We start from the raw sequence: 51,222 nt of genomic DNA on the forward strand, positions 1-51,222 counted from the left end.
CCAGCAGCGGGAGCGAGCCGAGCTTGCGGAGCGCGTCGGGCGCCGAGTTCGCGTGGATCGTGGCGGCGCCCGGGACGCCCGTGTTCAGGGCGAGCAGCAGGTCGAGGGCCTCCGCATCGCGGACCTCGCCGACGACGAGGCGGTCCGGCCGCATGCGGAGCGCTTCCTTCACGAGCCGGCGCAGCGACACCTCGCCGGTCCCTTCGAGGCTGGGCTGACGGCCCTGCAGCGCGACGAGGTCGGGGGCCTGCGCGTTCAACTCGAACGTCTCCTCCACCGTCACGATGCGGTGGTGCGCCGGTGCGGCGGCGATGAGGGCGCCGAGCAGCGTGGTCTTGCCGGCGTGCGTCGCGCCCGAGACGACGACGCTCGTACCCTCGCACATCGCGGTGCGGAGGATCGCCGCCGCCTCGGGGGCGACGGACCCGGCGGTGACGAGGTCGTCCAGGGTACGGAAGCGGGTGAGGAACTTCCGGATGTTCACCGCCCAGTGCCGGCGCGTGATGTCGGGGATGACGACGTGCACGCGTGTGCGTCAACCGATAGGAGCCGCCCAGGTGGGGGTGATCTGTACCCGCTCGCGCCACACACCGGTTCCTTGCCGGGTGGGCTTCACGATGCGGATCTCGCTGATGACCGCTCGGAGCAGGTTGCGAGCTCCCACGACGCTCAGGTTGTCCCAGTCGCCCGCGAGGTCGGCGGCGAGCCGCTGCGGGTCGACCTCGACCCGAGGGACTGGCGCGGCTCGGCGCCGACGTTCCTTCAGCGCTGCGAGGTCTGCATCCAGCTGAGCGATCGACGCGGTGTAGGCCGCCTCCGGCAGATCTCCTGATGACCATCGAATGGTGATGCGACCCATCCTGTCGGTGAGGTCAGCGATCTTCCGGTCGAGGGTGCTGGCGTTGTCGAGCTGTACGACGGCGCGCTCACGGAGCCGCGCCTGACGTTCCATCGAACCGTCCACGTCGGCAGCGAGCTCCTCTACCCACTCGCGGACGCGCTGCTCGACGAGAGCCCGGGTCATGTACATACCAGGGACGTCCCGGAACTGGTTGGCGCGGGAGCACTTGTAGTCCTTCAGGCCCTGATTGCCGACGTGCATCGGGGCGCCGCAGTCGCCGCACACGATGAGTCCCGTGAGGATGTACTTCGGTTCGATCGTGGCGGCGGCCTTCGGGGCGTCCAGCCTCAGGGAGACGTATTGGTCCCACTCGGCTTCGGTGATGACGGGTGTCTGCGCTCCGGGGTGAAACATTGCTTCGCTGATCCGCCAGTCCCGCTTGCTGTTCGTTGTCGGCCGCTGGATGATCTTGCCCGCCCCGAAACCGGCGTCCAGAAGGTGGGTCAACGTAACCCGCGACCAGGTGCCTCCACGTCGCGTGGTGTGCCCTGACTCGTTCAGCCACTTTATGATCCGGGTGAAGCCTTCACCGCGCAGGTAACGCCGGTACATCTCGGCGAGGATCGGCGCCTGTGTCGGATGCGGGTGGTACCAGCCATCTCGCTTCTCGTACCCATACCGCTCAGCCCCATCTGCAGGAAGCCCGAGTCGTCGACGCCGATCGTGCGTCTCCTTCCACTGCTCCCCGATCCGCTCCGACTCGAACGCGGCGAGTTCGGTCATGACGCCTCGAGCGAATCGGCCGGCGGCGGTGGCGTCGTTCGGTTCTGTGGCGGACTCGATGCTGCCGCCGGCGACGTCGGCCCGGTCCGCAGCGAGCGCCCAGTCCTTCCGAGAGCGGGAGAGCCGCGACCAGCGCCAGAGGACGACGACATCGGCTGATCCGTCATCGATCATCCCCATGACGCGCTGCACAGCGGGTCGCTGCCAAGTTCGGCCCGAGATCCCGGGGTCGGCCTCCACAGCGATGACGTCATATCCCTGCCGCTCGCAGTAAGCGCGGGCTGCGGCTTCCTGCAGTTCGAGGGAGATGGACTCTTCGCGGTATGTCGACTGCCGGAGGTAGAGAACCGCGCGGCGGCGATTGAGGCGCGCGAGGGGACGCGGGCTCACCGGGACACCCTGACGCGCCGCACCACGGAAGGTGAGGCGCACACGGTCGCAGAGAGCATCAGGCGACCCACTCGCGGTGACGGAACATACCGATGCCAAGCCGGGAGCCTGCGTAGGTCACGCCGCGGAGCTTCACTAGGCAGTGCTGCATGAACACGTTGACCAGGTCGTAGGTCACGCCCAGCTCGTCGGCGATGTCGTGCGGGAGCAGGCCGCTCTGCTCAAGGCGTGCGTACTCAGCAGGATCGATGAGGAGTCGGGCAGCGAAGATGTCTGCCTGCTGCTCCGCGTTCGGGTCATCCTCGCACGCGTGCCCGTGATGCGCGTGGCCGAGTTCGTGGGCCACCGTGGTGTCTCTTTCGGACGGGCACAGCTTCAGGTCGAAGTAGACCTCACGCTCGTCCTCGTACCACTCCCCGAAGACACCAGGCTCCAGGTGCGCTCCGTGGACGGAGATACCCATCCGGCTAGCCAGCTGCAGCAGTTCCTTCATGATCCCCCCGTCCCCCGTTCTCATTCCGCGTGTGGTGCAGCGTCACCCTTGCGGGTGCCCTTCTTCGCTGCCGTGCGCTGCTTCGCGGGCGGCTGCTTGATGTCCGGCTCATCCTGACCGTCCCCTCCGACACCACCGAAGGAACCTCGCACGACGTTGGAGGCGGCGACCGCTGCCGAGATGGGGAGGTCCAAGAGGATCGACCCGCTCAGACCCAGTCGTCTGCCGACCTCCGCGACGAGATCTTCTTCCCGCGCTGCGCGCAGAGCTGTCGCTGCGTCGCTTTCTCCGAGGTCGCTCTGATCGAGGTGGCCCAGCCGGACGAGATCCGCGAGAACGGGCCGACCGTACACGCGCGAGATGGTCCGGACGATCTCGAAGGACATGGCGTCCTCGTTGGCCTGCCGATTCAGAGTCGCGTGAGTCGTGCCCACCTTCCGAGCCACCTCACGGATGGAGTCCTTACCGCGCACGTCGTCAAGCCACCTCGTGGAGTCGTTCATGGCTCAACTATGAACCATTCGCGGAACGTGCGCAAGCCAATTTGAACGTCCGCTTGACAAAATGGAACGGTGGGGTGACATTTGGTGCATGCAGATTCCAAGTGGTTCGCAGGCGATCCAGACGGCGATGATTCGCCCGGGTCTGATCGACCGTCTCCGTCTTCAGTCCGGCGTGAAGAGCGACGAGGCTTTCGCCCGTCTGATCGGAGTTAGCCGGCCCACGCTTCAGCGTCTTCGCGCGGGAGAGGAGCCCACGCTCCGTTCCGTCATCGGGATCGCGACGGCCTTCGGCCTCGGCCTCGGCGAGGTCGTCCAGGTCATCGAAGCGACCGAAACGTCCGAGGCGGACGCTGACGTTGAGGCGCTCGCATCATGAGCGCCTCCCCCACCCGCCAGGAGGCGATCGACGCTGCTGCAGCGATCTACCTCGAGGAGAAGATCCGCATCGAAACCGAGCGGATCATCGCCGAGGCTGCCGAGCGAGCCGAGCGCGAGGTCGCAGCATGATGGCCCGGTTCGCACTCGCCGCCCTGATCGTCGCTGCGTCGATCGTTCTCGTCCCGTTCGCGCTCATGCCCGGGATCAACTCTGCGGACCTCCTCGTCTTCCTGGCGCCGTTCGGTGTCGTGTGGGTGTTCGCTCGCAAGCTGCCTGCCGGGGATGAGGTCTCCCCCCAGCCGTCGACCCTCCCCCCGGTCGAGTCCCCGGCAGGCTTCCTCGAGGGTGGTCAGCGATGACCGCCGCAGTGCCGGCGACGAAGCCGCGCCCGAAGGTGACCGTGGAGACGGCGCAGCACATCCTGTGGGTGCTGGGCGACCGGAACCTCGGTGTCGACGGTGGTCACTTCGTGAACCGCCTCCTGGCGACCGTGTCCGCTGCGGATCTCGCGAACCGGGAGAAGCTGCAGGCCGCGTTCCCCGAGCTCGTCGACCCGTTCGTCGCGGCGCAGCACACGACGTGGGGGCTGGACTGGCTCCGCGCGGTCGTGAAGCGGGACCTGGACCGGTTCGACGCGCAGCTCGACCTGCCGACGGATCTGCCCGCGGGGTACGCGGAGCACCAGGGGCAGGCGGTGCCGCTCCCGGATCAGTACGTGATCACGAAGTGCCAGCGGAAGGGCCCTGCCGGTGAGCAGTGCGTGTTCCCTCCCGGGCACGCGGGGCTGCACGCCCCTTCGGCCGGACGGCGGTGGGTGTGATGTCGCGCGCGGAGCAGGTGCTGTCGGTCGTGACGGGTGCGCTCGGGCTGGTGGCCGTCGTGCTGGCCGGTATCGGGATCGCGGTGATGTCATGACCCGCTTCGTCGGCATCGACTACTCGACGACCTCGTGCGGTGTCGCCATCTACGACGACGTCGCCGGGCACTGGCAGACGTTCACGCTCCGCTCGAAGCCGACCGGACCGAAGCTGACGGACTACTACGCCCGGATCTTCGCTCTCGCGGCTGACGTGATCTCTGCCGTGGACCTGCGCACTGACGACGTCGTCGGGTTCGAGGGCATCGCGTTCGCGGGCCGGGGTAGCTCGGTCGATCGTCTGCACTACGCGTGGCACCGGACGGTCGAGATCGTGACCCGTTACCTCGAGCGTGACGTCGCGATCGTCACGACGAACCAGGTGAAGCAGCTCGCGACGGGCAAGGGCAACTCGCAGAAGGACGAGGTGCTGCTCGCGACGGAGCGTCGGCTGCCGGAGGCGGAGGCGTCCAACAACGACGAGGCGGATGCGGTGTGGATCGCGGTGGGTGCCTCGATCCTCGCTGGTCGCCCGCTGATCACCCTGCCGGCGGCGCATCTGCCGAAGGCCTTCACGAAGGAGACGTCCTCATGACGATGACACAGCACTCACCCGTCCTGGCCGACCTCGAGTCCCGTGCCGGCGCATCCGACAAGGACCGTGAGCTGTGGCTCGCCGAACGCCGTGGCGGTGTCACGGCGACAGAGATCCGCGACCTCTACCTGCGTGCGATCACGGTGCAGGACCTCGTCGACCTGAAGCTCGGACGAAAGGTGGACACCTTCTCTGGCAACCGCTACACGGACTGGGGCAACGCTCGAGAGCCGATCATCGCCGCCGAGCTCGCGGGTGAGGGGTTCGTCGCCGAGTCGCGCGTCATCCACGCCGTCAGCAACTCGCGCTACCTCGCGTCGCCCGACGGGATCCGCCTCTCGTTCGACGAAGAGATCGAGATCGCCGAGATCAAGACCGCCGCATACGACCTGCCGCCCGGATCCCCTCGTCTCGCGAAGAAGGGCTACGTCGCGCAGATGCAGTGGGTCATGTTCGTCCTCGGTGGTGTCCGCGGTCGTCTCGCGGTCGAGGAACGGATCGAGCTGCCGGATGGCTCATTCGAGCCTGGCACGCTGCACCGTCACTGGATCGAACGCGACGACGCCCTGATCGGGGAGCTCGTCGAGATCGCTGATGGGTTCCTCACGGAGCTCGACCGGCAGCGTGACGGAGACGGTCCGGTCATCGACGAGGACGTGGACACGAACGCTCTCAACTACCTCCGTGGCCTCGCCGCTGAGAAGGAGGGGAAAGCGCTCAAGGAGACGGCATACCGGGCTCTCGTCGCTGCGGGCGTGTCGCAGGAGTCGCCGCTCGCCCGGGTGACGTTCACCCCGGGCACGGCATCTCACGAGTTCGAGGACATCGTCGTCGACTTCGAGGAGGCGGCGGCGGCGCACCCGAAGGAAACGGCAGCGCTCGAGCGGGCGAAGGCGCGCGTCCAGAAGCTGCAGGCCGAGTGGGACGCCCTCGCGGCCACGCACACGAAGACGGTCATCGCGACCAGTAAGGGAACGCCGGCTCGGGTGACCGTGACGGCCGGGAAGGGAACGAAGAAGTGAGCAACGCTCTCGCAACGCTGCCGAAGAGCAGCGACAGCACCACCTGGAACCCCGAGGAGCGGGCGCTCGTGGAGGCCGCGGGTCTCGTGCACACCGATGCGCAGTCGGGGCAGAAGACGCTCGCCGAGCGGGCGACCGTGGCGGCGTTTTTGCAGCACTGCGCCCGCACCGGGCTGGACCCGATCGCAAGGCAGATCTACTCGATCGCGCGGAAGTCGAAGGGTCAGCTGAAGTGGCAGATCCAGATCAGCATCGACGGCGCTCGTCTCGTTGCTGAGCGGACCGGTCAGTACGAGGGGCAGACGACTCCGGAGTTCACGTCGGACGGTGTCACGTGGACGCAGGTGTGGCTGAGCCACGAGCCGCCGAAGGCCGCCCGCGTGGGTGTGTACCGCCGCGGGTTCCGTGAGGCGCTGTACGCGGTCGCTCTCTGGGACGCGTACGTGCAGACGAAGTACAACGGCGATGTCACCGACATGTGGCAGAAGATGGGCCCGCTGATGCTGGCGAAGTGCGCAGAGATGCTCGCCCTTCGCAAAGCGTTCCCGCAGGACCTGTCGGGCCTGTACTCGTCGGAGGAGATGTCGCAGGCGGCGCCCGCTGCCGATCAGCCCGTTTCGTCAGACGCAGGTTCCTCGGCTCCCGCGAATCCTCCGTCCGCTGACGCGCCGCAGGTGCGCGCTCCGCAGAAGGACTGGCTGACGCTCGCGAACGCGGCGAAGTCGAAGGATGAGCTGCGCCCGATCTTCCAGGAGGCGCAAGCGGCGGGCGACTTGAATGTCGCGCTGGCTGACGGTCGCGAACTCGGCGCCTACCTGTGGGAGCTGCGCGACCGGCTGCCCGACCACACGCCCGCTGAGGACGTGGTCGACGCGGTCGTGGTCGAGGACGACGCCCCGGTGACGGAGTGGCCGACGGCGACGATCCCGAACGGTGACGACGCCTGATGTCTCCCGAGATCCCCACGCCCGTCCGTGCAGTGCTGCGGCAGATGATCGGCCTCGAGGTCGACTCGTCGGATGCGCTGCACCTGAAGCTCGCGGAGACGATCACGAACCTGGGCCCTGCGGCTTCGTACGGTCAGCGGATCGTGTCGCTTCGGTTCGACTTCGCGTGGGAGCTGCGCGACGCCGGCCGGATCTACGGGCAGGCGAAGGCGGACTACGAGAACGCCGTCGCGGTGCGGGTCGTGGAGATCTCGGAGAAGGCCGCTGCGGAGGACCGGCGGGTGTCGCTGGGTCTGGCGCAGGCGATGGCGGAGAAGGACGCGTACGAGCTGAAGCTGACGTACCTCGTGGCGGAGCAGCGTGAGCGAGCGATGAGGAAGTTCCTCGACGCTCTGGACGCGGCGCTCGAGAACCACCGGACCGACCGTGCCGACGCGCGCGCGGTGGACCGGGCCGCCTCGCAGGGGTTCGGCGGGGGTGCGTGATGGGCGCCGAATACACGCCGAAGCAGGTTCGGCACCTGTTCTTCGACCGAGAAGGGCAGTGCTGCTTCTACTGCGGGCGCGCCCTGTCCTGGTCGCTGAGGGGATCGATGCTCGCGGGCGGCTGGTCTCTGCATCACCGGAAGGGACGCCGCGCGGGTGACAGCAGCTACCCGAACGCGCTGATCCTCTGCGGCACCGGGACGACCGGATGCCACGGGTGGGTGACGGAGCACCCAGAGGAAGCGTTCGAGATGGGCCTGGCGATCCGCCGCCTGGCGACAACAGAGGAGTACGAGCCGGCCCGTGTTCGGGTGCGGCGGGAGGACAGGACCTGGTGGCTGCTCACGGAGCGCGGTCAGGCAAGAGAAGTGGAGGCGTCCTGGTGAGCAGGGCAGAAGGTTTCGCAGCGGTGCCGACGTGGATGATCCGCGACACCCGCGTGAGTGTCCACGCGATCGCAGTGTTCGCGTCGCTCGCTTCGCGGGCTGGGTTCGAGGAGATTCATCCGTCACAGGCGACGCTGGCGGCTGAGGCGCGGTGCTCGGAGCGGAAGGTTCGGGATGCGCTGAACGAGCTTGAGGAGCTCGGTGTGATCCGTCGTGAGCGTCGGAAGAACACGGCGGGTCGGGCGTCGAACGGGTACACGTTGCACCCGAATGGTCGTCCCCCACAGGTTCCGGCATCTCCTGCCGGTACCTATTTGGTTCCGGCACGGACGGCGGAGGTTCCGGCACGTGGTGCCGCCGGTTCCGGCACCAGCGAGCAGATCACTCCTCTTATAGAGGTAGAGAACCTAGAGGTAGATAACTCTCAGGTAGATAGGGCGCTCGATGCGCTGTGGAACCTCTGGCCGACGCCTCGACGCGCGACACGGAAGGTCGTAGAGAAGAGCCTTCGGGCAGCGCTTAGGGCGGCGTCGTGGTCGACAATCGAAGCGGCTGCTCGTGATCACGTCTCGGTGTGGCTGACCTGGCCGGCCAACGACATCGGCTTCGTTCCTCTGCTGAGCACCTGGCTGAACCAGGAGCGGTGGAGCGGCGCACGACCTCTTCCCCGCACAGGTCGCCTCTCCGCGGTGGACGCGGGCCGCGCAGCGGACATGCTGCTTGCTCAGCAGGAGCAGCGGGCGGTGTCGGCATGACCCCCCGCGAAGTGAACGTGCTGCTCACGAACGCGGCGCTGCTCGACGCCCGTCTGCGGCGTGAGCCGGAGGAGCGCGCGCAGATGGCCACCGCGTGGGCCCAGATCCTCGCGGACGTTTCGCTCGAGGTCGGCATGGCGGCGCTGCAGCAGCACTACCGGGAGGAAACCCGCCCGATCATGCCCGCCGACATCGCCGCACTGGCGGATGCGGTCACGCCCGACCGTGTGCGCCTCGCTGACGGCTCAGATTGGCTCACTCGTCACGGTGTGAACCCTGCCGAGTTTCAGTCCCGTATCGACGCCGGGGAGCGTCCGGCCCGTGTGCTGCGCGAGCTGGGGGTGAGCGGTGATGTCTGAGGTTCTGGTGCCGTTCGACCTGGAAGCGGAGCAGGCGGTCCTCGGCGCGATCATGACCGACCTGGATGTCCTGGACCAGGTGCTCGCGATCGTCGAACCCGACGACATGTACGACCCGAAGCACCGCACGATCTACGCCGCGATTCGACGTCTCCACGACCAGAACTCCCCCACCGACGTTGTCGCTGTCGGCGACGAGCTCGCAGCGGCCGGCGAGCTCCGAGGAGTGATCGACGCCGCGTACCTCCACGGTCTGACCTCCGCTATCGCGACGGCGGCGAACGGCGCCTACCACGGCACGATCGTTCACGAGCACGCGGTGCGTCGGCAGCTGCTCGAAGCGTCCACCTCGATTGCACAGATCGCAGCGAACACCGCCGTCGATCCGCTTGAGGCCGTCGAGATGGCGCGGGAACGCGTAGACGGCATCGGCGCGACCACGGCGCCCGCGATCGAGACCTTCGGCCGGACAGCGTTCTCCACGTTCGTCGAAGGGCTTGAGCACAAGCCGAAGTACGTGCCGACGCCGTGGTGGGACATCAACAACCACCTGGGCGGGTTCCGGGCCGGCGGCCTGTACGTGGTCGGTGCACGGCCGGGGCAGGGCAAGTCGATCGTCGGTCTGCAGGCGGCGATGCGTCTCGCGAAGGAGGGCCCGGTCGCGTTCATCTCGCTCGAGATGTCGCGGGATGACCTGATGGCGCGGATGGTTGCGCAGCTCGGCCAGGTGTCGCTGCACTCGCTGGTGAACCACGAGGTGACCTCGGCGGGTTGGCAGAACATCGCGATGGTGCGGAAGCAGATCGAGGACATGCCGATCTACGTGTCGACGTCGGATCAGGTGTCGACGATCACGCAGGTGCGAGCTTTCGCCCGGTCGGTCGCTCGGAAGGCGCCGAAGGGTCAACGGCTGGCCGGGGTGGTCGTGGATTACCTGCAGCTGCTGTCCTCCGGTGAGCGGGTCGAGTCGCGGCAAGTGGAGGTGTCGGGTTTCTCCCGGTCCCTGAAGCTCCTCGCGCAGTCGCTCGGCACTCCGGTGATCGCGTTGTCGCAGCTCAACCGTGGGTCGACGACGCGGAAGTCGAACCGTCCGACCCTCGCGGATCTCCGCGAGTCGGGCGCGATCGAACAGGACGCGGACTCGGTGCTTCTCCTGCACCGGGACGAGAAGAACGCACCGAACCGGCTCGACGTGGACATCGCGAAGAACCGGCAAGGACAGCAGGGGCGCGTGTCACTGCAGTGGGAGGGGACCTTCTCCCGCGTGGTGTCACGCGCATGGTCACCGTCGGCGCTGATCGACGACAACGGAGGGATCCAGTAATGGCAAGCAAGACAGTGGTGGGGCGTCTCGGGCAGGTCCCGGAGGTCCGTGCGGCGGGTGACAAGCACGTCGCGAACTTCGGCGTCGCGGAGACGAAGCGGAAGTTCGACCGGGACTCGAACCAGTGGGTCGACGACTTCACGATCTGGCACAACGTCGAGGCGTGGCAGAACGCTGACGCTCTCGCGCAGCTCCCGCAGGGCACTCTCGTGATCGTCGAGGGCGAGGAGCGGGACGGGTCTTACGAGGACCGGCAGACGGGTCGGAAGGTGACCCGGATCGTCCTGAAGGCACGCACGGTCGGAACGGTCATCCGGGACGCACCGCGCCAGCAGCAGCCCGCGGGGCAGGCGTGGTCGACGGGCGGTGACTTCTGATGGCCGCCGTGGCACCGAAGCGTCGCACTCAGGTTGAGGCGATGGATGACCTCGCCGTCGCCATGCGCGAAGTCGCGCGCGAGCAGCGCACAGCGAACCTCCTCACCGCGCTCGCGATGGGCGTGAGTGCGCTCGAGCACGACGAGGGGAAGACCGCCAAGACGGAGAAGGCAATCCAACGGATGGACCGCCGCAACGCTGTCCGCGCGGAGATCCGCGACCGCCTCAACCTGGACGGGGGCGCCTGATGGGAAGCATCGAGCAGACGCACACCACGACGGTCGCGGAGGTCGACTGGACCGACGACTTCAAGGTCGTGGTGAAGCTCACCGACCCGAACACGCAGCAGTCGGTCGAGGTCGGGTTCAGCTTGGCGGACAGCGCCGAGCTGGCCGATCAGGTCATGAAGGCGCACCGGGCTGCGCTGGATGCGCTGAGCGACTCGGTCGGTGGCCGGGTGAGTCCGATGCGTCGGCACGGGTTCGACACGGACGGGCCGGTGGCGTCATGACCGCAACGTGGACGCGGGTTGAGGACGAGATCGCGGGCGCGCTCCTCGAGACACAGGGCGACATCCCGATCGCGAACGTCCGCGCTCGAAGCGTCGAAGTTTCTTTCGACGTCGTCGAGGGCAGCGCCGTCATCACCTTCGGGGCAGTCACGACGATGCCGCGGGTGCAGTACGACGCGGTGCTCCGTGAGGTCGCTGCGGAACGCGAGGCACGGGAGCCGCGCTCGTGAGCGCCCTCCTCTCGCCTGCGGAGCAGCAGGAGGCGACTCGGTTCGGCATCTTCGACGAAGAGGCGTTCCGGGAGATCGCTGAGCACGCGGACGACGACCTGCGGTGCGAGTGCCTGCAGGGAGCGTGCGGGCGGCCAGCGGTCGCGCGGATGCGGATGAAGTGCTGCGGGATCGCGCTCCTCGAATGCGAGGACTGCCTCGAACGGCAGCGCCGGTTCTTCGAGGGCGTCGCTCCACGCTCGGTCGTCATCACGTGCACGGGCTGCCGCCACCAGGTCAACGCTCAGGGCCTCGATGATTTCGCTTCGGTGGTGCCTCTCTGATGGCCGCCGTTGACACCGTCCACGCCGCGGGAAAGGCGTTGAACGCGACCGTGGGGCGCGCGTACTGCGGCCGGAAGTCCACGAACACGACCGAGACCCGGAGCCGGGTCACGTGCCAAGACTGCGCTGCGGCGCTACGAGCAGACCAGGAGCAGCAATGAGCCGCGATTACCCCCTCACCTCATCCGACCTCCGCCACATCGCGGACAAGGTCGACGAAGTCCTCGCCGTCGTGAACCCGGAGGACGGCGAGCTGCCCGACGGTGACTGGCGTTGGGGGCTAAAGGTGACGATCTGGAACCAGGACGGCGGCGACGACGACATCGCCGGCGAGATCGCTCCGTATGGCGACGGCTGGCTCGGCTTCTACCCGAACGCGATCGGACGCCCCCAGTGAGCGGCGCTGACCGTCTCGAGGACGGCTTCCCCCACGGCACCGTCCAGGGCTACGACCAGGGATGCCGCGGCGGATGGTGCCCCGAAGGCAACGACCACGGCCTGTCCTGCGCTGCGGCGAAGCGGCTGAACGCGGGCGACTACCGGTACCAGCGGCTCGTGAAACGCGGCCTCACCCCCGGCGCGATTGCTGACGAGCTCGGCCTCGCACCCGAAACCCATCAACCCCCGACACGGAAACCCGTCCTCGTGGAGGACACCGATGACGTCGTGGACGTCGAACCGGAGGAACCCATCATGCGACCCACCCCCGAGAGCAAGCGTGACCAGATCCGCGCCTGGGCGGAGAAGAACGGCATCCCCGTGAAGGAGCGGGGCCGCTTCCCGAACGCGCTCGTCGCAGCGTACGAGGCGAACGACCCGAAGATCGCCACCGCTGCGCCAGAGCCGAAGGTGAAGGAGCCGCGGCCGCTCCCGGAGCACGGAACGGATGCGCGATACCAGCGCGGATGCCACGACGAACTCGACTGCCCAGGGCACCCGCAGACGGCCGAGACGTGCCGTGGCGCACACCGCGCAAAGATCCGGGAGGCAGCTCGCCGACGCCGCGAACGTCTGAAGAGCGAGAAGCCCGCTGACGCGCCCGTGGAAGCGCTGACGCATGATGAGGCGCCGGAGACGGGAACGCCCGCGAGCGAGGCGCACACAGTCGGAGAACACGCCTCCGACCTGGACGGTGCGGGTGACGCTCCGGTAGAGGGTGCATACCCGTCGAACGCGGCCCAGTTCGCGACCATGTGGAACGGGCTCACCCCCGAAGGTCGGGAGGAACTCGTCACCGGGTACCGGACCGCGACGGAACGATCCCTCGACTGCTACCTCCGCCACCACACCCCCGCGATCGAGGAGCAGCTCCTCACCTACATCCACGACCTCGCCGCAGCTCTCGCCCGAGCGGAGACGGCGGAGGGGGCGCTCGCGCTCACCCTCGTGAAGTGGGAGAAAGCGACCCATGATCTCGCCGATGCGCGGACCCTGGTCCATGCGCTGTCTGCTGAGGTCGTCGCGAACCAGGCGGCCCCGGAAGCGAAGGTGATGCACCTGGACGTCCAGCCTCCTTCGATCGACCCTCACGAGGCAGCGGAGCAAGCGATCGCGAAGCTCGACCGGACGTGGTGGAGGCGAGCAGCCTCGTGAGCGACCTCGAACGCGTCATCGCGGTACCCGCCTCCACCCCCACCGTGAAGTGGACCGGGATCGCCGCGCTCATCACACCCGAACCGTGGGTGCAGGACGCCCTGTGCGCCACCACCGACCCCGAGATCTTCCACCCACCGAAAGGCGGCAGCACCGCCGCCGCGAAAGCCGTGTGCGCCCGCTGCGACGTCCGGGAGCAGTGCCTCGCGTACGCGCTCCGCACGAACCAGACCGAGTCCATCTGGGGCGGGAAGTCCGCCCGTGAACGCCGAACCATGAGGAGCAACGCAGCATGAGCACTCTCCTGACCCTCAACAACGGAAACGACGGGTCACTGTCGTACGACGACTTTTTGCGCGAGAAGGTCCGCTTCGACCGCTCCTACGGCTTCAAAGTCCCCATGGAGGCGTTCTCGCCGATCTTCCAGCCCGGTCACCCCGACTTCAAGCCGCACCAGCGCGACATCGTCGGCTGGGCGGTGCGCGGCGGCCGTCGCGCGATCTTCGCCAGGTACGGCCTCGGCAAGACGATCATGCAACTGGAGGTCCTGCGCCTGATCGTCGCCCTGGGAGGCGCACACGGCCGCGCAGACACGTTCGGGCGCACCGTCCGCCGCGGGCTCATCGTCGCTCCACTCGGCGTCCGCTTCGACATCATCCGCGACGGCCGCCGCCACCTCGACACCGAGGTCCGCTTCGTCCGGCACACCGACGAGGTCGACCCCGACTGGTCCGGGCTCTACGTCACCAACTACGAGTCGGTCCGCGACGGGAAGCTCGATGTCGACCTGTTCATCGCCGTCTCTCTCGACGAAGCCGCAGTACTCCGATCGTTCGGCTCCGAGACCTACCAGCGGTTCATGGTCCTCTTCGAGCACGTCCCGTTCCGGTTCGTCGCGACCGCGACACCGTCGCCGAACCGACACAAGGAGCTGATCCACTACGCCGGCTTCCTCGGCATCATGGACACCGGCCAGGCGCTCACGCGGTTCTTCAAGCGCGACTCGTCGAAGGCGAACGAGCTGCACCTCTACCCGCACAAGCGGCGCGAGTTCTGGCTGTGGCTCAACACGTGGGCGTGCTTCATCCAGCGGCCCTCCGACCTCGGCCACGACGACGCCGGCTACGACCTCCCCGAACTGCGGCTCCACTGGGAGGAGGTCACCGTCGACCTGCTGTCCGACCAGGTCGAGAAGGACGGGCAGGGTGTCCTCGTCCGCGGCGGCGCGATGTCCACGATCGACGCGGCACGCGAGAAGCGTCGGACGCTGGAGGCACGGGTCGACCGGGCGATGCGCATCGTCACCTCTCACTGGATGGGCCCCGACGAGGCTGGACAGATCATCCTCTGGTGCGACCTCAACGACGAGCAGATCGCGCTCGAGCGAGCACTCACCGATCGGGGGCTCACGTTCTCGTCAATCCACGGCTCCCTGTCCGACGTCGACATCGAAGAACGCCTCCGGGCGTGGCTCGACGGCGAGACGTACGCGCTGATCGGGAAGCCGATGATGCTCGGCCGCGGGCTCAACCTGCAGCAGTGCTCCACGGCCGTGTTCGTCGGGATCACGCACAAGTACGAGCAGACCATCCAGGCCGTGCACCGGATCCACCGATTCGGACAGCAGCGGCCCTGCGACATCCACCTGCTGTACGCCGAGACCGAGTCGGAGGTCCGCGCAGTACTCGACCAGAAGTGGGCCGAGGACGCCGAGCTCACCGGCACCATGTCCGAGGTCCTCCGCGAGTTCGGGCTGTCGGCATCCGCGATCTCCAACGCTCTCGCTCGAGCGATGGGCGTCGAGCGGGAGGTCCACCACGGTCAAGCCTGGACGATCGCGCTGAACGACTCCGTCGCCGAGTGGCGCGACCACGTCGAGCCCGACTCGATGGGCCTCATCGTCACGTCGATCCCGTTCGGCAACCACTACGAGTACTCGCCGAACTACGCCGACTTCGGGCACACCGACGACAACGCGCACTTCTGGTGGCAGAACGACTACCTCACCCCGTCGCTCTACCGATCCCTGATGCCCGGCCGGATCCTCGCCGTCCACGTGAAGGACCGGCAGCTCTTCGGATCCGTCACCGGCGCCGGCGTCTACACCGTCTCGCCGCTTCACGCCGAGGCGATCGCGCACTACACCGGCCACGGGTTCGACTACTACGGGATGATCACGGTCACCACCGACGTCGTCCGCGAGAACAACCAGACCTACCGGCTTTCGTACTCGAAGATGCTCCGCGACCACACGCCGATGGGCGTCGGCTCACCCGAGTACGTGCTCCTGTTCCACAAGCCGCAGACGAACCGCTCGAAGGGCTGGGCTGACGTCCCCGTCGTGAAGGACCGCGCGCAGTACTCCGTCGGCCGGTGGCAGATCGACGCGGCCGCGGAATGGCGCACCGGCGGCGACCGGCTGCTCTCCCTCGACGAGCTCGCCGCGCTCGAACCCGGCATCCGGTCGAAGCTGTTCACCCAGCAGTCGCGGGGGAGCGTCTACGACTACGACGCGCACGTCGCCCTCGCCGAACGCCTCGCAGCCGCGAACGCCCTGCCCGGCACCTTCGCCTCTCTCGTCCCGGGCACCTGGCGGGAGGACATCTGGTTCGACGTCCTCCGCATCGAGACCCTGAACGGCCGGCAGAAGCGCCGCAACGTCGAGCAGCACATCTGCCCGTTCCCGCTCGACATCCCGCGCCGGCTGATCGCGATGTTCTCCAACCCAGGCGACCTCGTCGGCGACCCGTTCAGCGGGCTCGGCTCCACCGTCCTCGAAGCGGTCCGCGCCGGCCGCCGCGGCTACGGCGGCGAGCTGAACCCGGCGTCCGTCGCAGACTCGCTCGTCTACCTCCGCGAGCACGACGACCAGCGTCACGTGCCCACCCTGTTCGACCTGCTGGATGAGGAAGAGACCGCAGCATGACGATCCCTCTCGACGCCATCGACCCGCAGGCCCTGTACCGGCGGTGGCACCAGTCCTTCGAGCATCACCTCGGGCAGATCCCCGACGTGCTCAGCATGCTCGTTACCCTCGCCGCTCCCACCATCGGGGTGTCGCGGGGTGGGTCGCAGTTCGACCGGTTGCAGATCACCGGGGGCAACGATCACCGGGACCTGTCCGACACGGTCGACAACGCGATGTACCGGGACGCCGAGTACCTGTGGGGATGCCTCGCCCGGTACGCCGGCTACGTCTGGGAGCGCGCTGAAACCACCCGGAAGGACGCTCCCGCCCTCCCTGCTCACACGCTCACCGACCCGTCCACCGCCCGCGACACCGCGCTCATCACCGTTGGGTGGCTGATCGCCCACGCAGCGACCGTGTACACGCTCAGCGAGCTCGCGGAGGACCGGGAGGAACTGTTCCGCACCGTCCGCCGGCTCAAAGCGGTCCACGGCATCCACCCGCACCCGCGCCGGGAACGCTGCGACACGTGCGGCCGCCGGCAGGTGGAAGTCGACTACACGGACACCGCTGACGGCGGGGTCGTGAAGGTCGGCGTCTGTAGATCGTGCGATGAGCAGTACATCCAACGCACGCCCACCCAGAACACCCCCAACACGCAAGGAGAGAAGTGATGGCCGCCGAAGATCAGCTGAAGGCCGCGATGGCGCAGATGTTCGGGTTCGACCCGGACCAGATCGTCGAGGAGGCACGCGCTAAGGCGCAGGAGGCGGCCGATGCGATCCTGGCAGCCTTCCCCGAGGCGAACACCACGCAGACGATCGTGCTCACCCAGGCGATGCAGAGTCTGCAGATCGCTTACCTCGCCGTCCGTATCGACCACCCCATGTGGCCTGCGAAGCAGATTTACGAGGCCGTGCGTGAGGTCGGCCTGTCGGCCATGGGCGCGTCGGAGGCTACGTCGTGACCGTCCCGACGATCAGCGACGTTCAGGCCGCGTACGTGGCGCACACGGGCGGAGAACACGCCGCTGAGGAGTTCGACACCTGGCTGCAGCAGATCACCGGGCAGGTCGCAGACGGCGTCACGCAATCACGGCTCACCGGGCGCACGCTCGGGGACTTCGCCGCCGGGGCTCTCGCACTTGCCCAGGTGAACCGGGTCGTCCCCACTCAGGACGCACGCTGGGAAGCCGCGATCGACAACCTCCGCACCTTGTGCAGGGAGCGGCCCGAGGCCCCCACCGAACTCCTCGAAGCGCTGAACACGTTCCTCCTCAACCACGGGAACCTGCAACTCCTCACCCTGCTCGGTCGGGTCACCGACCCACGGCACCTGAACCCGAACCACCGGAACTGGGTCAGCACGCAGAGCGAGATCATCGCTTGCACCACAGACGGCGCCGAGTGGGGCCGCGGCACCGCGATCGCGTACACCGACCGGCCCACCCTCACCATCCAGCGAGAGGACGGCACCCGGTTCTCCTGGATCGCTGACCTCTGCACCCCCGCAGCAGAACAACACCTCAAGGAGACAACACCATGACCGAACCGCGGAAGTTCAACGTCGGCGACACCGTGATGATGTCGCGGATGTACAGCAAGCCAAAGTCCGCAGTCGTGACCAAGCTCGGGCGGAAGTATGCCTACGCCGCGGCGGGCCGCGACGAGATGCAGGTCGACATCCTCACCGGCCAAGCATCGACCGGTTCGGGGCGGATCTGGACGATGCAGGAATGGAACGACCGCGTCCGCCTCGAGGAGCTGCGCGCGGAGCTGCGCGCGCACAACATCGGCCCGGTCGGCGGCAGCCAGTTCAAGCAGCCGGTCGAGACGCTGGAAGCCCTGGTGGAGGTCCTGCGCCGTGCGAACCCGATCGACCCGGGAGTTCAGCGATGACCGGACAGGAAGCACGAGACGACGAACGCGAGGCGCTGATCGCAGAAGCCACCCGGCCAATGTCCGACCTCGACGTGATCACAAACCCGCCTTTCACGCGTGCCTTCATTCGCAGGTTAGGGCTCGCGCTTGAGTCGGCTCAGACCGAAATCGTCAGGACCCGGAAGCACCCGGAACCCGAGGCCGAATACGTTCGGGCTGGCGTCTGCCTCCTGTGCGGTGATGGCGTTATGAACGACGGCTCGCACATCGACCCGGAGCGGCATGTCGAAGAAGTAGAGCGCATCGTCACGGGCCGGAAGCACCCGGAACCCGAGTGGGAGTACGGCGCTGGCTACGAAGCAGACAACGGTCTCGAGATGCGCTGGTTCTCGATGGGCGGCGCGGCGTACACCGTGCGGGAGGCCGCAGAGAACGAGGTAGCTCGGTTCGACGACCCGCAGATCCAGCTCATCCGCCGCACGCGCCCTGGCCCGTGGGTACCTGTCGAAGAGGGGGAGCAGTGAGCGAGCGTGTCGAGGCCGAGCCGGGGGAAGCTGAACTCGCGCAAGCACTCTTCGGCACCCTCTACGCGGCAGGAGTCTCGTTCGTATCGGCGGACCTGATCCCGCGCCTCACGGCCGCTGTCCGCGCAGTCGGCTTCCGTTACACGCCGCCGCAAGAGTGCATCTGCTACGGCCCGGGAGTCGACTCGCTCTGTCTGGCACACGAGGGCAACCGATGAGCCGCCGCGCCGAACCGCCCTTCGAACCGGGGCGCCGAGCACGTGCACGGGCTGAGCGGTGTGTCTTCGTGGACGGCATCGCATGGCGCGTGGCGGCTGACTTCGACGAGAACGACCCTGAGCAGATGGACGCTCTCCGCGCGCTCGGTCAGTACATGCGTGAGCGTGTGGAGACGACGGTCTCGGACGAGACGGCCGCGAAGCAGGAAGCCACTCGCCAGCGGATCCGGGAACGCAACGACCGACTTCTGGGAGGAAAGAATGCCTGAGCGGATCCAACAGCGCCGCACGAAGGGCTGGCGGAAGCCCGAGAACACCGTGATCGTGTCTCGCTCATCCCAGTGGGGCAACCCCTTCCGAGTCGGCCAGAGCGTCCGTCGAGGCGTCTACGAGTTCACTGACGACGACAGTTACGTCTTCGTCAAGGATCGTGCCCACGCGGTCGCCCTCTACCGGGAGTGGCTAGTCGGACGCGCAGACGTCAGAGCGCGTATCCTCCGCAATCTGCGCGGAAAGAACCTCGCATGCTGGTGCCCTGAAGGCGAACCCTGCCACGCTGACGTCCTCCTCGAAATCGCGAACGCCTGACCCATGGCGCAGCTCACCTACCGGCAGGCCGCGAAGAAGGCAGGACGTGCGGTCATCACCATCAAGCGGTGGAGACGCCACGGGATGCCGATGGGATGGGCGATCATCAACGGCCAGAGCGTCCGAGTCGTCGAGGAACGCGTACTCATGAAGCAGCTCCGCGAGAGCCTCAAAGCGAACCCCGCACACCAGAAGCACATGGCCGCACTCCGAGCCCGGGAGGAAGCCGCACAGGACGCGACACGCCGGGAAAACACAGGCATCCCGACCCCGCCTAGATGAATCCCCCTACTGTTCAAATCAGACAGTTATCGATGGCCCCCTCCTCATAAGGTCGGGGGCCATCTGCATGCCTAGATCCTCGTCGTCCCCCGGGCCCGACGAGGCATTCGGACCGGCTGGACCGTTGGCACCCCGCACCCATCGGGGAGTAACGCCCGGCCGTACTCGTCCCGGTCGGGAGTCGAGACGCCGCGCACACACCACCCATGCGCCGCGCGAGACGACTTCTCCTCCCGACCGGGACGCACCTCGCATCGAGACAGGGGCACCGTCATGGGCAACGCAGCTCGCAAGGCACGGAAGCGCGCCGGCATCCCGTTCACGAAGCCGCCGAAGAAGCCGACCTACCCACGCTGGGACGTGAACGTTCCCCGCGGCCTCGGCCTCACCTCATGGCACGAGATCCTCGCCGGGCTCGTCATCCGAGGTCGGGCGTAGCAATGCTCGGGATGACGTGGGAAGCGACGCTCGACGGCGCGCTCGACCACATCCTGAAGCTGAACGCGGAGAAGGACAACGCGATCGACGCGATCGGACGGTTCCTTCTCGAGCATCCCGAGTTCGATGCGGACCTCAACCTCACCGAGGCGAGGGTGGCGCTCCTGTGAGGTACGCGCTGGGGATCCTCACCGGCCTAGCTGCGGCCGCTGTCCTCCACGCGTTCACCCGCACCCGCACGTACGGGCACCTCGTCCGCTGGATCTGGACCGCCGACGTCCGCCACTCCGACCCGCACCTGTACGGTCCCGGTCGGTGAGCACCACGGTCACCTGCCCTGTGTGCGGCGCCGAGTACGTGTGGAGCTTGTTCCTCGGCATCTGCTGCGACACCACCGCAGACGGAGACGCCGACTAGACCGGGCTGGGAGTTCGAGTAACACGCGCCACCACGCGGGTATGCCAGGTGCCGCACCGCTCCTCCCAGCCCCTCCCCTCTCGGAGACCCGCATGGCGATGAAGGTGTGCCTCGAACCCGGATGCCCCACCCTCGTCCGTGACGGATCCCGCTGCCCCACCCACGAACGCGAACGCGACCGTCAACGCGGACGTCGGCAAGCCCGCGGGTACGACGCCGAACACGACCGGCTCCGCGCCGAGTGGGCACCGAAGGTCGCCACCGGCACCATCCGGTGCACCCGATGCCGAGGGATCATCCGAGCCGACGAACCCTGGGATCTGGGTCACGACGACCACGACCGCACGAAGTACCGCGGCCCCGAGCACGCCACCTGCAACCGCGCAGCCGGCGGCCGAGCCGCCCACAGGTGAGAAGAGCAGCGATGACCCACCCCGGCCAGCTTTACGTCAACGCCACCGGTGCCCTGTTCACGCTCGACGAGCACGGTCAGCGTCACCCGTACACCGGCCCCCTCGACTTGAAGCACCTCGACCTCCCCGCCTCAGCACGCGAGACCACGTCGAACGAGGACGACCCGTCGGCGGCATCACGCATCGAGCAGGCCATCGCCGCCGTCGAAGCCACGTACCCCGGCGTCTACGAGGACGACTCACTCGAGATCTGGACAGCCCGCAACGGCAGCGAACCCTACGGGTCACTCACCATCCGAGAGTTCATCACCCTCATCATCAACGCCACCAGCTGACCCCACCTCACGCATCCCCCGGAGGCAACACCATGGCACGCATCCAGATCGTCCCGCTCCCCACGCTCAAAGCGGACGGGTACGAGCACACCCCGTTCATCCTGGTACTCGACCAGGTCGACCGGCAGGACGAAGACTGGCCGGACGTGCTCCTCGAGGACCTGCGGGAACGGACGGGAGCGGCGACAGTCATCGCACACGAAGCCACCCTCGACGCACCCGGGCAGCTTGAGCTCACCGCTCAGCAGCGAGAGCAACTCCTCGACTACCTGACCGAACCCCAGCGCATCACCCTAGGCGACCCGGAGGGCTCCACCGACGCACCCCACGTCCTAACGCCCACCACCACCCCCACCACGCCCCAACCCGCCGCGTAAGCACCCACGCACACCCACCCGCATAACCCACCCCACCGAGGCCCACACAGCCGGACAACAGGGGTGGGGAGGAACCCCCAGAGCGCACACCTGACCGGACCGCCGGGGAGGTGGCTCCGATGTGCGACGGAATCAAAGACTTCGCCTGGGGGTGGGCCGGCGCTGTGCTCGGGCTTTGCGTTCTGCGTCGGATCCGTGGCTGTGGCGTGGCAGTTGTGTCCTGGTCTCACCGACCGGGATCGGTGGTGGCGAGCATTCTGCTCAGAATCGACCCTCGATCGGTCGTTGATCGTCGCTGACGGGAGGATCACGGATGCCTCGAGGTGGCGCAAGGACGGGTGCTGGTCGGCCGCCGGACCCGGGTTCGCTCGCTGAGGCGCTGCGGATAGAAGCCGGTGCGATCCGGACTCTCCCGAAGGCTCGGACTGGTCCGACGCCTGCGTGGCCGTTGTCGAAGCCGTCGGCTCGTGAGCGGACGGTCTGGGGTCAGATGTGGAAGCGTCCGCAGGCGATCATCTGGGAGGAGCAGTCCTCTCACCGTCAGGTGGCGATGTACGTGCGGACCTCGGTGGAGGCTGAACAGCCCGGTGCGACGGCGGCTCTTCGGGGTCTGCTGCTGCGGCAGGAGAACGACCTGATGCTGTCCCATGCGGCGCTTCTGCGTGCGGGGTTCCGGATCTCGACGAACCCCGTCGCGGCGCCGACCGTCGCGTCGTCGAAGCCGGCGGCTGCGAAGCGGCAGGTGCCGTCATCGAGGGGAAGGCTGAGGGCGCTGCCGAATGTCGGAGACGATCACCCCTGAGTTCGAGGTCGCGTGGCCGACGCTCGGATACCTGCAGGCCGACTGGATGGCGTGGCATCTGCCGATCCCGGACGGGTTCAAGAAGGGTCAGCCGTTCGTCCTGTCGGACTGGCAGCTGTGGTGCACTGCGAATCACGGTCGGGTTCGCCCGGAGACGCCGTGGCGGCCGGACGACCCGGTCAAGAACCAGGCGTTCGAGTACCGGCGTTCGCTGATCGTGGGTCCGCAGAAGTACGGGAAGAGTCCGTGGGCTGCGGCGACGACCGCGGTGATGGCACTCGGACCTGACCTGTTCGCCGGCTGGGCCGGTGAGGGCGACGTCTACGACTGCGCCCGGTACGGGTGCTCCTGCGGGTTCGTGTACGAGTACGAGCCGGGCGAGCCGATGGGCATGCCGTGGCCGACCCCGCTGATCCAGCTGATGGCGACGTCCGAGGATCAGGTGAACAACACGTGGCGTCCGCTGCAGCAGATGGTTCTCCGCGGGCCGCTGTCGGAGCGTGTGCGCGTCGGTGAGAAGTTCATGCGCATCGGTGACGACGGTGTGATTGAGAAGGTCACCTCGGCGGAGTCGTCGCGACTCGGTAACCCGACGACCGGGTTCGTGCAGGACGAGACGGGGATCTACACGAAGACGAACGGCCTGATGGGCACGGCGCAGACGATGCGTCGAGGCACCTCCGGCATGGGCGGCCGCGGCGTCGAGCTCACGAACACGTGGGACCCCGCCGAGGAGTCCACGGCGCGCGCGACGTACGAGTCCCGCGCGAAGGACATCTTCCGGTTCTACCGGCAGCCGCCGAAGAACCTCAGCTACAAGAACAAGCGCGACCGTCGGAAGATCCACCAGTTCGTGTACTTCGGTGCGAGTCACGTCGACCTCGACTCGATCGAGGCGGAGGCCGCCGAGCTGCTCGAGCAGGACCCGGCGCAGGCGGAACGGTTCTACGGCAACAAGCTCGTCCGAGGTCTCGGCACGTGGCTCCCCGACGGGCTCTGGGAGGGCGCCTACGCCAGCCTCGGTCGCGTCGCGGCCTGACAGATGTGGGAGGGGCGTCAACGCGTCTCTGCTGTGTGCGCGAAGACCGCCCATGACGCCGCCTCCAAGGGCTAGGCGGATCTGCGCCCCTCCCAGCAGCACCCCGTGAGGAGCACGCATGCAGAGGCCGTGGCTCCCGAACCCGCCCGACGGGACACCGATCGGGCTCGCGTTCGACGGCAGCGTGAACAACGACTTCACCGTCATGCGCGCGCAGACGATGACCGGGTTCTCGTTCACGCCCCGGTGGGGGCCGAACACGGACACCCCGACGATCTGGAACCCCCGCGAGCACGGCGACCGCATCCCGCACAACGAGGTCGGCATCGCGATCGACGAGATCTTCGACCGCTTCCAGGTCGCCCGGTTCTACTACGACCCGGAGGACTGGACCACCGACGGTGAAGCGTGGGCGGCGAAGCACGGCGAGGAGAAGGTCATCGCGTGGCCGACAAACCAGGTCTCCCGCATGTACCCGGAGATCCGCCGCTTCGAGGCTGACCTCCGCGAGGGCCTGATCACCCATGACGGGTGCCCGGTCACCGAGGCGCACATGGGCAACGCGAAGAAGGTCGCGAAGCCCGGCCAGAAGTACATCCTCGGGAAGCCGAACGAGACCCAGAAGATCGACCTCGCCATGACGAGCATCCTCGCGAACGCCGCCGTTCGTGACGCGATCGCCGCCGGGTGGGAGCCCCCGAAAGCTCGAGCGAAAGTGCGCGTGTGGCGCTGAGAGGAGACGGGACGTGACCGATCTCGACGAGGCCCGCCGTCTGGCTCGACTGCTCAGCCGTGAGCAGAAGCCGCTGCTGAAGAACGACCTGTACTTCGATGGTGAGCAGCCTCTCCGGTTCGTGTCCCAGCAGCTCGAGGAGCAGCTCGGGTACCGGCTGTCCCCCATCGTCCTGAACCTCGCCCTGTTCGCGGTGGACGTCTACGACAACCGGCTCGACATCGAGGACTTCCGGGTCCAGTCGACGCAGCGCACCGTCGTCGGCCCCGATGGGTCGTTCACCCGTGAGGTCGTCGCGAACACGTCAGCGGATGCCGACGTGCGCGACACGTGGCAGGAGAACGACGGGCCCTTCATCTCCCAGCAGGCGCACCGCGAATCGCTCGCCCTCGGCCGCGCGTACGCGATGGTCGGCGGCGGCGACCGGCCGGACGACGCCCCGGTGATCACGATCGAGTCCCCGTTCGACGCGATCCACGAAGACGACCCCCGCACCCACCAGGTGCGGCACGGTCTGAAGCGGTGGACCGACCCCGACAAGACGAAGTGGATGACCTACCTCCGCTCCGACGGGTCGTCGATCACCTGGCGCCAGCGGGGCAGCGAGTGGAAGGAGCAGACCAGCGAGGCGACGGGCCCGAATGAGCAGGGCCTGTGCGCTCTGGTCCCGCTGATCAACGACCCGCGCGTCCTTGGCCGGTACCGGAACGGGAAGGTCGATCAGCGCTTCGGACGCTCGGTGTTCCACCCGATCATCAGCCCCCTCGACGCGCTGAACAAGATCGCCAGCGACATGATGGTGTCCGCCGAGTTCCACGCACTCCCCCGCCGCTGGGCGACCGGTCTCGACGAGAACGACTTCATGGATGAGGCCGGCAACCCCATCGACACGTTCTCCCTCGTCGCCGGCCGCATGTGGGCGACGGAGAAGGAGAAGGCGCAGTTCGGACAGTTCCCCGAGGCGGAGCTCACGAACTTCCACAACACGATCAAGCTGCTGATGCAGATCGTGGCGATGCAGCTCGGTCTGCCGGCGCACTACCTCCTCTTCCAGGGCGACAACCCGCCGTCGGCCGACGCGATCCGCTCCTCGGAGTCGGAGCTAGTGAAGCGGGCTGAGCGGAAGCAGACGACCCTGTCGACCCGGTGGGAGCAGGTGCAGCGCCTGGTGCTCATGGAGCTGGGGCGTGGCGCGGATGCGCGGCCTCGGATGATCGAGACGTCCTGGCGGGACGCGTCGACTCCGACGATCGCGCAGAAGGCCGACGCGATCGTGAAGCTCGTCCAGGCGCGCGACAACGCTGGCCGGTCGATTCTCCCGATCGAGCAGGCACGTGAGGACCTCGGGTACACGGCTGTCGAGCAGGAGCGCATGCGCGACTGGGATGAGGTCGCGATCCAGGATGCGCAGCTGAACGCGGCGATGAGGGGTCTCGAGGATGCTTCCCAGGTCGTCCAGTGAGCAGTACCGGATCCAGCAGGGCGTAGCCGCCACCACGGCGGCTGCGGTGGGTCGGGTGTGGCGCCGGATAGGCGACGACTTCGACGCCTCATGGGCGGGCACTCGCGGCACGCTCCTCGACGTGGTCGCCCGTGGACGGCTCGCTGCGGTGACGCAGGCGATCCCGTACACGGCGGCTGTGCTTGCGGAGACCGGGCAGACCGCGGCGCCTACGGGTGCGCTCGTCCCGGCGGCGTTCATCGCGACGGCTCCGGACGGCCGCGACATCGGGTCGCTGTACGACGAGTCGATCGTGAAGGCGAAGACCGCGGTCGCGGGCGGCGCGACGGCGCAGGAAGCTCTCGCGCAGTCGGGTCGCTGGCTGACGATGACCACGCTGACGGTCCTCGCCGACACGCGCCGGATGGTGTACGAGGCGGACATCATCCAGCGGCCGGCGATCACCGGGTACGTGCGGATGCTGAACCCGCCTTCGTGCAGCCGGTGCATCATCCTCGCCGGGAAGTGGTTCCGGTGGAACGAAGGCTTCCAGCGGCATCCGCGGTGCGACTGTTCGCACATCCCCACGTCGGAGAACGTCGCCGGGGACATGCGGACTGACCCGTACGCGATGTTCCGGTCGATGAGTGCTGAGCAGCAGGAGGCCACCTTCGGGCGATCGGAGGCTCGAGCGATCCGGGAGGGCGCCGACATCTACGGTGTCGTGAACCAGCAGGTCCGGAAGCTCCCGACCGCCCGCTCCCCCATCGACGAGATCTACCGCACCGCCGGCACCCGGACGAACGCGGTCCGCGCGCTCCGCGAGCGAGGGTTCATCCGCGACCGCGGCCAGGTCAACGTCCCGCTTTCCCCAGGCGTCCGCACGGACGCGCAGATCATCGCCGCAGGCCGCGGTAGGGGCGCGGTCACGATCAACGGGCAGCGGGTCACCACGGCCCGCGCGGCACGGTTCGACGCCGCGGCCACCGGCCAGCGGGACGTCCTCAACCGGTCCACGATGACCGTCGCGGAACGGAACCTGTACGACGCGAAGTACCGGCTCGACTACGCGCTCCGCACGGGGAACGTGCCCCGCTCGATCGGGCCGTCGTCGGCTGACCGGTACGCGAACCCGATACCAGCGACACCTGAGCGCATCGCCGAGCTGCGGCAGGCGCTGCAGGTGCAACTCAACGGTCTGAACCGACCAACGACTCCCGACAGTGTGCGCCGTCTGGCGCGCGCGCTCGGGCTCTGAGGGCGACGTCCGCCGGAATCTTCCCCGGTCTACGGGCGTCGCCCCCTCACTCTTCCCACCGCAGCGGTGGAGGCGCTACGCGAGCGTGTCGCGGCAGCCGACGGGCTCTAAACGGTGATGGCCGACGGGCCGAAAACGGAGAGGAACATCATGAAGCGCAACGCCTTCGGACAGATCACCAGCGCCGGGTTCGCTCCCGCCTTCCATCGCCCCTTCCTGCGCTACTTCGCGCCGGTCGAGGGCGCCGGTCAGGGCGGCGACGGATCGGGAGGGGGTGACGGTGCCAACGGCTCCGGTGACGGGGACGGCGGCAACGGTGGTGGTGACGGCGGGGACGCCGATCGCCGGTTCACTCAGGAGGACGTCGACCGGATCGTCGCGGACCGCCTCGCGCGCGCCGCACGACCGAAGCCCGGCGACCAGCCGAAGCCGAAGGCCGACAGCGACAAGAAGGACGACGAGAAGCCCGCGGGCGTCTCCGAGACCGACGTCGACCAGCGCATTCAGGATGCCCTCGCAGCCGAGCGGAAGGAACTCGCCCTCGAGCGAGTCGCCGACCAGCTCGACAAGGCCCTCGACGGCCGCGCCTACGCGGCGTCGAAGCTCTTCGCGCTCGACCGCTCCCAGTTCATCTCCGAGGACGGCAAGTCCGTCGACACGGAGAAGCTGCAGAAGTGGGTCAAGGACAACACGGAAGAGGGCACCGCCCCCAGCCGTCGACTCCGCGCGCAGGGCGAACGGGACGCCTCCGCTTCCGGCGGGAGCATCCAGTCGGGTCGCGACCTCTACCACTCAGACAAGCCCAAGAAGAAGGACTGATCCTCATGCCCAAGCTCCGCACGGAGAACTTCGGCAGCGGCGACCAGTCGTGGCTCGGATCGACGCATGGCATCCGCAATGCGCGCACCGAGATCCTCGACGTGTCGGCTTTCACCGCTGCCACCCACTTCCCCGACGGGTACATCCCCGCCGGCACGCCCGTCGGCAAGGTGAACGGCCTGCTCGTGCCGTACGACATCACCGCCGGCACCACGACCGGCGCGGGCATCCTCGTCGGCCACATCCTCACCGACCAGAAGGTCGTGGGGACCGCCGACTTCGGCGTCCCGCTGTTCGACCACGGACGTGTCATCGCGTCCAAGGTCGCCAGCATCCTGCCCGCCTACTCGTCCTTCGTCGCCCCCGCCGGCGCGAAGAACGGGTCGAACATCCTCTACGTCTGACGGGGAAGGGATAAGACATGGCCCTCTGGACCGACATCATCGACCCCGCTGAGCTCACCGGCTACGTCCGCGAGGCTCAGGCCGACTACGAGGAGCGTCAGGGCACCCTGGCCCGCTACCTCCCGAACCGCGAGGTGCCGAGCATCGACGTCCGCTTCCGTGCGGGCGCGAACGGTCTCGTCGCCGAGGCGAGCTACCGCGCCTACGACGCGGAGCCGACGATCGGCAAGCAGCCCGGCGGCAAGCGCGTCGTCCTCGAGCTGCCCGCGCTCTCGCAGACCATCCCGGTCTCGGAGTACGACCAGCTCCGCACCCGCAACGCGTCGGACGACACGCTGCGCCGCTCCATCCTGAACACGGCCCGCCAGGTCGTGCGCTCGATCTCGGATCGTGCGGAGCGGATGCGCGGTATCGTGATCAACACGGGCGTCGCGACGATCCCCGAGATCGGCGCCGCGGACAGCTTCGGCCGTTCGAGCTCGCACGACGTCACCGCTCCCGACCTGTGGGCGGACCCCGACGTCGACCGCATCGAGTTCCTCGAGGGACTGATCGACGTGTACTCGGAGACGAACGGTGCTGAGCCGGGCCGTCTCGTGATGACGCGTCGCGTGTACCGCGCGCTCGCGTCGGGCACCCAGTTCCGCACTTCTCTCGTCGGTGGCGGCAGCCGCCCGGCGACGGAGGAGCAGGTCCGCGCGGTCATCTCGGGAGCCGGTCTGCCGGAGATCGAGATCTTCAACCGTCGCACCGCGGCCGGTCGGGTCCTCGACGACAAGAAGCTGTTCCTGCTGCCGGAGCCGGTCGCTCCGGACGACTGGCAGGGCACCGAGCTCGGCGCGACGTTCTGGGGTCAGACCCTGACGTCGACCGACGAGCGCTACGGCATCGAAGAGGCCGAGCAGCCGGGCATCGTCGCGGGCGTGTACCGCGGTGAGAAGCCCCCGATGATCGCTGAGGTCGTCGGCGACTCGATCAACCTGCCCGTCCTCGCCAACGCGAACCTGTCGCTCGCCGCGACGGTGCTCGCCTGACCTGATCCGTCACGTGGGGAGTCGTCCTGACCGGGCGGCTCCCCACCACGGGAGGAGACCAGCATGGCCAAGACTCTGAACACCACGGTCGTCGTCCGCGACCCGAACGGTGCGACCGTCGTCCTGCATCCCGGGGAGAAGGTTCCCGACTGGGCGAAGGACAAGATCAAGAACCCGCACGTGTGGACGAAGTCGTCGAAGAAGGACGACAGCGGCTCGCAGAAGACGTCGGAGACCCCGACCGACACCGGTGCCGCCGCGACGCCGGAAACCCCGGCAGCGGGCTCCACGCCGCCGGAGGACGCCGGTCTCACCCCGCCCCCGAAGGTGGGCGCCGGTTCCGGTGCCGACGCGTGGCGTGAGTACGCCGTGAAGGCGACCGCGGCGGCCGGGCTGAAGCTCGACATCGCCGACGACGCGAAGCGCGCGGACATCATCGCTGCGCTCGACGACGCGAAGATCGCGACGGCCTGACCGTGTGGCCTTCCGTCGTAGTCGAGGATCTCGAAGACCGCTGGCGGAAGCTCACCGACGACGAGAAGCCCGTCGCGGAGGCGCGGCTCGGGGACGCTGAAGCTGAGGTGCAGTACCAGCTGCAGCAGCGTGGCGTCCTCGACCCGCCCACCGATCCGCTGTGGGAGACGCTGTACGTCGCGACTGTCGTCGAGATGGTGCGCCGGTACCTCGGGAACACCGAAGGGTGGCTTGAGGAGTCGGAAGCGATCGACGACTACCGCCTTACCCGGCGCCGCGACAGTGCCGTGTCGGCCGGCGCGGTGTACGTCACCGATGCGGAGATCGAGAAGCTGATTCCCCGGCGGCGGCGGAAGCGTGGCGCGTTCTCGATCGTGCTGGGGCGCTCGTGAGCGTCGAGTCGATCCTCGCCCGCGCCCGAGCGCGCACCGCCGAGACACGGTTCACGGAGACCGTCACGGTCGGGATGTTCAAGCTGCTGACCAACCCGGCGACGGGGAAGGCTGAGCGCGTCCCGGTGACGGTCGAGTACGAGGGTCCCGCGCAGGTCGTCCTGTCGACCCTGGCCGTGTCCGATCGGGACGTGAGCGCGCAGGACCTTGCCGACCAGTCACCGATGGTGAAGCTCCCCTCGGAGACTGTCGTGTCTCGCGATGCCGAGGTCCTGGTGAACGCGTCCCGCGTCGACCAGTCGCTCGTCGGCACCCGGTACAAGGTCGCCGGACGTCCGCAAGCCGGGCAGACATCCGCCGCGCGCTACCCGGTGGAGATCCTGACCTGACAGGAGGCCGGCTGTGGCCAACGGGATCGACATCTCCGAACTGCTGCAGCTCGAGCACGACCTCACCGAACTCGCCGACCTCGTGCCGGCGGAGATCCCGGGCGTGATGCAGCAGGTCGGGATGAACACGAAGAACCGGTGGATCGAGCTCGCCGCGAAGAACCCTCTCGGCCGTCAGTACACCGCGACGATCGACTACGAACTCCGCGGCGTCGGCCACTTCGGCCAGGGCGTCTTCTTCGTCGACATCGGCCCCAACCTGGCCCGGTATGGCGGGAAGACCGGGAAGGGCGGACTCGTCCCCTCCGCGGGCATCTTCGACGACCCGCTCGTCAGCCCGCTCGGTGTCCGCCCCGACAGGTCGCGCCGGCAGGCCGAGAAGTTCGCCGCCGAGGACCTGGTCCGCGGGATCGAAGTCGCGATCGAACGGTCCCTCGCGCGCACCCGGTTCCAGTCCACCCTGTCCGGCGCCGTGTCCGGCCTGCTCCGCGGAGGGATCTACTGATGACCGCGCAGGCTCACCACGCCGCCCTGAAAGCTCTCCTCCACACCGCCCCGATCCTGTCCGGTGTCGGCCATGACGCGATCCGGCGGCGCGGCGCGGACGAGTTCGTGCAGGACAACTACTGGGTGCTGTGGCCGTCGACCCCCGAGTCGTTCGAGGCGGCGCGTTACACAGGGCTCGCCACAGCTGATTCCCGCGCCACGTACGTGTTTCAGTTCCGAGCGATCGCGGTCGACGCCGCGGGCTGCACCCAGTTCGCGGACGCCGCTCTCACCTTCGTCGGGCAGACCCTGACCGTCCCCGGCCGGTACGTGTGGCCCATCCGCCTCGATGAAGGCGGCGACGTCGACTACGAGCCGAAGGCCGACCTGTTCTTCTGCGATCTCGCGTTCGAGATCGTCTCCGATCCCGCTTGAGGAGGTCCGCATGCCGTTCGTCCGTGTCCGCAGCAAGCAGCCCGGTGATCCCCTCCACGAGTACGACGTCGCCGCGCCCGAAGCGGCAGCGCACCCCGAGCTCTACGAGGTGCTCGACCCGATCCCCGTACAGACCGCCCGCCCCGCGACCTTCGTGGCCGGCGTGGTGAAGACCCCGCGGCCGCGCAAGCGTCCCGCGAAGAGGACCGCGAAGAAGCCGGCCTCCCCTCGTCCTGGTGAGGACACATCAACCGCCCCCGCGGGGGCCGACTCTTAGGAGGACGCATTGCAGGAAGCAGTGCAGCGCGGCCAGGCCGCGGATGGACACGGAATCGTCCTGTGGTGCCCGGCGATCGCTGATCGTCGCCGCCCGACCATCGCAGAACTGACCGGCTCCGGTGTGAAGCGACTGACGTACGGCCTCGGACCCGACGGGTTCAACCACTCCGTCACCGTCGCGACGATCACCGCGGGCCGGTACACCCTCGACCAGGCGCTCGAGCTCGACGGCACGATCACGGACACGCTCGAGGTGCGCTGGGTCTACAACCGGACCACGCCGACCGACGTCGAGACGGTCCTCGGCACCCCCGGTGTCGATGGCGAGATCGTCCACATCCTCGGGTACCCGAACGATCACGAGATCGACGAGGACACGAAGATCAACGCGATCATCCCCGTCACGACCGGCCTGCCCCGTGACGTGCCCCCGACCGCGAACAGCGAGCTGATGAAGGTCCAGAAGCTCAACGTCCGCGACAAGGTCGCGCGCGAGCACGAGATCGAAGTCCAGGCGGCGTAACCGACCCCGGGGTGGGGTTTCCCTCACCAGGCCCCACCCCGGCCCCCTTCCTGATGGTGAGACCCATGGTGAGGAGCAGAACGTGAACGTGAAGGAACTGATCGAGAAGCAGCGCGCTGAGGTCGCGCAGGAGAAGACCCAGACGGCGCAGATCGTGTACGGCGGCGAGCTCGTCGAGGTCGAGGTTGTGAAGCTGCTTCCCGACGACTGGCAGCAGCTTGTCGCGAAGTGCCCCCCGCGCACCGCGCACCCCGGCGACGCGAACATCGGGTACGACCAGGCCCAGCTTCCCCGCCTGTACCCGGCCGACAAGATCCGATTCGGCGGAGAGGTCATCGACCAGGACACCTGGGAGGAGATCTGGAAGCCGATGGACTCGGTCCACCGAAACAACATCGGCACCGTCATCTGGGGCCTCAACCACTACGCCGCCGTCAAGGAGCTGCGAGAGCTGGGAAAAGCGGCGGCGGGCCAGCCGTCAAGCTCGCCCGCTCGCTCGGGATCTCGCCCCGCCGCTTCCAAGGGTGGGAGCCCGCGGAAGTCACGCGCCACTACGACGCGGAAGGCCAACTGACCGGCACGTCCATCACGACGCGGGAGCCGGAGTTCGACGACCGCGACCGAGCACTGATCCTCGCCGACTACGAGCGAGAGAACGTCCCGCGCGGCGCGCACGGCGTACCGATCGCCGACGCCACGAACCCGCTCAACAACCCGCTGTCCCCGGACGCCACCGGCCACTTCGTCGCAGAACCGTTCTCGGACTTCGCGCAGGACGCGCTCAACAGCGCGCAGAAGAAGCGCCGTGACGCCGCTGGCGACGACGACTGGCCCCTGCAGTGGGTCGTCCGCTGGGAGCCGCTGAGCCCGCCCGAGGTCGGCGGCTGACCCACCCCTGACACCCACGGAGGTCCCGTTGTCGAACCGTCCCGTGGGTGTCAGCCTCTCCGCTCAGGTCAACGAGTGGAACGCAGCCTTCGCGTCCGCGCAGAAGGCTGTCCGCGACACGGGCTCCGAGGTCGAACGGCTCTCCCAGAAGAAGCAGGAGTTCGAGCTCCTCGGCCGCAGCATGCTGGTCGCTGGCGGTGTCATGGCCGCTGGTGTCGGTCTCGCGATCGGCAAGTTCGCCGAGTTCGACCAGGCGATGTCGAACGTCATCGCCACAGGCGAGGACGCGACCGAGAACCAGGAGGCGCTCCGCGAGGCGGCACTCGAGGCCGGCGCGGCGACAGTGTTCTCCGCGACGGAGTCCGCGAACGCGATCGAGGAGATGTCGAAGGCGGGCCTGACCGCCGCGGACATCCTCTCCGGCGGCCTCGCAGGGTCCCTGGACCTCGCCGCGGCTGGCGGTCTTGGCGTCGCACGGTCCGCGGAGGTCATGTCGACCACGCTGCAGCAGTTCGGTCTCGAGGGACGGGACGCTTCGCACGTCGCCGACCTGCTCGCCGCTGGCGCGGGCAAGGCGATGGGTGATGTCGAGGACATGGCGCAGGCCCTCAACCAGGCCGGTCTCGTCGCGAACCAGTTCAAGATTCCCGTCGAGGAAGCCGTCGGCACACTGTCCGCGTTCGCTGACTCGGGCATGCTCGGCTCCGACGCGGGCACCTCGCTCCGCACCATGCTCCTCCGGTTGGCGAACCCCACCAAGGAGAACGCCAACCTGATGAAGGCGCTCGGTATCGAGGCGTACGACTCGACCGGCAAGTTCATCGGCCTCGCCGGTCTCGCGGGAGAGCTGGAGACCGCGCTCGCTGGGATGACCGACGAGCAGAAGCAGACGAACCTGGCCATGATCTTCGGTCAGGACGCGATCCGCGGCGCCACGATCCTCCTCGAGGAGGGCCGCGCTGGGATCATGCGGTACACCCAGCAGGTCGACGACCAGGGGTACGCCGCCGACACCGCCGCGAAGCGACTCGACAACCTGAAGGGCGACGTCGAGGCCCTGTCCGGCGCTTTCGACTCCGCCATGATCTCCGCGGGTGAGGCCGCGGACGGGCCGGGTCGGTTCTTCGTGCAGCTGTTGACCGACATGGTCGACGGGTTCAACGCGCTCCCCGAGGGGGCGCAGCAGGCCGCCCTGTGGGTCGGTGTCGTCGGTGGCGCCGCGTCAATCGCGGGAGGCATCTTCTTCACTGCGATCCCGAAGATCGCTGAGTTCAACGCCGCCATCGACGGGATGCCTCCCGGTGTGCAGCGAGCATCGCGCGCGCTCCGCGGCTTCGCGGGCGTCGTCGGCGTCTTCGCTGTCGCTGGGGCGGCCGTCGCCGGGCTCGAAGCGATCGGCTCCGAGCTGCGCGGTGTAGAGGCGTCCGCCACCGAACTGCAGAACACCCTGACGAAGGGCAGCCTCGACAAGGCTCTGGCCCAGTCCGTAGAGGGCACGTCGTTCCCGTGGGAAGTCGAACGGGTCAAGGAGACCCTGGGCGACCTCGGCGGTGTGCTCGAGCAGATGCGGTCCGGCGCACCATCGTCGAACAGCAACGACCCGATCGATATCTACTTCGACCAGCTCTCCGCCTCGGTGACGAACCTCGGGGACGCGCTGGCCGGCGTGACCCCCGATCAGCTCGTCGCGACCCTCGACGTCATGCGCGAGCAGTACAACCTGACCGACGCTGACATCCTCACCCTCATCAACAGCTCGACGGATCTGCGGGACTCCCTGATCCGTCAGGCCGATGAGGCCGGACTCGCCGCCGACGACACCACCCTCCTGGGGCTCGCGCTCGGACGCATCCGGCCCGCAACGGACGAAGCCGCCGACGGGGCCGTGCAGAACGCCGATGCGCTTGCTGAGCTGCAGGGCGCGGCCGAGGGAGCGGGCGGAGAGATCGGCAAGCTCGCCGACCAGATCCGCGACTTCGGTTCCGCGGAGCTCGACACGCGTGCTGCGGCTCGCGAGATGGAGCAATCCCTCGCCGACCTGAAGGCGGCGTATGAGGACAACGGCGCCACCCTTGACACCGCGACTCAGAAGGGCCGCGACAACGAGGCGGCGATCGATTCCGCCGCGAAGAGCGTCCTCGAATACGCCGCCGCGACAGCGCTGCGCACTGGCTCTGAAGAGGAAGCCGCGGAGGTCCTCGAGGAGGGCCGGCAGCGGCTGATCGAGATGCTCGACCAGTACGGCATCAACGGGGAGGAAGCCGAGGCGTACGCGGACAAGCTCGGGCTGATCCCCGAGAACGTCGCCACTGCGGTCACCCTCAACGGGTGGGAAGCAGCGATGACGCAGGCGAGGCAAGTCGCAGCGGATATCCGTGACATCCCGGGTTACCGGGACGTGATCATCAACCAGGTCGTCCGTCAGACGGGAGCGCCTCGGGGTGAGGTCGGCGCCGCGTACGTGAACGCGAACGGCAACCTGTACGACTACAAGGCGTTCGCGAACGGCGGGTTCAGCCCCGACATCTATGCGGGCCGCCCGGGTGGAATCCACAAGTTCGCTGAGCCGGAGACGGTCTGGGAGGCGTACATCTCGGGGAAGCCTGATCAGCGTGACCGGAACATCGGGATCTGGCAGGACACCGGCCGGCGCCTCGGCGTCGAGCAGGGCGGGAGCAAGACGATCGTCAACGTCGACCAGACGGTCCAGGCCCTGCCAGGGATGAGCACGGAGACGGTCGCTCAGGCCGCGGCGCGCCAGATCCGGTTCGAGATGAGGAGCGCGCTGTGAGGGCTCACTGGTCAGGTCTCGAGTTCAACGGCGGAAACGGCCCCGCACGGTTCACGATCGAAGAGTTCACCGGGCTGTACGACGGTGTCTCGCCGCGCGGTGAACGCTCTGAGCGGCCGACAGGTGATGGCGAGTTCGATTCGCTGATGTACCTGTCGGCCCGGTCGGGCTCGATCACGGGGCTGCTCCACGCGACCAGCCCGACGGACTACGAGCGATCCTTGCAGCAACTCGCCGCGATCCCTTTCCGCGTATCTACGACGCTCACGGCACAAACCGAGCTCGGGTCCCGCTGGATCAAGGCGCGCCGCAGTGAGGCCCCGAACGTGCAGCATCTCGTCTACGGCCGGACGGCCCGCTTCATGGTGCAGTGGTTGGCGCAGGATCCTCGCTGGTACGGGGAGGCGCGCGAGTTCACGGGCAACACGGTCGACGTGTACCAGCGTGGCTCGTTCGAGTCCTTCCCGGTCGTCGAGGTCACGGGTTCGCGCCCGTCGGGGTACACGGTGTCGTCGCAGGGACACTCGTTCGTCGTCACCCGGTCGGTGTCATCTGGTGAGACGCATCGGATCGACATGCGCACGGGCTGGTTGTACGTGAACGGTGTGCTGCAGGGGACGGGTGTGGCGTCGGCGGATGTGTTCGCGATCCCGCCCGGCCGGACGGTTTCGGTGTCCGTGTCGGGCGGGTCCGGGTCGATGAAGGTGAAACCGACGGACACGTTCGTCTGAGTGGGGGTGGCCATGCTGCGCACGGTCATCTTCGACAGCATCACGGGTGAACCGATCCTGCCGATCGAGGTGAAGTCGGGGAGCTGGTCGGCGAAGATCGACGGGTCCGGGTCGAACTCGTTCAGTGTGGATGTCCGGTCGATCGACCGGTCGCCTGCGTTCCGGCGTGACCTTTTGCGGCCGAACGCTCGGCTGGTGGCGCACATCGACGAGGCTGACACGGTCATCGCGGCAGGGCTGCTTCTCGACGGGCCGTACAACCGGACCACAGGAACGGTCACTCGACGGTGGGTGGACATTCGGGACCTGTTCCGGCAGCGGATGGGGTTCGGTGTTGGGTCGTGGGGTCCTTCTGGGACGCTCACGGTCACGAACCGGTCCTATTCGGGCGCCGTGCGGGCGATCGTGTCCCGTCAGTTGCGGGACTTCACGCAGCCGACGTGGATGCTCCCCATCGACCTCCCGGCGGACGGGTCTGGCTCGTTCTCCCGGAAGTGGGATTACTACGCGTTCCCCACGATGGACGACTGTCTCAGCGAGGTCGAGAAGGAGGGCGTCGAGATCTACTTCGACCCCTACCTCAACAACGGGAATCTCCGGTTCGCTACCCGCGTCGGGACCCCCATCGTCGGTGGGACCGCACCTCTCCCCGTGTCCGCGCCGGACTCCCGAGTGGAGAACCTTGAGGTCACGGTGGACGGGTCGAAGCAGCTCACAGGGGTCCTGTACGCCGGCAACGGGACGGACGCTGACACGCTCACCGCGTGGGCTGGTGGGGGACCGTTCACCATCCCGATCCGTGACGCGTACCGTTCCGCGAAAGACGTGAAGAACCAGGCGCAGTTGCAGCGCATGGCGGACGCGGACCTCGCCGAACACACGAACCCGATCGAACAGTGGTCGTTCGACGTGAGGGTCGGTTCCCCGATCCTCGCTCAGCACGTGAAGCCCGGACGGCTTCTCAGCATGGATGTCCGTGACGACCCGTGGCTCCCCGACGGTGTGACCGTCCAGCGGGTCATCGGTGTGTCCGGTGACCTGGAATCGCAGACCTACCAGTTGGAGGTGCAGTCCTATGGCGGATGATCTTTCCTCCAACCGGGTGTTCCGGGAGCTGATGGACCGGGTGCGTCGGCTCGAGACGACGATCATGCTGCAGAACGCGGCCGTCACGGAGGGTCGACTCCGGTTCATCGGCGGGCTTCTCCGCGTCGATTCGGGCGGGCGGGTGGAGATCGTAGGGACGCTTCAGATCGATGGCACCACGAACGTCACCGGCTCGTTCAACATGACCGGAACCGTCGACATGCAGGGCAACGTCACCATCACCGGGCCGCTCACCGTCGAAGGCGTCTGGGACCTGACAGGTGACGGCACCATTGCGGGCGACGTGGACCTCACCGGGAACATGACCATCGCCGCGGGCGGGAAGCTGCTAGCCGGCGGGATCGAGATCTCCGAGGAGGATGGCGGGCTCATCGAGTCGCTCATCCAAATCCACATGCGAACGCCGCTGCTCGGCGTCGAGGGCGGGATCCAGGTCGATCAGGGCGCGATCTTCGACGGAGACGTGACCATGACAAGCCTGATCCCCATCGCACAGTCCGAGGTCCCGGGTTCGTTCATCGGCGCGATCATGCGCGACACCTCGAATCGACTGAGAGTCGTCGTGGGCGGCTAGTCGCAGAGGCTGATCGCAGCGGCCGTGAAGATGGCGCTGCTGTCGTTGTAGTAGCCCGCCTCGCTGGTCGGCTCGCCCTCGATGAGTGAGGTGGCGACCGTATCCCCGCCGTCTGCCAGGACCGCGCACGCCTCTTCGCCGGCCGCGATCAGCTGCTCATCGGTTGCGTCAGGGATGACGGTGTCGGCGGGCAGCGCTTCGCGTACAGCCTCGAGATAAGCGGCCTCGCCCGATGGGGCGGAGGCGGGGGTTCCGGCTGTCAGCGGGGCGGACGAAGCCGGAGGGGTGGTCTCCACGGCCTCCGGCTCGCCGCCCACTGCCCCCGAGCATCCGGTGAGGGCGAGCGCGACAAACCCCGCCGTGATGATCCCGGCCCGTGCGCGCATCTTCCCGCCCCCTGTGTCTAGGTGCCTGAGATTACCGCACCCCGTACCGCCCCGACCAGGGGCCGACCCTGTTGGAGGTCACCTTGGCTCTCGTCACGATCACGGGGAACGTGTGGGATCACTCCCGCGATGCGATCGGGGAGGATCAGCAGCCTCGGCTGTGGTTCCGTCCCGACCGGTCCCGTGTGGGTCCTGGGCTTCTTGGGGACGTGGAAGTGCAGGCGTCGCTGACCGCAGCGACCGGGGCGTTCACGGTGCAGCTTGAGTCGGCGTTGGGGATCTCGTACACCCCGATCCTCGACTATCTCGTCACCCCGACGGGGGAGACCCCGGAGAACCGTGCACGGGGTCGGGTCGAGTTCCCCCGCATCTACCCCGGTGACGGTGGCGACATCGGCGACCTGGGGGAGTTCATCGGGATGAGCGGGATCGTTTTCGGTTTCGGCCCCCCGCCTTCCCACTTCCGGAATGTCGTGTATCTCGACATCACCGGCCCTGACATCGACATTTACGGACCTCGAGGGGGTAACCGATGAGCCTCATCAAGTGGGGGTCCCTGTCGGCCGCGTCGGATCAGACGATGGAGACGGTCGCGAACAACTCGGGGTCGAAGTTCCGTGCCGCGTTGAACTCGATCATCCAGGCGATCGTGACCGCGACGCTCGCCGCGTCCCCGACGGTCGTTGCTGCGGCTGCGGCTGCGGTTGCTGGTGCACTTGCGGTGAAGAAGTGCGTGCACCTCGAGGCGGGTGTGTGGGTGTGGGACGGCCCCGACAGCCCCGACGCGACCCACTACCTGATCCCTGACGACACGGGCGCTCTCGTCGCCCGGGCTACGCCTTTCCCGACCCCCTCGGCCTCCGCGCCGGAAATGAACTGGTAGGAGACCGACCATGGCTGATGCGAACAAGACGCTTATCACCCGCGCTGAGGTGACCAGCATCATCACACCCGCGACGGGCCGGCGTGCCCTCGTCATCGACGGGGCGACGATCGAGCTCGGTGATACGGGTGTCCGTGACCTGACGGGGCTTCTCATTGCGGGGACGGTCCAGTCGGGTCGTCTCCTGGGGCGCCGTGTGGGCAGTGTTGTCACGTTCATTTTCGACGCGTTGAAGACGACCGCGGCGGTCGATGGGACGAACGCGAAGATCCTCGACCTGGGGGCGAACGGGCTCCCGGGGTTCCGGGCACCGTACACGGAGTCGGAGGCGTTCAACACGGGCGCAACGGCACCGCAGGGTCGGCTCGCGGTCGCGGGCAACGGTGTGTATGTGCAGTTCGCGAACTCGACGTTCACGTACACGACGCAGATGACGTACCAGACCACGGAGTCCTGGCCGTCCTCGAACCCGGGTGTCGCTGACGGTTCCCCGATCGGAGCGTGACGCATGCTGCTCGTTGAGATCACCCCGGATGGGGGGCTCCGGGAGCGTGGGGTCGCCGCGATCGGGAAGTATTTCACCCCGCTCGGTGGTGGCGACGGGCTCCCTTCGTGGGTTACCGGTACCACCGCGACGTGGGCTTCCCCGGTGTTCAACCGTGAATCCCCGGACCTGTTCGCTGCGCGTGTCGGGATCCGGCGTGCACTTCGCGGTGAAGCTGATTTCGAGATCGTCACCCCGGGTGATTCGAAGACCCGCCGCGCGGGCGTGCTGAACTGGCCCGAGCAGGTGAAGCAGCTCCTCGGCGGGGTTGACGGTTTCGTTGTCGCAGACGACGGAGTGACGGACTCCCGGTGGTCGGTGAGCCGGCTCCGCATCTCCGGCACCACATCGGTGATCGGTGTGATCCCCACGACGGGCAGTGAGGGTCAGGAGAAGCGGGCCACGTTCACCTCCACCCACCCGCACACCGGGCTCGTCGCGCTGGTGCGCGCATCCGCCGGCGCGTCGGTGATGGTGACCGTCGATGGTGCGCCGACGATGCAAACGATCCCCGCCTCCACCTCCTGGCAGGAAATCCCCGTCACCGGGTTGTCGAACAGCACGCACACGGTCGCGGTGTCGTCGATGGGTGACACGTTCGAGGTCCTCGGCTACCGGATGACGTACCCGACCCCGCGGTTGAAGATCAGCAACCCGGCCCGGTCCAGCACGAACGCTGTCGACTGGGCGCCTGGGAGTGCACGGTGGTCTGCGGTGATCGATGGTCCCGCGACCGACCCTGGCCTGATCATCAGCGGTCTGGGCACGAACTCCGCGACGGATCTCGCCGCGCTCACCACGTACTACAACGGTCTCGCCGCCCTGAACGTGCCTGTCCTGGTTGCGAGTCCGGGCGGGTTGGGGAACACGGACCGGCCCCGCGGGAACGTGGAACCGATGATGAACCGGCTGTACCAGCTCGCGCAGGAACATGATCAGCCGCTGATCGACTTCGAGAAGGTCATCGGCCAGTACACCGCAGCGGCCGCGGCGGGGTTGATGTCGGACACGGTCCATGAGAGCACTCGTGGGCTGCAGCTCGAAGCTCTCGCTGTCGTGTCACTACTCGCCGGCTGACACCGGACTCACTCTGACGGAGCCCCTGGCCTGGTGCTGGGGGCTCCGTCGTTCCCGAAGGAGACCTCATGGTCCAACTCGCATCACCCGCCCCCTACGCGAGCGTCACCCCCGGCCTCGCGTTCGGGAACACCACGGTCAAGCCGTACAGCCCGTCCCGCCCTCATCAGGGGAAGGACTGGAAGTGGTCGGTCGCGAATCCGACGAAGTCGAAGCAGACCCACGCGCCCGCCGCGGGCATCGTGAAGGCCGCGTTCAACGACGGGAAGTGGCACAACGGCTGGGGCAACTACGTCGACATCCACATCACCACCGAAGCGTTCACGCGCCTCGCGCACCACGAGACCGGCAGCGTGCGCGTGCGCGCCGGGCAGAAGGTCGCGCTCATGGACCGCATCGGGACGATGGGCGACACCGGTGAGGTGAAGAAGGATCACGACCACCTGCACGAGGAGCTGTGGCTGAAGCAGAAGGACGGGACGTGGAAGCGCGTCAACCCGGACCTGTACCGCGGCCCCAACGGGAAGCACCTCCCGGGTAAGCCGCTCGTCGCCGCGCCCGCTCCGAAGCCCTCCGGCTCGCAGAAGCCGACACCTGCAACACCGATCACGGAAGAGGACGAGATGCTCGAGTTCACCCGCCCGAAGAAGTCGAAGAACGTGTACGCCATCCACCCGGACGGCACTGTCCGTCACGTCGGGAAGGCGGAGTGGCTGTGGCGTCGCGCGTCGGAGAAGATCACGGGTCGGAAGCTCGCGTACACGGTCGACGTGCTCACTGAGGCGGAGATCGCCGGCATGCCCAAGCGGGGCAAGTGATCCGCCGGTTGTGGCGGGCGTCGATCTGGCATCCCGACGCGATCCCGCCGATCGAATGGAAGTACCGGAACCTCAAACGGCTCTGGCTTCCCGTGTACGACCTCATCGCGATTTGGGCCGGGGTCCAGGCGGTGCTGTTCGGTTCCTCTCTCCTGAACCGTCTGTTCCCGGCGCTGTTCGTAGACACGGTCGGGATGGTGTTCACCGTCGCCGCGTTCGCCGCGCTGCTCGGTGTCGCGTTCCCGCGGCTGTGGGCGGTGGAGATCTTCGCGAAGCTCGTCCTCGTCGCGCTCGTCGCCGGGTACGTCGCAGCGATCCTCCTGTTCTCCAAAACGCCGGAGCCGAACACGTTCGTCGTCGGGATGCTCGGGTGGGGGCTGCCGCTCGCGTTGTTCCGGCTGCACATGCTCGGTGAGGAGATCAAAGAGCGACGGGAGAGCGCATGAACGAACTCGTCCTCCCGATCATCTCCGGCATCTTCCTCCTCCTCGGCGCCTACCTGACCTATCGGGGCACCCGAGGGAAGACCACCGCCGACGCGAAGACCGCCCTGGACGCTCGTATCGACGCGCGCGTGAAGAGCGAGCTTGAGCGCGTGTACACGCGCCTCGACGAGGTCGAGGAAGCCGCTGTGCGCCGCACGTCCGCGTTCGCCCGCATCCTCCGCGCCATTGCCGCCCAGTGGGTGGGCGAGACCAGCCCCAACCTCGACCCGGACGACATCCGGGAGATCGAAGACACGATCCCGCCGCAGTGGATCCGCCGCAACCACAAGGAGACCCCATGACCACCACACCTGAGATCTGGTTCAAGACGCAGCGCGTCCTCCGCACGATCGCGCAGGCGATCATCGTGCTCGTCCCGGTGGTGAACGGTGCCGCGATCGCGGTAGTCACCTACCTGAACGAGCAGACCGACGTCATCGTCCCGGCCTGGGTGTTCGCGGTCCTCAACGGTGCGATCGCTGTCACCGCGGTCGCCATGGGCCTGGTTGCCCGCGTGATGGCCGTGCCTGGGGTGAACGACTGGCTGACGAAGCTCGGCCTTGGCTCGGTGCCGAAGACTGCGATCGAGGGGGACTGATGGCCTGGCCCGATTTCGTTGTCACCCGTGAGGTGACGTCCGGTCCTTCGTACACGCTCGAGGACGGCACCCCGCTGAAGACCCGCCTCACGGTCACCGCGTCCCGGTCTTTCGTCTGGGATGCGACGGGGGTCCCGTTCACCAGTGAGGAGCATCAGGTCACGTCCGCGCTGGGCGTGCAGGCTTCCCTGTTCCTCCCGGTGACGGATCAGGCTGGGTGGCGTGACGATCAGAACAACCTGATCGACGTGAGCGTGCCGGACACGTTCACTCACACGTACCGGATCGTCCGGGAGCTTCTCGACGAGAAGAACCGTGTCGTGAAGGGTTCCCGCCGCGACTATGTGGGCGTGGTCGTCCCGACTGGTGCGGGTGCGATCGACGTTGACTTGATGCTCCCCACGGAGACGGTCGAGGGTGCACGGGTCAGCATCCCGGACACGTGGTCTGCGGATGTGGCGGCGGCGGCGGAGTCCGCGCAGGTCGCATCGGACTCTGCGACGTCGGCTGCTGAGTATGCGTCGGCCGCGGCTGAGGCTGCCGGGGATGCTGCGGCGGCGGTCGCCCCGGTCGCAGCGAAGGCCACCGCCCTCGAATCCCTGACGACCACGGGACGCCTCGGAGAAGCTGGACTATCCGCCACCATTGCCGGCGCGACGGATCTGGACACGGACCAGGGACAGGCCTTTGCCCTTGCGTTTCGACGCCATGCCCGCACGCGCCGGGTCTGGGCGATCGGTGACTCGATCACCGACCAGGGCGTCGCGTGGGCGAGCGCGGCATACGGGGCAGACGCGAACGTGGCCCGTCGTCAGGGTGGATTGTGGCAGAACAACACCGCCTGGACGACATGGGCGACGCTCGCTTCGGCGGCCAAGTGGACGCTGGCTGGGATCTCGGCGACGGCCGGGTTCACGCCCGCGCAGATCCTCGCCACACACGTCCCCAACGTGATCGCAGTAGCGCAACCAGGGGACACGGTGGTTGTGCTCGCGGGAACGAACGGCGCTGGCACCGCGATGGAGGACATTCCTGCGATCCATGCGGCACTCCGCGCGGCCGGTCTGCACACGGTCGCGGTGACGACCCCGCCCCGAAACTCCGCACCCTCCACTCCGCAGACGCTGAACACGGCGCTTCGGGCGTGGGCGGACTCGGAGGGCGTCCCGGTCGCGGACGTTCATGCCGCGCTCGTCGACGTGACGACCGGCGGGTATCGGGCAGGTCTCGATAATGGCGATGGCGTGCACCCGTCAGAGGCGGGCGCGAAGATCCTTGGGGAGACGATCGCGGCCACGCTGGCGGGGATGTTCGCCTCCGCGGTGTCACCCCTGGTCCCTTTCAATGCCGCCGCGACAAACCACCTTCAGACCAAGCCCCTAGCGATCGACACCCCAGCCGTGGGGACAGACTTCCTGAACCTCACCTCCGTTGGCTCTGGTACATTCCTCCCTGGGACATTCTCGGCAGCGAAGGGTGGCATGGGGTACGTCGCCACCCGTGGTGACGTGGACATCAATGGTCGGTTCGGAACGTATGCTCTGGTCGCCGGCCACAAGTACCGACTAGGCATGATGTTCGACCTTGCTCTCGGCGAGGCCGGCACGTTCTTCATGCGCCTCGACTCGAACACGGGCGCCACCGCGGCCACGCTTTGGGCGATGGGATACCACACCGCAACGCCGAGCGGGAAGGTGCTTGCGCGATCGGTGGCTGATCGCCGGTTCTACTCCGAGTTCACCGTGCCGCCAGGGTTCGGCGACACCTACCGGCTTCGGTTCACGTTGGCGGGCGCAGGTTCGGTCGCGAAGTTCAGCGAGATCACCGTCGCCGATCTCACCGCGCTCGGTGTCGCCTGACCCAGTTTGATGCAGATCTAGAGCGGGGGCACAGCGGCCGCGACACTCTCCGCGAGCCGCCTGTGCCCCTCAGCGTTCGGGTGCACACCATCATCGAGAATCCACTCGGGGTGCCCCGTAAGGGCACCACCCGCGCCTTCGATGTAGGTCCCGCCGATCTTCGCCACTTCGTCCCGGACTAGCTCGCCGAGTTGGGTGAGCCTCTCCGGGTACGGGTCGCTGTCGTAGAACGGTTCGATCGCGACGATTTCGGCATCGGGGAATGCGGCGTCGAGTGCGGTGAAAAACTCAGCCACTGAAGGTTCGTACGCGCCTTCGTCGTCGTTGCGGCCACCCGAGACGAAGACGATGTCTGGCTCATCTGTGATGCGTGAGAGGCGGTCGAGGTAGGTGTCCGCACCGTCGATCGGGCCCGCAGTCGCGTATCCCGTCCCGCCGGTCCCGTAGTTCTTCTCGTACCAACCTTTCTCCGCGGACAGGAGATGTGTCCACCGCTCTTTGGCCTTGTCTGCTAGTCCGTCTCCTGCCGTGTAGGAGTCACCGATGAACGCCGCGACCGGCTTCTTCTCCGGAACGTACATTGATGGGAGAGGTCGCGGTGCAGCCTCGCTCCGCTGCGGCGGCGTAAGGGCTGCTGGAACTGCGATCGCGACCGCAATCACCAGCGCGACGACCGCGAGACCGAGACCCCAGACCGGCATCCCGCCGTACTGCCGCATCCAGAAGCTGTCGCGCGAGCTGCGGCGGCGTCGTTTCCCCATGCGCTCGATCATATGGGAGCGCCCGACTTGGCCTATCGCCCACATATTGTTGCGTTGTGTCGCTACACCTCCTAGTGTGTAGCGCATGACCGCAACAGGTGAGAACGTCGAATGCATGATCCGCCACTGCGACGAGGTCGCGACGACCAGCGTCACGCTCGAGCGTGTGGGGGGTCCGAAGACGGGCGTCGGTGGCGGCGGCTACCCAGCGCTCGTCGAGGGGGTGTACTGCTACCCGCACGCGTTCCGGCGCATGACGGACCCGGAGATGGTGCCTGGACACGAGCTCGAGGACTTCGGTGATACGTGGACGTTCCGTCCGCTCGCACGGGCGGGTGTGACGGCGCGGTGACCGGTACGCTCGGCGGGGTGACCCCGCAGCACCGTGGCCTTCTCGACCCCGACGACAGAGCGCGCATCATCGCAGCGCTGAAGGCGCGAGAGGACGCCGACCTCGCCCTGTACGCCGCGGTCCGCGCCGCCGCCGAGAACGGCGCGTCCGTGCGCATGATGGCCGACGACCTCGGCGTCTCCACCAACACGATCAGCCGCTGGAAGCGAACCGTAGCGACCAGCGGTGACAACTGATCGGACAGCCATAGTTGGTCGTCACGACCAAGCCTTAACGACGAAGCCCCCGGCCCGCTGCGGCACCGGGGGCTTCGTCGTTCCCAGAAGCTTCCCCGCGCCATCGCGGGGTTGGGTAACACCGCATCAACCGCCTCAGGAGGCATCATGTCCACCGTTCCCACCATCGGCCGCATCGTCCACTACACGCTCTCGGAGGACGACGCGAAGCGCATTAACAAGCGCCGCGACGACGCGATCGCCACCGCTCACGAGCACAAGATGAACCCGGAGGCCACGGGCAAGCAGGTTCACTTCGGCAATCGGGTCAACGAGGGCGACGTGTTCCCGATGATGATCGTGCGCTGCTGGGGCACCACCCCCGAGAGCTCCGTCAACGGTCAGGTGTTCCTCGACGGCAACGACGTCTTCTGGGCGACCTCCGTCTCCGTGGGCGAAGGCCCGCGCCGGTTCGTCTGGCCGCAGGCCCCTCGCGCCTGACGTCGCTACGGTGGGGCCATGACACCGCAGGCGCGGGGCGTGGTCCCACCAGAGACGATCGCAGCGATCAAGGCGGCACAGCGCGCCGCTGAGGAAGCCGAGCTCGAGCTGCACCGGGTGACGGTGCAGGCGCTCGTCGACGGCGCATCGTTCCCGGAGCTCACGCGGGCGACGGGGTTCTCGTCGTCGACGTTGCAACGCTGGGTGAAGGAGCTCGGCGCCACCCCGGCGGGCACGGCCGCGAAGCGGTCAGCTCGAGCGCGTGACGCTCTCCATATCCAGCGCGTCCAGGCCATGCGGGAGGAAGGTTAACCCGCCCCTGTCAGATCTCAACGGACAGATATCGTTCAGCCCCCGGAAACACTGCATGGGGAGCCGCCCTCGTCGGCCCCGAAATCGGCGAGGGCGGCTAGCGGATGGAGCCGCCCCCAAGCGCGCTGCCCGACGTGCGCGCCCATTCGGCTCCGTTACCAGGAATACTTCGGAGCGGGGGGACTCCAACGGATTGCCACGACATCTGCCCCGAAGTCGTCATGTGCATCACGGATAGGACGCTATCGGGGTGCTGATTCCGACAACATGAACGCGCCAATATGCGATGATCGAGCGCATGGATGAGTGGACGGTGCGCAAGCGGGAGGTCGTCCGTGTCGCGGATCTAGCCGTTGCTCGACCGGTCATCGAACGGCACCGATTCGAGGACTGCCTCATTATCGGCCCAGCGGTGTTAGCCACGACTGGTGACGACGGTCTGATCGAGGGCTGCACCTTCGATGGAGACGCTTCGTCCTTGGTTTGGCTTATTCCCGATGACCGGCCCTACGTCATCGGCGCAATCGAGGCTGCGAACTGTCAGTTCGTGAACTGCCGGTTCTCGATGGTCGGTTTCGCCGGCGGTGCTGACTTCCAGAGGATGTTCACGGAAGGGATGACATGAAGATCGGTCGAAACCATTTAGACACCTTCCCCAGGACGGAGCTGAATGTAGATGCGAGAAAGCTACGGGCCACTGTCAGGGTGAAGAGCACTTCGGATGCCCGCAGCATTGTCGGCATGTTGTCGAAGTACACGAACCGGACTGACCTTTCCGAGTTGATAACGCGGCGTGGCTAGTGCCTCGCCTGCAGGTCGTGGTCGACGCCAATGTTCTGATCGCCGCCCTGGTCGACTCTGACTCGAACCATGTGCCATGCGCGTCCTACGTGGAATCGATAGGAACGCCGATCCTGGTCTCCGTCTTGGCTCTGACCGAGGTCGCTCACTTCGTAGAGAAGCATCTAGGTGCAGATGCGGAGCTCGACCTCATCCGGAGCATTCGAGACGGGGAGATACTGCCCGTCTATGACGGCACCATCTGGGACGATCTGTTCTCGCTAGCCGAACGATACGTCGACGGTAAACTGGGGATGGTCGACGCCTCCCTCTTTGTTTGCGCCGAATTGCTGTCCACTGATCGGGTAGCAACCCTCGACATGCTCCACTACTCGGTCGTGACTCCACGCACGCCGGCGTTCTCTGTCGAGCGGCCTGCCTAACATCGCCACCCTAGGCCGCCTTTGGCTGGCTTCGGGATGAGTTCGAGTCCCCATCTATGAGTCGCTGTCGTTCAGTACGCCCCCGCCCGGCCTGATGGCTGGGCGGGGGCGTACTGTCGTAGTGTCAGCGGCATGCCCGTCTTCGTCCACTGCCCGTGGTGCGGCTACGACTTCCCGTCCAGGTTCCTCGACTTCGACAACGTAGTTGGCCTATCCATCTCGAATGTCAGCGAGCCTTGCCCTCGGTGCGGGAAACCTGCCCGAACCATGGAAGGCAACTTCAACATCGTCGGCGACACCGTCGAGATGACATCGGGGCCTGTATGGAGCCGGGAACTTCTCATCCGGCTCAATAAGAAGCAAGTCCACGCATTACGCGCTTCGGTCGCGTGGGCGCAGCAACAGGCCGACCATGCCGACGACGCGCACCGAGCTGACGTGCTCGAGAAGACCGTATTAGCTGCCGTTCCTCAGCTTGAGAAGCCGCTTCGAGGCATCCGCGAGAAGATCCAGCACGAGTACGACAATCATCTGGCCGCCTGGGTGACGGTTCTCATCACGCTGATCATGTTCATCGTCACGATGAACAGTCAGCAGGGCATCAGCGGTGAGCAGCTGGAACAGATCCTCGATGAGACCGTTCGACACGTTCAGAGCGAGCAAGCTCAGACAGTCGACGCAGAGCCCACAACAGAAGTCCAACCGCCGCGAGGGCCAGAGGAACCGCCGCCAGCGACTGAGATCCCAACGCCCAAGACACGTTGAAGCAAGCGACGATCACGATCGCTAACCAGTACACGGCCTGCCTCATGCGCCAAGGTTAACAGCGGCCTCACAGACCCACCAGAGGCTCGCCCTCGTTCAGCCCCCGGCTGCCTCACCCCGAGGCGGTCGGGGTTGTTCTGCGTTAAGGGGGATGGATTCGGGCGGGTTTGCCTCTATCTGCTCGATCAGTGGGCGGAGGGCCCGGATGGAGACGATGGCAATGTGTCGAAGGGTACCCGTCCACAGAGACGTCGACATCCGTGTCGATACGACGAACTGTTGCACGACCTCTTCGAAGCGTGACTTCGGCTTCCCGAGGTGCACGGCTCCATTGACGTTGGCGAAGTAGTCGATCATGTCGCGCACGCTGACGGGCTCGGAGTAGAGGTGTCCTGCCGGAGTCGAGAGGAACCGTCGGAGGTTGGCACGCTCGGTGGGCTCGGTGAACTCATCTCCCGCGAGCGCCAGCATCGGGGTGAGGCCGTGGCCCGGCGGTGAGGGCGGGGGCACGTCGAAAGGCGTGAACTCGAAGATCGGCCCGGGAAGGCGCAGTCGAGCTCGTGCTGAGTTGACGACGGGGTGCTTGTCGGTCAGGGTGCGGCGGAGGATCGCAGCGAGCCCGAGCGTCTCGTAGAAGTCCGCATCGGGACGGCTGCGCTGCTCGAGGTCTGGGAGGGTCCAGGCTAGGAGCTTCTCGGAGAGTCGATGCTTCAGCGCATCTCCCTGAAGAAGTGGCGAGAGAGCATCGTCAAGTGACCCCATGGGGTGTTAACGTACTGGTGTTTTCCTGATGCGAATCAGGTTCAGAGGTCCCGGTTCGAGTCCGGGTCGCCTTCACGGCGGTAGCTCAATCGGAAGAGCACCATGAGGCCCCCGCTACGGCGAGGGGCCTCATGCCGTTCGCAGGGGCTTGCGTGGTGTCCGGGGGTCGTCGTAGCCTCACGGAACCTCCAAAGACGGAGGCGCCCCCGACCGGTGTTGGAGCACCAGGCGGGGGCTGAGACGATCTGGTTAGGAGATCGCCGTGATGAACGGTACACCTCGCGCGTTCGCGCCCACCACCATCCACGCCCGCGACGGGTTCCTCGACCGGTACGCCGGCGGCACCCGCAAGCTCTACGAGCTCGACCTGCGCATCTACTTCGACTGGTGCACCGCCCAGGGGTTCGATCCGCTTGACGCGCGCCGTGTGCACCTCGAGGCGTTCGGGCGGTACCTGATCGACGCGCGCGGGAACAGTCCCCGCTCGGCGGCGCGCCGGCTGCAGACGGTCCGCTCCTTCTACCGGCTCGCCGCCGTCGATGAGCTGATCGATCGAGACCCGACGCTGATGATGCGGATGCCGCGGTGGCACGTCGACCGCGCGACCATCCCGTACACGACGCCGAGGCAGGCGGAGGAGCTGCTCGCCGCGGCCGCCGCGACCTCACCCGCACACCACGCGCTCATCGCCCTCATGGCCTACCTCGGCCTCCGGATCAGCGAAGCGTGCCGGGTGCAGATCGAGGACCTCACCGAGACGCCGCTCGGGTACGTCGTGCTCACCGGTATCCGGAAGGGCGGCCGCCCCTACGAGGCGCCCATCCCGATCCCGCTGCTCCGCATCCTCTACGCCGCGCAGGGTGACCGTACGAGCGGCCCGCTGATCCTCACCCGGGCGGGGAAGGAGCAGACCCGGCACGGCGGCTACGACTGGTTCCGGCGCCTCGCGAAGCGCGCCGGGCTCCCGCCCGAGCTGCATCCGCACTCGCTCCGTCACGGGTGCGCGCGCATGCTGCTCGCCGCCGGCGTCCCCATCGAAGAGGTCCAGGCGTTCATGGGGCACGCCGACATCCGCACGACGATGCACTATGCCGCCTCCGAGATGAGCCACGACCGCCACCCCGTGCACGTCGCCGCCCGGCAGTACGCACGCGCCGCCTGATTCACTGCGCGCGGCGGCTGACCGCGTTCCGCCACACGATGCACGAGCGGCGGCCGCCGCGCGCCTCCCACTCCACGCACACGACCCGGTCGTTCCACCCCGTCGCCTCTGCCGGGATCCTCGTGGCGGCACCGTCGGCCCAAGAGATCCAGGCCCACACCGGCACCCCCGGGCGCGTCCACTCGATCGTCTGCCGACCGTACGCCTGCACAGGCAGCGTCGTCGGGGTGAGGACGGATGCCGCCTCTTCGATGCGCATGTCGTTCAGCGCGTCGTAGTGCGCTTCGTACCTGCGATTCTTCGTCACGGGTGGCCAGAATCCTTCCTCCGGCCGAGGATGCCATCGTACGCCGACATAGGATCGTCCCCATGACGCTTTCGGCCGACCC

General features: G+C 67.4%; 81 protein-coding genes and 1 pseudogene (2 of these 82 cut by a window edge). 74 read left to right on the top strand and 8 right to left on the bottom strand.

Going from position 1 to position 51,222, the window contains the following annotated elements; all coding sequences use genetic code 11:
• From AB0P29_RS01195 to AB0P29_RS01210, 4 genes and pseudogenes are all read right to left on the bottom strand, one after another.
• Nucleotides 1-532 (bottom strand): annotated as a pseudogene (locus AB0P29_RS01195) (ATPase, T2SS/T4P/T4SS family) (its annotated part extends 182 nt beyond the left edge of the window); the annotation flags it as partial.
• A 3-nt stretch (nucleotides 533-535) separates the two neighbouring features.
• Nucleotides 536-2,014 carry a recombinase family protein gene (locus tag AB0P29_RS01200; protein ID WP_363377815.1) on the bottom strand — a complete coding sequence of 493 codons (1,479 nt, stop codon included), beginning with the start codon at nucleotides 2,012-2,014 and terminating at the stop codon, nucleotides 536-538.
• A gap of 58 nt (nucleotides 2,015-2,072) precedes the next feature.
• Complete coding sequence (locus AB0P29_RS01205) at nucleotides 2,073-2,507, bottom strand: ImmA/IrrE family metallo-endopeptidase (protein ID WP_363377817.1); 435 nt, start codon at nucleotides 2,505-2,507, stop codon at nucleotides 2,073-2,075.
• A gap of 20 nt (nucleotides 2,508-2,527) precedes the next feature.
• A complete protein-coding gene (locus AB0P29_RS01210) occupies nucleotides 2,528-3,010 on the bottom strand; it encodes a hypothetical protein (RefSeq protein WP_363377819.1) in 483 nt (160 codons plus the stop codon).
• Nucleotides 3,011-3,071: 61 nt separating this feature from the next.
• Between AB0P29_RS01210 and AB0P29_RS01215 the strand changes: the two genes are divergently transcribed.
• The 56 genes from AB0P29_RS01215 (at nucleotide 3,072) to AB0P29_RS01490 (ending at nucleotide 38,130) form a co-directional block, all read left to right on the top strand.
• A complete protein-coding gene (locus AB0P29_RS01215) occupies nucleotides 3,072-3,386 on the top strand; it encodes a helix-turn-helix transcriptional regulator (RefSeq protein ID WP_363377821.1) in 315 nt (104 codons plus the stop codon).
• Nucleotides 3,383-3,517, top strand: a complete 135-nt coding sequence (locus tag AB0P29_RS01220; RefSeq protein WP_363377823.1) for a hypothetical protein — start codon at nucleotides 3,383-3,385, stop codon at nucleotides 3,515-3,517. The genes AB0P29_RS01215 and AB0P29_RS01220 overlap by 4 nt, the downstream gene beginning before the upstream one ends.
• A complete protein-coding gene (locus AB0P29_RS01225) occupies nucleotides 3,517-3,747 on the top strand; it encodes a hypothetical protein (protein WP_363377825.1) in 231 nt (76 codons plus the stop codon). Before AB0P29_RS01220 ends, AB0P29_RS01225 begins: the two co-directional genes overlap by 1 nt.
• The gene (locus AB0P29_RS01230) at nucleotides 3,744-4,208 is read left to right on the top strand and encodes a hypothetical protein (protein ID WP_363377827.1); all 465 of its coding nucleotides are present in this window, start codon (nucleotides 3,744-3,746) and stop codon (nucleotides 4,206-4,208) included. Before AB0P29_RS01225 ends, AB0P29_RS01230 begins: the two co-directional genes overlap by 4 nt.
• A gap of 91 nt (nucleotides 4,209-4,299) precedes the next feature.
• A complete protein-coding gene (locus AB0P29_RS01235; RefSeq protein WP_363377829.1) occupies nucleotides 4,300-4,839 on the top strand; it encodes a crossover junction endodeoxyribonuclease RuvC in 540 nt (179 codons plus the stop codon).
• Nucleotides 4,836-5,861 (top strand): YqaJ viral recombinase family protein, encoded by a 1,026-nt coding sequence (locus AB0P29_RS01240; protein ID WP_363377831.1) that lies wholly within the window; start codon nucleotides 4,836-4,838, stop codon nucleotides 5,859-5,861. Before AB0P29_RS01235 ends, AB0P29_RS01240 begins: the two co-directional genes overlap by 4 nt.
• Nucleotides 5,858-6,808, top strand: coding sequence for a phage recombination protein Bet (bet, locus tag AB0P29_RS01245; RefSeq protein WP_363377833.1), 951 nt, complete (start codon nucleotides 5,858-5,860; stop codon nucleotides 6,806-6,808). The genes AB0P29_RS01240 and bet overlap by 4 nt, the downstream gene beginning before the upstream one ends.
• Nucleotides 6,808-7,293 (top strand): hypothetical protein, encoded by a 486-nt coding sequence (locus AB0P29_RS01250; RefSeq protein WP_363377835.1) that lies wholly within the window; start codon nucleotides 6,808-6,810, stop codon nucleotides 7,291-7,293. Before bet ends, AB0P29_RS01250 begins: the two co-directional genes overlap by 1 nt.
• Nucleotides 7,293-7,679, top strand: a complete 387-nt coding sequence (locus tag AB0P29_RS01255) for a hypothetical protein (protein ID WP_363377838.1) — start codon at nucleotides 7,293-7,295, stop codon at nucleotides 7,677-7,679. The genes AB0P29_RS01250 and AB0P29_RS01255 overlap by 1 nt, the downstream gene beginning before the upstream one ends.
• Nucleotides 7,676-8,434, top strand: coding sequence for a helix-turn-helix domain-containing protein (locus AB0P29_RS01260; RefSeq protein ID WP_363377840.1), 759 nt, complete (start codon nucleotides 7,676-7,678; stop codon nucleotides 8,432-8,434). Before AB0P29_RS01255 ends, AB0P29_RS01260 begins: the two co-directional genes overlap by 4 nt.
• Complete coding sequence (locus AB0P29_RS01265) at nucleotides 8,431-8,793, top strand: hypothetical protein (RefSeq protein WP_363377842.1); 363 nt, start codon at nucleotides 8,431-8,433, stop codon at nucleotides 8,791-8,793. The genes AB0P29_RS01260 and AB0P29_RS01265 overlap by 4 nt, the downstream gene beginning before the upstream one ends.
• Nucleotides 8,786-10,117, top strand: a complete 1,332-nt coding sequence (locus tag AB0P29_RS01270) for a replicative DNA helicase (protein ID WP_363377845.1) — start codon at nucleotides 8,786-8,788, stop codon at nucleotides 10,115-10,117. Before AB0P29_RS01265 ends, AB0P29_RS01270 begins: the two co-directional genes overlap by 8 nt.
• Nucleotides 10,117-10,494: a single-stranded DNA-binding protein gene (locus AB0P29_RS01275; RefSeq protein WP_363377847.1), complete on the top strand. Its 378-nt coding sequence runs from the start codon at nucleotides 10,117-10,119 to the stop codon at nucleotides 10,492-10,494. The genes AB0P29_RS01270 and AB0P29_RS01275 overlap by 1 nt, the downstream gene beginning before the upstream one ends.
• A gap of 41 nt (nucleotides 10,495-10,535) precedes the next feature.
• A complete protein-coding gene (locus tag AB0P29_RS01280; RefSeq protein ID WP_363377849.1) occupies nucleotides 10,536-10,742 on the top strand; it encodes a hypothetical protein in 207 nt (68 codons plus the stop codon).
• Nucleotides 10,742-11,005, top strand: coding sequence for a hypothetical protein (locus tag AB0P29_RS01285; protein WP_363377851.1), 264 nt, complete (start codon nucleotides 10,742-10,744; stop codon nucleotides 11,003-11,005). Before AB0P29_RS01280 ends, AB0P29_RS01285 begins: the two co-directional genes overlap by 1 nt.
• Entirely contained in the window at nucleotides 11,002-11,235 is a 234-nt protein-coding gene (locus AB0P29_RS01290) for a hypothetical protein (protein ID WP_363377853.1), read from the top strand. Before AB0P29_RS01285 ends, AB0P29_RS01290 begins: the two co-directional genes overlap by 4 nt.
• Nucleotides 11,232-11,558, top strand: coding sequence for a hypothetical protein (locus AB0P29_RS01295; RefSeq protein WP_363377855.1), 327 nt, complete (start codon nucleotides 11,232-11,234; stop codon nucleotides 11,556-11,558). Before AB0P29_RS01290 ends, AB0P29_RS01295 begins: the two co-directional genes overlap by 4 nt.
• Nucleotides 11,559-11,715: 157 nt before the next feature.
• A complete protein-coding gene (locus tag AB0P29_RS01300) occupies nucleotides 11,716-11,955 on the top strand; it encodes a hypothetical protein (RefSeq protein WP_363377857.1) in 240 nt (79 codons plus the stop codon).
• Entirely contained in the window at nucleotides 11,952-13,151 is a 1,200-nt protein-coding gene (locus AB0P29_RS01305; protein ID WP_363377859.1) for a histone-like nucleoid-structuring protein Lsr2, read from the top strand. The genes AB0P29_RS01300 and AB0P29_RS01305 overlap by 4 nt, the downstream gene beginning before the upstream one ends.
• A complete protein-coding gene (locus AB0P29_RS01310) occupies nucleotides 13,148-13,447 on the top strand; it encodes a WhiB family transcriptional regulator (protein WP_363377861.1) in 300 nt (99 codons plus the stop codon). Before AB0P29_RS01305 ends, AB0P29_RS01310 begins: the two co-directional genes overlap by 4 nt.
• Entirely contained in the window at nucleotides 13,444-16,077 is a 2,634-nt protein-coding gene (locus AB0P29_RS01315; protein ID WP_363377864.1) for a DNA methyltransferase, read from the top strand. The genes AB0P29_RS01310 and AB0P29_RS01315 overlap by 4 nt, the downstream gene beginning before the upstream one ends.
• Nucleotides 16,074-16,733 carry a hypothetical protein gene (locus tag AB0P29_RS01320; protein WP_363377866.1) on the top strand — a complete coding sequence of 220 codons (660 nt, stop codon included), beginning with the start codon at nucleotides 16,074-16,076 and terminating at the stop codon, nucleotides 16,731-16,733. The genes AB0P29_RS01315 and AB0P29_RS01320 overlap by 4 nt, the downstream gene beginning before the upstream one ends.
• On the top strand, nucleotides 16,733-17,026 hold the full coding sequence (locus tag AB0P29_RS01325) for a hypothetical protein (RefSeq protein ID WP_363377867.1): 294 nt from the start codon (nucleotides 16,733-16,735) through the stop codon (nucleotides 17,024-17,026). Before AB0P29_RS01320 ends, AB0P29_RS01325 begins: the two co-directional genes overlap by 1 nt.
• The gene (locus AB0P29_RS01330; RefSeq protein WP_363377869.1) at nucleotides 17,023-17,604 is read left to right on the top strand and encodes a hypothetical protein; all 582 of its coding nucleotides are present in this window, start codon (nucleotides 17,023-17,025) and stop codon (nucleotides 17,602-17,604) included. The genes AB0P29_RS01325 and AB0P29_RS01330 overlap by 4 nt, the downstream gene beginning before the upstream one ends.
• On the top strand, nucleotides 17,601-17,957 hold the full coding sequence (locus AB0P29_RS01335) for a hypothetical protein (protein WP_363377871.1): 357 nt from the start codon (nucleotides 17,601-17,603) through the stop codon (nucleotides 17,955-17,957). Before AB0P29_RS01330 ends, AB0P29_RS01335 begins: the two co-directional genes overlap by 4 nt.
• Nucleotides 17,954-18,463 carry a hypothetical protein gene (locus AB0P29_RS01340; RefSeq protein WP_363377872.1) on the top strand — a complete coding sequence of 170 codons (510 nt, stop codon included), beginning with the start codon at nucleotides 17,954-17,956 and terminating at the stop codon, nucleotides 18,461-18,463. The genes AB0P29_RS01335 and AB0P29_RS01340 overlap by 4 nt, the downstream gene beginning before the upstream one ends.
• On the top strand, nucleotides 18,460-18,681 hold the full coding sequence (locus AB0P29_RS01345; RefSeq protein ID WP_363377874.1) for a hypothetical protein: 222 nt from the start codon (nucleotides 18,460-18,462) through the stop codon (nucleotides 18,679-18,681). The genes AB0P29_RS01340 and AB0P29_RS01345 overlap by 4 nt, the downstream gene beginning before the upstream one ends.
• A 68-nt stretch (nucleotides 18,682-18,749) precedes the next feature.
• Complete coding sequence (locus AB0P29_RS01350) at nucleotides 18,750-18,950, top strand: hypothetical protein (RefSeq protein ID WP_363377876.1); 201 nt, start codon at nucleotides 18,750-18,752, stop codon at nucleotides 18,948-18,950.
• A complete protein-coding gene (locus tag AB0P29_RS01355; RefSeq protein ID WP_363377878.1) occupies nucleotides 18,943-19,269 on the top strand; it encodes a DUF4326 domain-containing protein in 327 nt (108 codons plus the stop codon). Before AB0P29_RS01350 ends, AB0P29_RS01355 begins: the two co-directional genes overlap by 8 nt.
• Before the next feature lie 3 nt (nucleotides 19,270-19,272).
• Nucleotides 19,273-19,551: a hypothetical protein gene (locus AB0P29_RS01360; RefSeq protein ID WP_363377880.1), complete on the top strand. Its 279-nt coding sequence runs from the start codon at nucleotides 19,273-19,275 to the stop codon at nucleotides 19,549-19,551.
• A gap of 273 nt (nucleotides 19,552-19,824) precedes the next feature.
• The gene (locus tag AB0P29_RS01365; protein ID WP_363377881.1) at nucleotides 19,825-19,989 is read left to right on the top strand and encodes a hypothetical protein; all 165 of its coding nucleotides are present in this window, start codon (nucleotides 19,825-19,827) and stop codon (nucleotides 19,987-19,989) included.
• A gap of 11 nt (nucleotides 19,990-20,000) precedes the next feature.
• On the top strand, nucleotides 20,001-20,159 hold the full coding sequence (locus tag AB0P29_RS01370; protein WP_363377883.1) for a hypothetical protein: 159 nt from the start codon (nucleotides 20,001-20,003) through the stop codon (nucleotides 20,157-20,159).
• Entirely contained in the window at nucleotides 20,156-20,308 is a 153-nt protein-coding gene (locus tag AB0P29_RS01375) for a hypothetical protein (protein ID WP_363377885.1), read from the top strand. The genes AB0P29_RS01370 and AB0P29_RS01375 overlap by 4 nt, the downstream gene beginning before the upstream one ends.
• A gap of 190 nt (nucleotides 20,309-20,498) precedes the next feature.
• Nucleotides 20,499-20,819, top strand: coding sequence for a hypothetical protein (locus tag AB0P29_RS01380; RefSeq protein ID WP_363377887.1), 321 nt, complete (start codon nucleotides 20,499-20,501; stop codon nucleotides 20,817-20,819).
• A gap of 11 nt (nucleotides 20,820-20,830) precedes the next feature.
• On the top strand, nucleotides 20,831-21,154 hold the full coding sequence (locus AB0P29_RS01385) for a hypothetical protein (protein ID WP_363377889.1): 324 nt from the start codon (nucleotides 20,831-20,833) through the stop codon (nucleotides 21,152-21,154).
• 32 nt (nucleotides 21,155-21,186) lie between these two features.
• The gene (locus AB0P29_RS01390; RefSeq protein WP_363377891.1) at nucleotides 21,187-21,531 is read left to right on the top strand and encodes a hypothetical protein; all 345 of its coding nucleotides are present in this window, start codon (nucleotides 21,187-21,189) and stop codon (nucleotides 21,529-21,531) included.
• Between the two features lie 544 nt (nucleotides 21,532-22,075).
• Nucleotides 22,076-22,333, top strand: a complete 258-nt coding sequence (locus AB0P29_RS01395) for a hypothetical protein (protein WP_363377893.1) — start codon at nucleotides 22,076-22,078, stop codon at nucleotides 22,331-22,333.
• On the top strand, nucleotides 22,311-23,372 hold the full coding sequence (locus tag AB0P29_RS01400) for a terminase (RefSeq protein WP_363377895.1): 1,062 nt from the start codon (nucleotides 22,311-22,313) through the stop codon (nucleotides 23,370-23,372). Before AB0P29_RS01395 ends, AB0P29_RS01400 begins: the two co-directional genes overlap by 23 nt.
• Before the next feature lie 118 nt (nucleotides 23,373-23,490).
• Entirely contained in the window at nucleotides 23,491-24,105 is a 615-nt protein-coding gene (locus AB0P29_RS01405; RefSeq protein WP_363377897.1) for a terminase, read from the top strand.
• A 13-nt stretch (nucleotides 24,106-24,118) separates the two neighbouring features.
• A complete protein-coding gene (locus AB0P29_RS01410; RefSeq protein ID WP_363377898.1) occupies nucleotides 24,119-25,567 on the top strand; it encodes a phage portal protein in 1,449 nt (482 codons plus the stop codon).
• Nucleotides 25,545-26,804 carry a hypothetical protein gene (locus tag AB0P29_RS01415; RefSeq protein WP_363377900.1) on the top strand — a complete coding sequence of 420 codons (1,260 nt, stop codon included), beginning with the start codon at nucleotides 25,545-25,547 and terminating at the stop codon, nucleotides 26,802-26,804. The genes AB0P29_RS01410 and AB0P29_RS01415 overlap by 23 nt, the downstream gene beginning before the upstream one ends.
• A gap of 150 nt (nucleotides 26,805-26,954) precedes the next feature.
• The gene (locus AB0P29_RS01420) at nucleotides 26,955-27,623 is read left to right on the top strand and encodes a hypothetical protein (RefSeq protein WP_363377902.1); all 669 of its coding nucleotides are present in this window, start codon (nucleotides 26,955-26,957) and stop codon (nucleotides 27,621-27,623) included.
• A 5-nt stretch (nucleotides 27,624-27,628) separates the two neighbouring features.
• Nucleotides 27,629-28,027, top strand: coding sequence for a head decoration protein (locus AB0P29_RS01425; protein WP_363377904.1), 399 nt, complete (start codon nucleotides 27,629-27,631; stop codon nucleotides 28,025-28,027).
• Between the two features lie 17 nt (nucleotides 28,028-28,044).
• Nucleotides 28,045-29,061: a major capsid protein gene (locus tag AB0P29_RS01430; RefSeq protein WP_363377906.1), complete on the top strand. Its 1,017-nt coding sequence runs from the start codon at nucleotides 28,045-28,047 to the stop codon at nucleotides 29,059-29,061.
• Between the two features lie 63 nt (nucleotides 29,062-29,124).
• A complete protein-coding gene (locus tag AB0P29_RS01435) occupies nucleotides 29,125-29,535 on the top strand; it encodes a hypothetical protein (RefSeq protein WP_363377907.1) in 411 nt (136 codons plus the stop codon).
• A gap of 2 nt (nucleotides 29,536-29,537) precedes the next feature.
• Nucleotides 29,538-29,927 carry a hypothetical protein gene (locus tag AB0P29_RS01440; RefSeq protein WP_363377909.1) on the top strand — a complete coding sequence of 130 codons (390 nt, stop codon included), beginning with the start codon at nucleotides 29,538-29,540 and terminating at the stop codon, nucleotides 29,925-29,927.
• The gene (locus AB0P29_RS01445; RefSeq protein WP_363377911.1) at nucleotides 29,924-30,316 is read left to right on the top strand and encodes a DUF6093 family protein; all 393 of its coding nucleotides are present in this window, start codon (nucleotides 29,924-29,926) and stop codon (nucleotides 30,314-30,316) included. The genes AB0P29_RS01440 and AB0P29_RS01445 overlap by 4 nt, the downstream gene beginning before the upstream one ends.
• Before the next feature lie 13 nt (nucleotides 30,317-30,329).
• Nucleotides 30,330-30,821, top strand: a complete 492-nt coding sequence (locus AB0P29_RS01450) for a hypothetical protein (RefSeq protein WP_363377913.1) — start codon at nucleotides 30,330-30,332, stop codon at nucleotides 30,819-30,821.
• On the top strand, nucleotides 30,821-31,237 hold the full coding sequence (locus AB0P29_RS01455; RefSeq protein ID WP_363377914.1) for a hypothetical protein: 417 nt from the start codon (nucleotides 30,821-30,823) through the stop codon (nucleotides 31,235-31,237). Before AB0P29_RS01450 ends, AB0P29_RS01455 begins: the two co-directional genes overlap by 1 nt.
• Before the next feature lie 10 nt (nucleotides 31,238-31,247).
• Nucleotides 31,248-31,514, top strand: coding sequence for a hypothetical protein (locus AB0P29_RS01460; RefSeq protein WP_363377916.1), 267 nt, complete (start codon nucleotides 31,248-31,250; stop codon nucleotides 31,512-31,514).
• A gap of 9 nt (nucleotides 31,515-31,523) precedes the next feature.
• Entirely contained in the window at nucleotides 31,524-32,039 is a 516-nt protein-coding gene (locus tag AB0P29_RS01465; RefSeq protein WP_363377918.1) for a hypothetical protein, read from the top strand.
• An 82-nt stretch (nucleotides 32,040-32,121) separates the two neighbouring features.
• On the top strand, nucleotides 32,122-32,613 hold the full coding sequence (locus tag AB0P29_RS01470; RefSeq protein WP_363377919.1) for a hypothetical protein: 492 nt from the start codon (nucleotides 32,122-32,124) through the stop codon (nucleotides 32,611-32,613).
• A gap of 342 nt (nucleotides 32,614-32,955) precedes the next feature.
• On the top strand, nucleotides 32,956-35,718 hold the full coding sequence (locus AB0P29_RS01475) for a phage tail tape measure protein (protein ID WP_363377921.1): 2,763 nt from the start codon (nucleotides 32,956-32,958) through the stop codon (nucleotides 35,716-35,718).
• Nucleotides 35,715-36,449 carry a hypothetical protein gene (locus AB0P29_RS01480; protein WP_363377923.1) on the top strand — a complete coding sequence of 245 codons (735 nt, stop codon included), beginning with the start codon at nucleotides 35,715-35,717 and terminating at the stop codon, nucleotides 36,447-36,449. Before AB0P29_RS01475 ends, AB0P29_RS01480 begins: the two co-directional genes overlap by 4 nt.
• A 12-nt stretch (nucleotides 36,450-36,461) precedes the next feature.
• Complete coding sequence (locus tag AB0P29_RS01485; RefSeq protein WP_363377925.1) at nucleotides 36,462-37,535, top strand: hypothetical protein; 1,074 nt, start codon at nucleotides 36,462-36,464, stop codon at nucleotides 37,533-37,535.
• Nucleotides 37,525-38,130 carry a hypothetical protein gene (locus tag AB0P29_RS01490; RefSeq protein ID WP_363377927.1) on the top strand — a complete coding sequence of 202 codons (606 nt, stop codon included), beginning with the start codon at nucleotides 37,525-37,527 and terminating at the stop codon, nucleotides 38,128-38,130. The genes AB0P29_RS01485 and AB0P29_RS01490 overlap by 11 nt, the downstream gene beginning before the upstream one ends.
• Here AB0P29_RS01490 and AB0P29_RS01495 read toward each other — a convergent pair.
• Nucleotides 38,127-38,516 carry a DUF732 domain-containing protein gene (locus tag AB0P29_RS01495; protein ID WP_363377929.1) on the bottom strand — a complete coding sequence of 130 codons (390 nt, stop codon included), beginning with the start codon at nucleotides 38,514-38,516 and terminating at the stop codon, nucleotides 38,127-38,129. The two genes, AB0P29_RS01490 and AB0P29_RS01495, sit on opposite strands and share 4 nt — an antisense overlap.
• Before the next feature lie 209 nt (nucleotides 38,517-38,725).
• On the opposite strand from AB0P29_RS01495, the gene AB0P29_RS01500 reads away from it, so the two are divergent.
• The 9 genes from AB0P29_RS01500 to AB0P29_RS01540 all read left to right on the top strand — a co-directional run bounded on the left by AB0P29_RS01500 (nucleotide 38,726) and on the right by AB0P29_RS01540 (nucleotide 44,780).
• Nucleotides 38,726-39,052, top strand: a complete 327-nt coding sequence (locus AB0P29_RS01500) for a hypothetical protein (protein ID WP_363377931.1) — start codon at nucleotides 38,726-38,728, stop codon at nucleotides 39,050-39,052.
• Nucleotides 39,049-39,399, top strand: a complete 351-nt coding sequence (locus AB0P29_RS01505; protein WP_363377933.1) for a hypothetical protein — start codon at nucleotides 39,049-39,051, stop codon at nucleotides 39,397-39,399. The genes AB0P29_RS01500 and AB0P29_RS01505 overlap by 4 nt, the downstream gene beginning before the upstream one ends.
• Nucleotides 39,400-39,409: 10 nt before the next feature.
• Nucleotides 39,410-39,904, top strand: a complete 495-nt coding sequence (locus tag AB0P29_RS01510) for a hypothetical protein (protein ID WP_363377935.1) — start codon at nucleotides 39,410-39,412, stop codon at nucleotides 39,902-39,904.
• 144 nt (nucleotides 39,905-40,048) lie between these two features.
• A complete protein-coding gene (locus tag AB0P29_RS01515) occupies nucleotides 40,049-41,020 on the top strand; it encodes a hypothetical protein (protein ID WP_363377937.1) in 972 nt (323 codons plus the stop codon).
• 68 nt (nucleotides 41,021-41,088) lie between these two features.
• Complete coding sequence (locus AB0P29_RS01520) at nucleotides 41,089-41,838, top strand: M23 family metallopeptidase (protein ID WP_363377939.1); 750 nt, start codon at nucleotides 41,089-41,091, stop codon at nucleotides 41,836-41,838.
• Nucleotides 41,835-42,284, top strand: a complete 450-nt coding sequence (locus AB0P29_RS01525) for a hypothetical protein (RefSeq protein ID WP_363377941.1) — start codon at nucleotides 41,835-41,837, stop codon at nucleotides 42,282-42,284. The genes AB0P29_RS01520 and AB0P29_RS01525 overlap by 4 nt, the downstream gene beginning before the upstream one ends.
• On the top strand, nucleotides 42,281-42,625 hold the full coding sequence (locus AB0P29_RS01530; protein WP_363377943.1) for a hypothetical protein: 345 nt from the start codon (nucleotides 42,281-42,283) through the stop codon (nucleotides 42,623-42,625). Before AB0P29_RS01525 ends, AB0P29_RS01530 begins: the two co-directional genes overlap by 4 nt.
• The gene (locus AB0P29_RS01535) at nucleotides 42,622-42,921 is read left to right on the top strand and encodes a hypothetical protein (RefSeq protein WP_363377944.1); all 300 of its coding nucleotides are present in this window, start codon (nucleotides 42,622-42,624) and stop codon (nucleotides 42,919-42,921) included. Before AB0P29_RS01530 ends, AB0P29_RS01535 begins: the two co-directional genes overlap by 4 nt.
• On the top strand, nucleotides 42,921-44,780 hold the full coding sequence (locus tag AB0P29_RS01540) for an SGNH/GDSL hydrolase family protein (RefSeq protein WP_363377946.1): 1,860 nt from the start codon (nucleotides 42,921-42,923) through the stop codon (nucleotides 44,778-44,780). The genes AB0P29_RS01535 and AB0P29_RS01540 overlap by 1 nt, the downstream gene beginning before the upstream one ends.
• A 17-nt stretch (nucleotides 44,781-44,797) precedes the next feature.
• On the opposite strand, the gene AB0P29_RS01545 is transcribed toward AB0P29_RS01540, so the two are convergent.
• Complete coding sequence (locus tag AB0P29_RS01545; protein WP_363377948.1) at nucleotides 44,798-45,541, bottom strand: SGNH/GDSL hydrolase family protein; 744 nt, start codon at nucleotides 45,539-45,541, stop codon at nucleotides 44,798-44,800.
• An 85-nt stretch (nucleotides 45,542-45,626) separates the two neighbouring features.
• Between AB0P29_RS01545 and AB0P29_RS01550 the strand changes: the two genes are divergently transcribed.
• The 7 genes from AB0P29_RS01550 to AB0P29_RS01580 all read left to right on the top strand — a co-directional run bounded on the left by AB0P29_RS01550 (nucleotide 45,627) and on the right by AB0P29_RS01580 (nucleotide 48,909).
• A complete protein-coding gene (locus tag AB0P29_RS01550; RefSeq protein ID WP_363377950.1) occupies nucleotides 45,627-45,893 on the top strand; it encodes a hypothetical protein in 267 nt (88 codons plus the stop codon).
• A gap of 17 nt (nucleotides 45,894-45,910) precedes the next feature.
• Entirely contained in the window at nucleotides 45,911-46,129 is a 219-nt protein-coding gene (locus tag AB0P29_RS01555; protein ID WP_363377951.1) for a helix-turn-helix domain-containing protein, read from the top strand.
• Nucleotides 46,130-46,276: 147 nt separating this feature from the next.
• Entirely contained in the window at nucleotides 46,277-46,609 is a 333-nt protein-coding gene (locus AB0P29_RS01560) for a hypothetical protein (protein ID WP_363377953.1), read from the top strand.
• Between the two features lie 18 nt (nucleotides 46,610-46,627).
• Entirely contained in the window at nucleotides 46,628-46,921 is a 294-nt protein-coding gene (locus tag AB0P29_RS01565) for a hypothetical protein (RefSeq protein ID WP_363377955.1), read from the top strand.
• Between the two features lie 298 nt (nucleotides 46,922-47,219).
• Entirely contained in the window at nucleotides 47,220-47,546 is a 327-nt protein-coding gene (locus AB0P29_RS01570) for a hypothetical protein (RefSeq protein WP_363377956.1), read from the top strand.
• A gap of 193 nt (nucleotides 47,547-47,739) precedes the next feature.
• Nucleotides 47,740-48,144, top strand: a complete 405-nt coding sequence (locus tag AB0P29_RS01575) for a PIN domain-containing protein (protein ID WP_363377958.1) — start codon at nucleotides 47,740-47,742, stop codon at nucleotides 48,142-48,144.
• 267 nt (nucleotides 48,145-48,411) lie between these two features.
• Complete coding sequence (locus tag AB0P29_RS01580) at nucleotides 48,412-48,909, top strand: hypothetical protein (RefSeq protein ID WP_363377960.1); 498 nt, start codon at nucleotides 48,412-48,414, stop codon at nucleotides 48,907-48,909.
• Between the two features lie 96 nt (nucleotides 48,910-49,005).
• Here the strand turns inward: AB0P29_RS01580 and AB0P29_RS01585 are convergent, their stop codons facing one another.
• Nucleotides 49,006-49,671, bottom strand: a complete 666-nt coding sequence (locus AB0P29_RS01585) for a hypothetical protein (RefSeq protein ID WP_363377962.1) — start codon at nucleotides 49,669-49,671, stop codon at nucleotides 49,006-49,008.
• 265 nt (nucleotides 49,672-49,936) lie between these two features.
• On the opposite strand from AB0P29_RS01585, the gene AB0P29_RS01590 reads away from it, so the two are divergent.
• A complete protein-coding gene (locus tag AB0P29_RS01590) occupies nucleotides 49,937-50,833 on the top strand; it encodes a tyrosine-type recombinase/integrase (protein ID WP_363377964.1) in 897 nt (298 codons plus the stop codon).
• A gap of 1 nt (nucleotide 50,834) precedes the next feature.
• Here the strand turns inward: AB0P29_RS01590 and AB0P29_RS01595 are convergent, their stop codons facing one another.
• The gene (locus tag AB0P29_RS01595; protein ID WP_363377965.1) at nucleotides 50,835-51,140 is read right to left on the bottom strand and encodes a hypothetical protein; all 306 of its coding nucleotides are present in this window, start codon (nucleotides 51,138-51,140) and stop codon (nucleotides 50,835-50,837) included.
• A gap of 62 nt (nucleotides 51,141-51,202) precedes the next feature.
• On the opposite strand from AB0P29_RS01595, the gene AB0P29_RS01600 reads away from it, so the two are divergent.
• A protein-coding gene (locus AB0P29_RS01600; RefSeq protein WP_363377967.1) for a hypothetical protein crosses the window boundary here: on the top strand, nucleotides 51,203-51,222 show its 5' end (the start). It continues 160 nt past the right edge of the window; the window shows 20 of its 180 coding nt (coding positions 1-20); its start codon is at nucleotides 51,203-51,205; its stop codon lies beyond the right edge, outside the window.

The organism is Microbacterium sp. NPDC080220 (genome assembly GCF_040686395.1).
In the GTDB taxonomy this organism is placed as follows: domain Bacteria; phylum Actinomycetota; class Actinomycetes; order Actinomycetales; family Microbacteriaceae; genus Microbacterium; species Microbacterium gawkjiense.

Bases quoted from the DNA above. Each gene is read 5' to 3' on its own strand.
- AB0P29_RS01205 (WP_363377817.1), bottom strand. From the start codon at position 2,507: ATGAAGGAACTGCTGCAGCTGGCTAGCCGGATGGGTATCTCCGTCCAC.
- AB0P29_RS01210 (WP_363377819.1), bottom strand. From the start codon at position 3,010: ATGAACGACTCCACGAGGTGGCTTGACGACGTGCGCGGTAAGGACTCC.
- AB0P29_RS01215 (WP_363377821.1), top strand. From the start codon at position 3,072: ATGGAACGGTGGGGTGACATTTGGTGCATGCAGATTCCAAGTGGTTCG.
- AB0P29_RS01220 (WP_363377823.1), top strand. From the start codon at position 3,383: ATGAGCGCCTCCCCCACCCGCCAGGAGGCGATCGACGCTGCTGCAGCG.
- AB0P29_RS01225 (WP_363377825.1), top strand. From the start codon at position 3,517: ATGGCCCGGTTCGCACTCGCCGCCCTGATCGTCGCTGCGTCGATCGTT.
- AB0P29_RS01230 (WP_363377827.1), top strand. From the start codon at position 3,744: ATGACCGCCGCAGTGCCGGCGACGAAGCCGCGCCCGAAGGTGACCGTG.
- AB0P29_RS01235 (WP_363377829.1), top strand. From the start codon at position 4,300: ATGACCCGCTTCGTCGGCATCGACTACTCGACGACCTCGTGCGGTGTC.
- AB0P29_RS01240 (WP_363377831.1), top strand. From the start codon at position 4,836: ATGACGATGACACAGCACTCACCCGTCCTGGCCGACCTCGAGTCCCGT.
- AB0P29_RS01250 (WP_363377835.1), top strand. From the start codon at position 6,808: ATGTCTCCCGAGATCCCCACGCCCGTCCGTGCAGTGCTGCGGCAGATG.
- AB0P29_RS01255 (WP_363377838.1), top strand. From the start codon at position 7,293: ATGGGCGCCGAATACACGCCGAAGCAGGTTCGGCACCTGTTCTTCGAC.
- AB0P29_RS01265 (WP_363377842.1), top strand. From the start codon at position 8,431: ATGACCCCCCGCGAAGTGAACGTGCTGCTCACGAACGCGGCGCTGCTC.
- AB0P29_RS01270 (WP_363377845.1), top strand. From the start codon at position 8,786: ATGTCTGAGGTTCTGGTGCCGTTCGACCTGGAAGCGGAGCAGGCGGTC.
- AB0P29_RS01275 (WP_363377847.1), top strand. From the start codon at position 10,117: ATGGCAAGCAAGACAGTGGTGGGGCGTCTCGGGCAGGTCCCGGAGGTC.
- AB0P29_RS01280 (WP_363377849.1), top strand. From the start codon at position 10,536: ATGGATGACCTCGCCGTCGCCATGCGCGAAGTCGCGCGCGAGCAGCGC.
- AB0P29_RS01285 (WP_363377851.1), top strand. From the start codon at position 10,742: ATGGGAAGCATCGAGCAGACGCACACCACGACGGTCGCGGAGGTCGAC.
- AB0P29_RS01290 (WP_363377853.1), top strand. From the start codon at position 11,002: ATGACCGCAACGTGGACGCGGGTTGAGGACGAGATCGCGGGCGCGCTC.
- AB0P29_RS01300 (WP_363377857.1), top strand. From the start codon at position 11,716: ATGAGCCGCGATTACCCCCTCACCTCATCCGACCTCCGCCACATCGCG.
- AB0P29_RS01315 (WP_363377864.1), top strand. From the start codon at position 13,444: ATGAGCACTCTCCTGACCCTCAACAACGGAAACGACGGGTCACTGTCG.
- AB0P29_RS01320 (WP_363377866.1), top strand. From the start codon at position 16,074: ATGACGATCCCTCTCGACGCCATCGACCCGCAGGCCCTGTACCGGCGG.
- AB0P29_RS01325 (WP_363377867.1), top strand. From the start codon at position 16,733: ATGGCCGCCGAAGATCAGCTGAAGGCCGCGATGGCGCAGATGTTCGGG.
- AB0P29_RS01335 (WP_363377871.1), top strand. From the start codon at position 17,601: ATGACCGAACCGCGGAAGTTCAACGTCGGCGACACCGTGATGATGTCG.
- AB0P29_RS01340 (WP_363377872.1), top strand. From the start codon at position 17,954: ATGACCGGACAGGAAGCACGAGACGACGAACGCGAGGCGCTGATCGCA.
- AB0P29_RS01355 (WP_363377878.1), top strand. From the start codon at position 18,943: ATGCCTGAGCGGATCCAACAGCGCCGCACGAAGGGCTGGCGGAAGCCC.
- AB0P29_RS01360 (WP_363377880.1), top strand. From the start codon at position 19,273: ATGGCGCAGCTCACCTACCGGCAGGCCGCGAAGAAGGCAGGACGTGCG.
- AB0P29_RS01365 (WP_363377881.1), top strand. From the start codon at position 19,825: ATGGGCAACGCAGCTCGCAAGGCACGGAAGCGCGCCGGCATCCCGTTC.
- AB0P29_RS01370 (WP_363377883.1), top strand. From the start codon at position 20,001: ATGACGTGGGAAGCGACGCTCGACGGCGCGCTCGACCACATCCTGAAG.
- AB0P29_RS01380 (WP_363377887.1), top strand. From the start codon at position 20,499: ATGGCGATGAAGGTGTGCCTCGAACCCGGATGCCCCACCCTCGTCCGT.
- AB0P29_RS01385 (WP_363377889.1), top strand. From the start codon at position 20,831: ATGACCCACCCCGGCCAGCTTTACGTCAACGCCACCGGTGCCCTGTTC.
- AB0P29_RS01390 (WP_363377891.1), top strand. From the start codon at position 21,187: ATGGCACGCATCCAGATCGTCCCGCTCCCCACGCTCAAAGCGGACGGG.
- AB0P29_RS01400 (WP_363377895.1), top strand. From the start codon at position 22,311: ATGTCGGAGACGATCACCCCTGAGTTCGAGGTCGCGTGGCCGACGCTC.
- AB0P29_RS01405 (WP_363377897.1), top strand. From the start codon at position 23,491: ATGCAGAGGCCGTGGCTCCCGAACCCGCCCGACGGGACACCGATCGGG.
- AB0P29_RS01415 (WP_363377900.1), top strand. From the start codon at position 25,545: ATGCTTCCCAGGTCGTCCAGTGAGCAGTACCGGATCCAGCAGGGCGTA.
- AB0P29_RS01420 (WP_363377902.1), top strand. From the start codon at position 26,955: ATGAAGCGCAACGCCTTCGGACAGATCACCAGCGCCGGGTTCGCTCCC.
- AB0P29_RS01425 (WP_363377904.1), top strand. From the start codon at position 27,629: ATGCCCAAGCTCCGCACGGAGAACTTCGGCAGCGGCGACCAGTCGTGG.
- AB0P29_RS01430 (WP_363377906.1), top strand. From the start codon at position 28,045: ATGGCCCTCTGGACCGACATCATCGACCCCGCTGAGCTCACCGGCTAC.
- AB0P29_RS01435 (WP_363377907.1), top strand. From the start codon at position 29,125: ATGGCCAAGACTCTGAACACCACGGTCGTCGTCCGCGACCCGAACGGT.
- AB0P29_RS01455 (WP_363377914.1), top strand. From the start codon at position 30,821: ATGACCGCGCAGGCTCACCACGCCGCCCTGAAAGCTCTCCTCCACACC.
- AB0P29_RS01460 (WP_363377916.1), top strand. From the start codon at position 31,248: ATGCCGTTCGTCCGTGTCCGCAGCAAGCAGCCCGGTGATCCCCTCCAC.
- AB0P29_RS01485 (WP_363377925.1), top strand. From the start codon at position 36,462: ATGCTGCGCACGGTCATCTTCGACAGCATCACGGGTGAACCGATCCTG.
- AB0P29_RS01490 (WP_363377927.1), top strand. From the start codon at position 37,525: ATGGCGGATGATCTTTCCTCCAACCGGGTGTTCCGGGAGCTGATGGAC.
- AB0P29_RS01495 (WP_363377929.1), bottom strand. From the start codon at position 38,516: ATGCGCGCACGGGCCGGGATCATCACGGCGGGGTTTGTCGCGCTCGCC.
- AB0P29_RS01505 (WP_363377933.1), top strand. From the start codon at position 39,049: ATGAGCCTCATCAAGTGGGGGTCCCTGTCGGCCGCGTCGGATCAGACG.
- AB0P29_RS01510 (WP_363377935.1), top strand. From the start codon at position 39,410: ATGGCTGATGCGAACAAGACGCTTATCACCCGCGCTGAGGTGACCAGC.
- AB0P29_RS01520 (WP_363377939.1), top strand. From the start codon at position 41,089: ATGGTCCAACTCGCATCACCCGCCCCCTACGCGAGCGTCACCCCCGGC.
- AB0P29_RS01530 (WP_363377943.1), top strand. From the start codon at position 42,281: ATGAACGAACTCGTCCTCCCGATCATCTCCGGCATCTTCCTCCTCCTC.
- AB0P29_RS01535 (WP_363377944.1), top strand. From the start codon at position 42,622: ATGACCACCACACCTGAGATCTGGTTCAAGACGCAGCGCGTCCTCCGC.
- AB0P29_RS01540 (WP_363377946.1), top strand. From the start codon at position 42,921: ATGGCCTGGCCCGATTTCGTTGTCACCCGTGAGGTGACGTCCGGTCCT.
- AB0P29_RS01545 (WP_363377948.1), bottom strand. From the start codon at position 45,541: ATGGGGAAACGACGCCGCCGCAGCTCGCGCGACAGCTTCTGGATGCGG.
- AB0P29_RS01550 (WP_363377950.1), top strand. From the start codon at position 45,627: ATGACCGCAACAGGTGAGAACGTCGAATGCATGATCCGCCACTGCGAC.
- AB0P29_RS01560 (WP_363377953.1), top strand. From the start codon at position 46,277: ATGTCCACCGTTCCCACCATCGGCCGCATCGTCCACTACACGCTCTCG.
- AB0P29_RS01565 (WP_363377955.1), top strand. From the start codon at position 46,628: ATGACACCGCAGGCGCGGGGCGTGGTCCCACCAGAGACGATCGCAGCG.
- AB0P29_RS01570 (WP_363377956.1), top strand. From the start codon at position 47,220: ATGGATGAGTGGACGGTGCGCAAGCGGGAGGTCGTCCGTGTCGCGGAT.
- AB0P29_RS01580 (WP_363377960.1), top strand. From the start codon at position 48,412: ATGGAAGGCAACTTCAACATCGTCGGCGACACCGTCGAGATGACATCG.
- AB0P29_RS01585 (WP_363377962.1), bottom strand. From the start codon at position 49,671: ATGGGGTCACTTGACGATGCTCTCTCGCCACTTCTTCAGGGAGATGCG.
- AB0P29_RS01590 (WP_363377964.1), top strand. From the start codon at position 49,937: ATGAACGGTACACCTCGCGCGTTCGCGCCCACCACCATCCACGCCCGC.